Here is a 40,825-nt window from a genome sequence, read left to right as displayed (position 1 = left end):
TTTCGGGATGTAGCTCAGCTTGGTAGAGCACCTGGTTTGGGACCAGGGGGTCGCATGTTCAAATCGTGTCATCCCGACCACTTTTTTTGCGGGTGTAGTTCAATGGTAGAACTCCAGCCTTCCAAGCTGGTAGCGTGGGTTCGATTCCCATCACCCGCTTTATATAGATGAAAGAAGAGATGGCTTATGCCATCTCTTCTTTTTGTATTTATTAAGCTATCGTTTCCCGTTAGATTACGACCGCTTATAATAGCTCTTCTTATTAATCCAGTTAATGCACGGGGCGGACCTTGGTTAATATTTATTTTTTGCTCTAAAAGGTTTGTAGAAGGCACGAATGTCCTGAGCTAAAAGCTCAGGCTCTTCCATGGCAGTAAAATGCCCGCCGCGAGCGATTGAAGTCCAGCGAGTTACATTTAAGTTGCACACAGCCCATTCTTTAGGCGTTAACAATATATCTGCTAGGAATAATGCAATTACGGTTGGCACTTTTATGTAGCTCAATGGCGGCAAAAAATGTGAATTTTCATAATACATACGTGTAGTAGGTGGCTTCATGGTCTTATGCGAAAAATAAGGGTCATAAAATGAGTCCAATGTACGATATCTTTGTTCAGCATCTGGAGCAGTCAGGAGTGTCCGATAGGAGCGTATTGGATGGATAAGAAAACAAAGACTATATAGCAGTTTAGAAAAATCAGCAGGACAAGCATAATTTTGGTGAACAGTCAAAGGAATCCCAGTTTCGATACTGGGTGTTGCTAAAACGGCGGGGGATAAGTCCCCCGGATAATCCGGGGGAAAATAGCAAGGAATTAGTCTTTCCTTATAACTCTGTTCAATGATCATCTTATTACCCTAGTTAATCTAGACACCTTCTGTAGGCTTCTTATACAGATAGCGAACTTTTTATCTGGTATCTTTTTTGATTAGTCCGTTATATAGAGTATCAAGAAGGCTATCTACTTTACTGCTTGTGAGACTGGTTGGGTAGGGCTGAACAATCGGTCAAAGCGGCGCATCAATCCTTCAAGCGGACCAACAGGACGCTGAGCAATCAATAATCCCAGCAGTAGTGTTGCAACTGCGATCATTACGTTGCCGAACGGAATTCCATCCAGACTGTGCCCAATCTTTGTCAGATCAAGAATCCACACCACTACAAACTGAAAGGCATACATGGTCAGGGCGACACGTCCGACTGCTGCGAAAGGCATTAATACAGCGGAAGTTTTTTTGGATACGAGGCACGTAACTCCCATTACCAAAAATGAAATTCCTAATCCTATCATCGTCTGGAATGTCGAAGCGGTGTGCGGAGCCGTTCCCAAAAGGAGCTGCCACATCGGTGATTCCGTATTAAGAGGCCAAATTGCGTATTCATCCGGCTGTACAGGAGCAGTTCCTTGCACACTTATCAGCCATTGTTCAAAGTGAAGATTCCAATTCGGAAGCACAAAAGCGGCCATTACTTTGCCAATAACAAGCATAACGATACCGCTGCCTGCGAGTGAGAGGGCTGTACGTAATCTGGTGAGGTCAACGCGGCCAATGGCCATACCAGCAACAAATGCAGGAGTCAAGGCGAGGGCAGACATCGGACCTCCCGCGATATCACCAAGAAGATAAGCTTTTGAGAAAATGCTTGATCCAAGAATCATTAGCGGCGGGGCCGTTACGAGCAAAACTATTGCTGTTGTAACAATGGTGCGGGTCGAACGACGAAATAACATGAGGGCCAACACAAACATAGCTGCATAGGCAGGCAAAATGATGCCGTATGAAGTGTTCAGCATAATAAGCAAATAACCAATAATATCAACAAACACCGCACGGGCCAGCATTCGTGCACGAAAAGTGGTCGCCTCTGCTCCCCGATCCATCATACGCTGTCCCATAATAGAATAGGAGATACCGCCGCACAACACAAATAATAGGGTGGTATTTCCGGAAACAATTGCAGAAACGCTTGGATTTGATCCGAAATGCTGCAAATACATTCCCAGCACGGCCAGTCCGCGCGCAGCATCAAGCGCAACGAGACGTCCTTTGATGCTGTGTGTCTTTCTCCGTGGCTCTGTCACAGAGCTTTGGGGGAGATTATCGGTTTCTGTACTGTCGTGAGATGAGGTGGTCCCTGATGTGTCCACTGCTTTATTATCCATGTTATTAGCAACCGGATCTTCAATCTTTGTGTCCCCCTCATATTTTCTGACAGATCTGCTTGTCAGTTTGATGCTACTTAGCAAATTACATTCCTCCCTAAAATATTGAATTCATACATTCCATAAATCCCTGTTGTAAACAGGATTCATGTCACGTTCTAATCCAAATATAGCCTTCAGATGTCGCTAAAATTTGATCAAGTTGTAAACAAAATGTCACAGAGGACAATAACCCTTATCACAAAGACAACCTTACTCACGGCTGATCACCGGAATAAGGTTGTTTGCAAAATCATTCAGGGTTTGCTGGGAACGGCATTGAATATCGAATTGGCCAGTAGTCGGAATTGATGCTGCGGATGAGCGCCATTGGTTAGATCGTTGGAGAAAACTGTGATATTCTTTTTGTTTTCCATATAGGTGAAGGCCATGATCTTTCCTCTTGCAGCATCGTGACCTGGCCACCAACCTGCTTTGAAGAAGTTTTCTTTATTGCTAATGGTTGCAAGAACTTTTGCGGCTTTAGGTAGCTTCGTAATGTAAGAACCTGTAACGGTGTAGAAATATTCTTCGTTATCGTAAGGGGCTGTAATCACATGATCCTGTTGGACATTCGCCAGGAAGACCCCTTCGTATCTTTCCCATGTCGGTCCAGCAAACGCAAATTGAGGAATCCAGTTTTTCACGTTACCCATCCCCATATTCCCATAAGCAATGTATGGCTTTCCTTTCTCAACAAGTTTGTCGGAATCGAATGTATTCACGAGCACATCGGCATGCTGCTGATCATCGGTCACTTTAAAGCCGAGATTTTTGAGCACATAAGCTGGTTCGCCGAGAGCGGCTACCGTAGAAGGTTTAAGAACTTTGCCAACGGGTTTGTTATTGCCGAATGCCGTGACATCAAGATAGTATTTTGACACCAGCGGATGCAGATCATCATAGGCCACTGCAAAGTCACCCGCTTCATATCCTGTTCCGCTTTTGGATAGCATCGTAACCACTTTGCCGGATTTAAGTAATTCATTGACCGTTTTGATGGCATCGTTATTGGTGTTGCGGATTAAAACATAGGCAGAATCATTCGGCAATGATGTGGCCGGAATCGATACGGAAGTCACCGGAGTCGTTTTGCCCGCAAACACGCCGGCTTCTCTAATCACATCACGTTCAAATCCTCGCATGACGGGAAAGTCCTGCACAATCTCGCCAGCTACGGAAGCATAATCTGAGACGTTAATACCGTCATATAAAACCATGTTTGCGATGCCGTGTTTAGCCTGATGCATATTTATGATAAATGAACCCGCGGGGTAGGTCTTGCCAGCAGTACTTACAGCCTCTGTCGAGCGTTCAACCGTTACTCCATTGCGGATAAGATACTCAATCATCCGATAGGCTTCCAGCGGATTTTTTTGAAGACTTTTATCGATCGGCAAAACGTAATACTCAGGAAAAAAATTCTCATTACCGTGACGGGGGCGACCAATGACTTGATTTTTTGCATTGACTAGATACCGATCTACGGATCGATCATCGATATTATTGATTCCACGTTCATATACTTTTAGCTGGTTCAAAAATAACTTTTCTTTCTTTTGCATAACAAAATCAGTTGCTGCAGCGACACTATAATACAATGCTTTGGTCGACTCTTCATTCGATTCAGGTGTTTCCAGCGTATGTCCCATTGCACCATGGTGCATGGCGAAGACAGCTGTATAGGCTGGAGACGCATCGTCCCATCCTGAAGAAGTCCCCTTGGAAACATATTTAGGATTTTCAACTGTTTTACGATGTTCTTCATAAGGAATATGGTAGTAATCATACTTCGTGTTTGCTATACCTGCTTCACCCATCGCTTTGGCCTGTTCTACCATGTTATCCATAAGTAGATCGTACTCAATATTCGGATCGTGAGGCGGTGTGGTAGGCTCGATCAGAAAATTCTTATCAAACCCATGCAGATCTAAGAAAGAAATCGGCGACCACTTGGCGATTTGCTCTGTGATACTGCGTGTTTCAGGCTGGGTTTGATATGAATTATCCCGATTTAAGTCAAAATATTCAGCATTATAACGTTCGGTATGAACCCTTCCATCTGGATTTTCTGTATACAGGAACAGAAAAAACACATGTTCAAGCGCATCATCCATATTGAGAGTTACCGTACTCGATTTTCCATTGGACGAGGTGGTCTTGTACGTAACATTTTTATCGAGAGCCATGGTCTTAAAATAATTGATAATTGCATCAAAGCCTGGCGCTTCATTCGGATGAATATTGTTGATCCAGATGGGCACTTGATAATCTCCGAATGCACCGGATTGAATATCGTTCTCCAGCTTTGCAGGATCATTCAGCATGGCAGGGTGAGTTACATTCTGATATTTGTCAATCGTTGCTTGATCTTTGGCAACCATAGTCATAAAAATATCGCGGCCTTCAACGGATTTGCCGATCGACAACGTTTTAATGTATCTGTCGTTTTTTTGAGCTGCCTGTGCCGTAATCGCATCAATCTCCGGCTTCAGCTCATCATAGGTACGGAAGCTGTCGTACGGGACCAACTTAATAGGTGCTTGGGCAACGGTTTTGCCGTTGACTACTGCAGCCAGTTCATAGGTTCCCATCAATGATGCGTACAGTGGACGCTGCAGACTCGGCTCGGCAAGATTCTCCGTACCATAGGTAAGACCGAAATTGATACTGGCAGTGACTTCTGCGTGTTCGGCTTTGACCTGAGTAACGGTGATAAAGGGGGCGCCATTATAACCGCGATTCTTGTACGATTTCCATTCCGATAATGGCTTACCACCATAGGTCCAGCTTATTTTCTTTATATCGGTACCCTTCGGAAGCTTAAATCTAGCCTTAATGGTTCTTTTCTTCGTCATGGATGCCACATGGCTATCCAATTTTAGTGTCGGGGTATTTTTAACCTGCGTTGAAATTATTTTTGTTGGTTCACTCTTATCGTTCAACAACGTGCTTTTTGCACGTTGCGCAGCATCAGCCATAGCCATGTGCGGAGCAGTGATCTCCAGAAGCATGGCGGCGGATATAGTTAATGCCAAGCAGAACCTTACGATCTGTTTTGTACCCATTCTTTTTCCCCCTATAGATAACCGGAAGATCATGTTATGCTCTTCTTTATTCACATAGAGCATTTAACAGACTATTGTCCGGCAAATACGATCTAATATATTGTCTAACCCTATTCAAAATCTGTTTTCTGCTCCTGCCCCGAAGAATTGTCTGTAATCGAATTTGAGGAGTCGGAATTTATGATACTTTGCACAAATTGCTTCAAATCTGTTCGACTTTTTACATCCAGAACAGCCGCCTTGCCCACATAAGTTTCTTTTAATAGCTTCATTGGCGGTATTTGTTCATTTCCGTTTAATGTACTTTGGTACCCTACTGAAGCCAAATTCCACATATCAGAGACTGACAAATTGGTATCGATATACGGACTGATTTCCTCTAGAATAGAAGGGAATTTCATAATGGAAGTCGTTGTTTTTACCTTCTCGGCTAATGCCGTAATAAATTGCCGTTGTCTTTTTGTTCTGGAATAATCGGACATGGCATCATGACGAAAACGGACATATTGAAGCGCCGTTTTGCCGTCGAAATGCTGCTGTCCCTGTTTTAAATTAATATCATACTCATGCAGATCGGCCTTGCTTTCATAGTACATATCCTTCTCGACATAAAAATCGAGTCCGCCTACAGCATCTACGAGTTTAATAAACCCCTGGAAATCCGTGTATACATAAAAATGAACTGGCACCCCCAACAATTCGCTGACTGCTTTCATCGCCGTATCGGGTCCATGCGTAACAGCGGTATTAATTCGATTTTTGCCGTGCCCAGGAATATCCGTATAAGTGTCTCGAAGAATCGAAAACACATGAATACGCTTATCGGTAGGATTCAACGAAACGACCATCATGCTATCGGATCGGGGTACACTGCCCTTGTTGTTCTCGCGAGTATCCACGCCCATCAGCAAAATATTTACAGGTTCGGTTCCCTCCCATTCCGGTGCTTTTAGTGCTTCGACTTTATCAGTGCTCACTTTAACAAATGGGGAGTTTTCCGGGGTTTTACTAAGTCCTTCTAACCCTTTGTAAATGGAAAAGAAATAATAAAAGATAAAGCTTACAGCAGCGACCCCAAGTAACAACGTTACAATCAATATCCTCTTTTTCCTCTGTGTCATGTCATTCTTCCTTTCTAGATGTATAGACGCGCAGGCCCCTTTCTGTATTAAGATTTTTGCAAGGCTGCTACGAGGAGTGAAGTGTAATATCGGCTACCATCTGGTTTTAAATGGACACCATCTTTATAAAAGTATTCGTCTTTGCCTACACTGGCCGAATACCAGTCCACCACATTGACGTTGCTAAACTCATCGGCGACCTGTGCAATCGTGTCATTCACCGTGTTTTGCCATCCTTTCGGAACCCGGGTGGTGACCAAGATTACCTGTTTGGCTCCGGAAAGAGATTGCAGTACGTCGTGCAGTTGGTTTTTGCTAAACGGACCATTGGTGCCGAGTTCGATAATGACCTGGTCTCCCAGTTTGCCTTGGGCGGCCAATTCATTAATGACTTTTACAGCTTGAGACATCTGCCGGCCAACCTTACCGTCAACCGTCATCTTCGGAAGCTGCTCTTTTAAATAAGGCTCAATTCCGACCGTAACCGAATCTCCAATCATCGTGACGCCCTCGCCGTTTAAGGAAGCAGATGATTGAGCTTGTTCCCCGCTGGTGCTAGAAGCCGCACGCTTTTGTGCAGCAGTCTGCATCTTATCAAGATTGTATAGAGAAGAGTCCTTGCTGCGGGATTCGTGATCATCTGAATTTTGCTTTGCGTGCATATGGAGAACTATGGCACCTAAAAAGATAAGGATAATCATAAATCCCCATAATCCGCTTACCATCCATCCATTTTTTTTGTTCATAGCTAGTTCATCCTTTCCTTTAACATGCTAGTAGGTTTTATCTTGTTTGATAGCATCAATTAACAACGAGGCATAATACTGAGCGCCTTCTGGTTTCAGGTGGACACCATCGCCATAAAATAGATCGTCCCGGTTTTCGCTGGCTGAATACCAGTCGATAAGCCGGACATTTTGAAATTCACCAGCAATTTCACGCAGATTGTCATTTACGGTATTCTGCCACCCTCTCGGCACTCTGGTTGTTATCAGATAAATTTGCTGGGAGTCCTGCAGTGAAGCCAGCAAGGACTTCAGTTGACTCTGGTTAAAAACGCCGTTGGTGCCGAGTTCAATAATAATTTTATGGCCAAGTTTACCCTGTTCCCGCAGGCCATCAAGCACATCACCTGCCTGTGACATTTGACGTCCCACCTTGCCATCAATGATTATACCGGGGAGCTGCTTTTCCAGAAACGGGGCGGCATCCAGAATAACGGAATCTCCGATCGCAGTGATCCCCGCTCCTTCTGCGGAGTGGCTTGTATTTTCAGCGGGATGATTTTCATCGGAACAGCTGCATTGCAGTTGTTCTGTCTGGACGGGGTCCCGGCTTACGGCCGCTGGTGCATCAGGTACAGGATCTGGAGCTGGTGAATCCGTCTTCAATGATGCCAGGACCAGAATGATGGCGATAACAATGACGACAAGGCCTAGCTGGCTGCCAGCGCCTGACCTGCGGAGTGATTGCAGGCCAGTCCAAAAGGTCCCACGGCGGATGGGCTCTTCGATGTATTTGTAGGAAAGACCCGCCATTATGAAACTGGCCGTCACCTGCAGAGCCATGCGCATATAGCTGGCATCATCGGTATTTACCACGGGACTTGATAAAATAATGATTGGATAATGCCATATATACAGACTGTAAGATCGCTTACCGATCCAGCTTAGAGGCCGGCAGCCGAGTAATCGTTCCAGTCGGTTGGCTGGATGAACCAGTACAGCGATAACAACCGCAGTAATGAGTGATAAATAAAGAAAACCGCCGCGATACAGCGAATCATCATACTCGTTGGTCTGAGCAATCAGGATAAACAGCATTACAATGCCCAGCACGCCAGTCATATCCAGCATGGTGCGGGATGAAGAAGATACATTGTTGCTCAGTCTCCAACTGGGCCAGACAACCGCCAGAGCCGCTCCGATCAAAATAGCAGACGCCCGCGTGTCCGTCCCGTAATACACCCTGCTCGGGTCTGTTCCGGGTTCGTATATAACGGCCATGGCTATGGCGGATACGAAGGCGCAACCCAGAATGTATAACATCAGTCTGCCCCGTCGCGGTGCAAGGCACAGACCAATCAGTAGAACAAGCGGCCAGATGACGTAAAACTGTTCCTCAATGGAAAGTGACCAGAGGTGCCCAATTGGAGAAGTCGGACCAAAGCTCTCAAAATATGAAACATGATGAAAAATGAGATACCAGTTGTTTACGTAAAAAAGCGAGGATACAAAATGGCCTTCTAATGCTTGCAGTCTGGAGAAATCGGTAATTAAAAGCCACAATGCCACTGCAGTCAGCATAAAGAGCATTGCCGGCAGTAGTCTGCGCATTCGTCTGATCCAGAACCGCACAATGGAAAAACCGTTGCGTGTCCTCCATTCATAAAGGATCTGATCCGTAATCAGATAGCCTGACAGGACGAAGAAAATCTCCACCCCTAGCAGCCCACCCTCTGCCCATCTCAAATGAAGATGATAAGCAATAACAGCAAGCACGGAGATGGCCCTTAGCCCGTCCAGACCGGTCATATAACGTTTTATGGGTTGATTTAGGTGCAGATTCGGATTTTCATTCACTATGGTCCATTCCTTGTCCTTATAGGCTAATGATCTTGCTTCATTTACTATAGAAAAAAGATGTCGCGAAAGTTTGATCAACATGTAAACAAATTGTCACAAAGGTTGCAAAAAGAAAAACCTTATTCCGGCTGAACAACCGAAGTAAGGTTTTTGACATCCACAAATATAGAAATCCTAATCGCTATTTCAACTCAATGATCAATGACTCCTTACTAGGAGAATCCGTTGGCGCAGTCTGCGAGGAATCCAACTGTTTTTGTCCTTGAAGTAGTACACTTTTATTGTTCGGATTCCAATACATATGCGTTGGCACAATTCCGCGATACACCGGTTCGTTGTACAGTATATTTCTTCCCTGCACCTTGGCTACGTAAGTGACATTTTGATCATACACGGTGTATGCGATATTTTTCCTGTCAGGCGAAAATTCAAAATCAAGCACTTTTTCCAAAATGACAGAGAGTTCGCCGTTTCGCTGATCATATTCGTACAATGAATTATCTGTTCCGAGAAACACAAACTGGTCGTTATTCATCCAGGCTACTGAATCTCCACCAATCTGACGCTCGTATTGAAATTCAATATTCTTTCCCGAGACCTTTCCCAGGGTTAGTACCTTTTTCTGACCTTGTTTTGCACCAAATAACTGTAGCAGTACGCTGCGGCCATCATTTGCAAGGTTAACACTCAAAAGTGTGTCTTCCTTTAGGATCCCTTTTAACTGATATTTGCTGGAAGTTTGAGACCCAACATCGTAGATGTATAGGCTATCATCTCCATGATCAACCAGGTTTTCTACCAGGTAGCTGATATACGAACTGTTGGACGACCAGGAAACATATTGTACATAAGATTCGTTCCTGGTGCTGATCCTGTCTATTTCCTTTTCCTTGCCATCCTGCAAGGAAATAAGCTTTAAGGTTGTCTCCGAGGAAGAAGGGGAAACTTCGCAAATATATTTCCCATCGGGAGAAAGTATTGTATTGGAAGTTACCTTGTCGATTTCGGATATGACCTTGCTTTGCTCATACGGATAAGTTAAACGTTCCAGCGTGCCTCGCTTCAGTATGGTCATGGCCCCGAACGATGCGATGATGGCATCTCCAGACGACCAGCCCAGCAGCTGGCCCCGATTTGCAAAACGATCCGGAAGCCGATATATTTTTTGGACCTGAAACGGACGAGAGCTTTGATCGGTACTGGAAACTTCATTGCTGTCGGCGATGACGACAGTCTCTGTTTTTGGTTCTGAACCGCATCCTGACAGCAGTAATATCACGAGAGATACGACCAGCGGCATTACAACATATTTATATTTATTGCCCATTATTCATTCTCCGTTCCCCGCGGTTTCCAACGCTTTAAATTCTACCGTAACGATAGTTTCATTATGCTCATTTGTAATTAAGATGGAACCCGCAAGTTCTTCAACAATAGATTTCACAATGCTGAGTCCCAATCCTACACTGCCTTCTTCGGCGCTGTCGGAATGAGCCGGATAAAACGGCTGTAATAGGCGTGACAGATGTTCTGCTTCAATTGGATCGCTTGGATTGCTGAAGATCAAGCGGATCTTTTCTTCTGCCCGCACCGCTTTTACCGATACTGCCGAAAAAGGCAAACTGTATTTAATCGCATTATCTATCAAATTGATGAACATCTGTCTGATTCTGTCCCGATCGGCCAACATGATCAATTCCTCATTAATCTCATATTCAATGGTTTTTTTATAGCGCTGAGAGCGGATCATCATTGATTCACACACATCCTGCAGGATCAGCCCGATATCCACCCGTTCAAGCTCTTGGAGCATGATATTTTTGCGTGAAACTTCCAGTAGTTTTAGCACCATCGCATGCAGGCGCCTGCTCTCCTCGATAATATGATTCATTCCTTTATCAAAAAAAGCACGGTCTTTCTCACCGTTAAGCCTGATCAGCTCCGCATATCCCAAAATGGAGGTTAACGGCGTTTTCAGTTCGTGAGTAATATTGTCAAAAAAGCGCTTTTCCTGCTGGTGAAGCTGCTTTAAATGGTCCCGATCCTTCTCAATAATATGAATTTGTCTGCTAATTTGACCAATCATATCGTTAAAATTCTCAGCCAGTCGGCCAATTTCATCCCTGCGTTTAAAATGTAGGCGGATATCCAGATTTCCGTTTTTTACCTCGGTGGAGGCCTGCGTCAGTCTGGTCAGCGGGATGGTAATATGCCTGGAAAGAATATAGGAAAACAGAAAGGCTGCCGCAAAAATCGCTAGGGCAATATAGAGGGTAATCTGTCGAATCTGTCCAGTTTGTTCGTAAAGTGAGCTGAAATCTTTGTAAAAACGCAGGATGCCCACCTTTGAACCGTCTATAACAACCGGATAGGAGAAAAGAACAGTCGTCTTATTACGATCATAAGTAATGCTGTACGCTGTATTGCCGTCAATCGCTTGCTGCAGATCGCTTTGCATTTGCTGCTGAAATATGGAGCTGTCTGGGGCATAAAGCAATTTGCCTTCCACCGTATACACGCCAATACTGCTGTCCGTGGTATGGTTCAGATTAGTGGCTATCTCCCTGGCGATTTCTCCAAAATACAGCTCATTGCTGCTGAAATGGTTAATCAGGAAAGCCTGGCGTACATACACATTGCTATTATTTTTCAGTCCGACGAGTTCGGAGGTAACCAGATTCTGATTGCTTGTCCGGATAAATTCCTTGACTGTCTGATTAAGCACGACAAAAGAAAGCGAGAAAATCAGAAAAAAACCGATCAGAAATTTGATGCTGATTTTACGTATCATGCTTAACCACCCATTTTTTAAAATTTGTATCCGGCTCCGAGGACGGTAGTAATGCATCCCGTGGTCCGTACAAAAGCAAGTCGGTAATCGGAGCATCATTTTCAGTAATAAGAATCTTTGCTTTATTCATCGTAATCCTCATCTCTAATTTTAATACGGCAGGTTCATAACATCGTCCATTATATTAATCATTCAGGAGAAAACAATCAAATGTATAAAGAGAGAACCGACAGCCCCCGATAGACTAAAAAGACCAAAAAGACACGGTTCCTGTGGGGAGAACGTGTCTTTTTGGTCTATACAGCAACATGCGAGTGTGCACGTTAAATATCCGTTGGTCAGATGCGGACTTCCGTCTCGTCCGGAACGAACTGACGATATTGAAAATACATACGAAGCCGCCAGTGTAACAAGGTCCCGAAGGCTAGGATGAAAAATAGCCCTGCTGTTTGCGGAATGGTAATGTAATGCTGAATAAATTCATGCAGCAGCAATCGGACGATCAGTAGGCTGATCAGGATAAAAAAGAAGGTGCGTGAGCGTTGCACGAAAACCAGCCCTTCTTGCAACTCAAATTTAGTGCTGCGGATCAACGGGTAGGAAAAAATAAACCAGCCGACCAGAAAAGCGCCCAGCGCCCAAAGCCAGGGAACCCGTACTTCCGGTACCACAAACATCATAAAACCAGTGCTCATCCCGAGCGGAGGAATGATGATTTTTTTGGCATTAATCGGGCGATGACCTGTCTTCATACGGATGAAAATAGCCGATATAGCGATTAAGATCATACCGAAAGTTGCGCCATATTGCAGCAATGGGGTGCTGATATGAAACATGGACTGGCCCCCTCTATAAGGAATATAAGCGTTATTGGACAGACTGCAAACCTTTTACATTATAGCACATATGCAATGGATATATTTAGTTACAGTCTTTCCTCCGGCAAGCGGATTATACGCCTCTTGGTGGTAACCGGCCCTATAATCGGGTCTCTTTCATCTTATGCGAGTTCTGTTGCTTGTACCTCTCCCGTAGCTGATTTTTTCTCTTGGCGTATGATATAACCCATCGCTACAATAATAAGGATAAAAGCAATGAGTGCGAGCAAAGGAATGGTGATGAAATCCAGCCAGTTCAGATAATCCTGTTCACAGGATACTCTACCGCAAGCCGTCGAAGTTTGCGTGGCTGCTTTGGCGGCTGCATGGATACGCTGAATGACAAAATGATAGGCCGAAATCGCACCTCCAATGATAGCTAACGGCATAACGTAAATCCGTATTTTTGTGTCACCTCGGAAATATGCGATTCCGAGTAGAAGGGTCAGGGGATACATCAGAATACGCTGAAACCAGCACAGTTTACAAGGTTCATATCCCAAGATCTCGCTGAGATACAGACTGCCCAATGTCGCCACACAAGCTACTACCCAGGCGGCAAATAAAGCAATATCCGTTTTTTTAAACGATCCGATCATAGTAACGCTCCTTTTTAAATTCAAATGAGAACAGTATGAACTCATCGTGTCTTGTCCCATCGGCAGGCATTTGCCGATATGCATGTCTTTATCCGTATTGTACTGTATTTTGAGTGCGGGGTCATACTTAAACATATTGACATCATTCACTATCATTTTTATAATTGCAGTAGTTTGGGAAGTTAATGAAGATTCAAGATATATATTAAGAAATTAGGAGTGTGCCCAGAATGTCGAGCAGCCGGAAAAATGAAACCTTATCTGTTATTAGTGAAAGACACGCGGTAAAAAGCTATGTAAAGGATTTTAAAATGCCAGAGGAAGATCTGGAAGCAATCTTGACTGCCGCGGTAGAAGCTCCTTCCGCATGGAACCTTCAACATTGGAAATTCCTCGTTATCGAAAGCGAAGCAGACAAACAAAAATTGTTGCCTATCGCCTACAACCAAGGTCAAGTAGCAGAGAGCTCTGTTACGATTGCCGTACTGGGTGATCTGGAAGCGAACCGTAATGCTGTCATTTATGATCAAGCGGTAGAAGCAGGAGCATTGCCAGCGGAAATCCGTGACGCATTGGTAGGACAAATCAATGGCGCGTACCAAAACCCGCAGGTAGCTCGCGATGCAGCGATTCTGAACTCTGCTCTTGCAGCACAAAACATTATGCTGGCTGCTAAATCTTTGGGCTACGATACTTGCGCAATGGGTGGATTTATTCCAGCACAATTGATCGAGCAATTCAATATTCCGGCACGTTACCTGCCAACCATGCTTATTAGTGTAGGTAAAGCACAAGTACCAGCACGTCCATCAGGACGTTTCCCACTGTCTGACGTTGTTGTAAAAGGCAGCTTCTAAGACGAATAGTGAATATAAAAGGGTGTTCCTGCAACCATTGTGGCGAGGAACACCCTTTTTTACGTCGTTTTGAACTGTCAAAATCCTTTTATTTCGTACCTCGTTTAGTCTGAGCGTTTGGACACGAGATACACCAGTTCCAGCGTCAGGATCGGTAGAAAAACAGAAGCTGGATAGGCTAGATAGCGCGGCTCCCACTGCGGCTTGAACTTATCCTTGAAGCGTCGGAGCCCCTGGAAGCCGTAAAAATGTCCCCCGTATTGAAAAACAAGTCGAGCCAGCTTTTCCTCGCGCAGTGCCTTTTCGCTTTGTCCTACCTGGGACAGCGGTGCCATGCCCAGATTAAATGTCGTATATCCACTCTCCTTGGCCCACTCAATGACCCGTGTGAATAAGTAATCCATCGTTCCATTGGGTGTGTCAGGCAGGTGACGCATCAGATCGATAGAGACCGTCTGCCCATGATCATAGGCAGGGGCCATCGTGGCGAAAGCAATAACCTTCCCTTCAGAGTCTTTCAGCAATGCAATTGGAGCCAACTGAAGGTAAGATTCCTTGAACCAGCCGAGTGAATATCCCTTCTCCTTGCGCCCGTCCAGCCAAATATCCGAAATATGACGCATCTCCTCAATCAATGACGCCTCTAGAGGAGGCTGGATCATTTCGAATGAATAGCCTTCGCGGTCAAAGCGATTTTTGGCGCTTCGCAGCGCCTGATTGCTTTTGCCCGTTAGTGTAAAGGACTCCAGCGGCACGAGCGCTTCCTCGCCCAACTTAAAAAAGCGATAGCCGTTCTCGTGATAGATGGACAAATATTCCGGTGATGCTTGATAAAATACAGCCGTCAAAGCATAGCGATCCGCGAACCGTTGGAATTCCTGAATGGCTTCACTCACACGTTCCTTTGGACCGAGGGGGTCACCTAATACAATCAGTTTGTCCCGACTGCGAGCATAGGGGAGAACTACCTGTTCGTCCTTGGTCCAATACAGATATTTATCGCCGAGAAAAAGCATATGAGAAACGAGATTACCACCCTGTCGTTCCAAAAATTCTTTTAGCTTAACCAGTTCCTGTGCGTCGGGTAGATTGCTGATGCTACGTTGAGGACGAAGAAAGAAATACACCGTCAAGAATACCCATGCCAAAATCAAACTAAATACGGCTGTAACTCCGTAATCGCTGCGGTTCATAAAAAAGTCCAGGTGGACCTTGGCATGCAAATGACGCATAAATGGAGTATTGGAGCCTGCCCCGATTATAAAATAAGCACCAGTTACGAGTAGAGATAATCCGCCCCATATTAAAATGTTGTGCCGATTCAGCGGCGCACTGACTCGATAAAATCGTGAACGCGAAATCCACAGCATTAATGCCACGAACAGCAAAAATAAGGCTTCTTCAAAATCCAGACCTTTCGTGAAGGTGAAAATGGCTCCTGTCAGCAGCAGTATCAATGTTAGCCGCAATGCTCTGCGAATACGCAGAGAAATTCCGTGGGACAAAACGACAAGCATAATTCCGATGATGACCGAGATTTCATGCGATAAGCGCATAACGGGTAGAGTGAGCAAATGTTCAGCAAAACGGAGCCGATACAGTAGACCAGGCGTAGCGGCCGACAACAGAAGCACTACGCCGGAGATGAGTACCAGCTTGCCAAGCGCCCACACCCCCAGATCGGCTAAAAACCGAAATTGACCAGGCCAGCCCCATACCTTCTGCCAGGCATTCAGGGAGTAATCCCAGCCTGTCTCAGCGAGCTGGCTCAGGCGCTCGTTACGCGGGATCATTTCCAGCGCGGCTAATACCAGGCCGATGAGCCACGGAATGATGAAATAAAAGACGCGAAAGACCAGCAGCACAGCCAGCGCCCGGTCCGAGTTGGCTCCTGCCATTTGCAGCCCAAGCAAGGCAATAATATCGAATGCGCCGACGCCTCCGGGTGCAAGACTGATTAACCCTGCAATTGCGGCTATCACATAGATACCGAACACAGCATGGAGCGGCAGCTCATGGAGCAAGTGTGAGCCAATCCATGCAAAGGTAAGACCAGCCAGAAGCCATTCCAGCAGAGAGGCGCCAATGGAGGCAGAGATGGTGAACCAGGAGAGCTGTCCTTCTCCCTTGTTGAACCATGTGGCATACTTTTTGGAGCGCTGCATGATCAGAAATAGAGGTAGGTATAGTGCCATTCCCCACAGTGCCCAATGAAGCCATGGGTGAGCATCCAGCACAGGCTGCACTGGATATAGATGGACAATAGCGCCCCAAGCCAGCAAAGATAGTCCGGTAATAACGACAGGCGAAAGAAATACGACCGCCGAGGTGATAACACCCAATGGCACACCGCTCTTTTTATACAGCACAGTGCGCAGTCCAGCTCCTGTAAAGCCGGCGAAGCCGAAGACATTATTGAAGGTATTGGAGATCCAGGCGTACCGGAATGTCGTTCCAGGCTTGACTTGAAGCTTAAAATGATGCCTGATTACATAATCGTAAGCACTCATAGCTGCCACGGCTGCCAGGGAGAACAAGCCAATTTCGATGAGAAACGTGGCATCCATTCGCCGCAGCTCATGAAGCATCCGTGCCAGATTAAAGTCTTTTAGCTCTCGTCCAGCCTCCCATATAATAAAAGCCAGTACAGCCAGCGGTAGCAAAATACGCGTTAATCGCTGCCTATAGATGGTCATCATATACTGTACGATTTTAAAGGATTGGATCGGTTTGTGATTTGACTTCATAGATTCACCTGCTTGAAAAAGGATAAGATTGAGACTGATAATGCGCGAAAAATTTCCTGCCCAAATAAAAGGCTTCGTTATATTATACCTGTAATAATAGCTTGAATAACAACAGAAGGGTTACGAAATGGGAGTTCAGATTGATTGCTGTAAATAATTCCAATATAATGATGGAATACCTAGTAAATTGCTTGGCATTGGAGCTGACTGGACATGAGTATATGGGATCGTAATCTTTTTATACGTCGATTGGAGCTATTATGGCCTCCAGATGCTGACAGGAGCCAATACCCTTTTAACTTAAAGGCTCTTCAACAGTGGAATGAACTCAAATTCCATCCTTCCGTTACCTATATTGTTGGAGAAAACGGCGTAGGTAAATCGACGCTTATGGAGGCAATCGCGGTCGCGTGGGGATTTAATCCGGAGGGTGGCACTAAAAATTTTAACTTTTCTACACAAGCCACGCATTCCGCGCTGCATGAGCATATCCGGCTGGTGAGAGGGATCGAAAAGCCGAGAGACGGCTTCTTTTTCCGGGCGGAGAGCTACTATAATGTGGCGACTCATATCGACGAGCTGGATCGAGAAGGAGGAGGGCGACCCATTCGAGATTCGTATGGGGGGAAGTCGCTACATGAGCAGTCGCATGGCGAGTCTTTTTTTGCTGCATTTGTGCATCGGTTTGGAGGACAAGGATTGTATATTTTGGATGAGCCAGAGGCAGCACTCTCGCCCTTACGCCAGATGGCCATGCTTGCACGGATTCATGAGCTTGTGCAGCAGGGATCGCAGTTTATCATTTCTACACATTCCCCCATCTTGATGTCTTATCCAGATTCGGTCCTGTATCATCTGACACATGAAGGGATCGACACACGAACGCTGGAGGAAACCGATCATTACATCATCACCAAACAATTTCTGAATAACAAGGAAAAGTTGTTGCAGGAGCTATTCGAAGATTCACCATAAGGATATAGGAAGTTTGGTAGTATCCATTTGATGAGGAGGAAACCGTATGAGTTCAAATCTCGATGTAGTTATTCAGCGGATATCGGCTTTCAAGGTAGCAGCGCTGACTGCGCAAGCCCCTTTTGCAGAATTGGGTGATGAGGTACGCAGACAGTGGCAACAAGTGCAACAGAACGTTCCAGAGAACCACTCCGGTCGTTTGGACGCAGATATGGGCTATGTGTTAACTCCCCAATGGACAGTTGTTGAAGAGAATGGAAGTACGGCGGTCAAGGTGGGCGTTAAAGTGTTCTCGTGGAATGAAGTGCCGGATAGTCTTGAACGCATTGAGGTGCCTGAAGGAGAGTATGCGGTGACCCGTTTTCAGGGAGATCGGGAACGATTAAATACGATTTATGATGACCTATTTGCCTGGTTGGATCGTAATGGCTATGAGCGTAATACGACAGAGGGGGTATATTGGATCGAGTCGAATCGGCTGAAGCCGGTGAACCCTTTTGATATTCCATCCTCAGAAATTCAGAAATTTGATTATGATATTGCGATCGCTATTGTACAAAAATAAAGGATGGTGAAACGTTATAAGAGGGACAACCTCATGATTTAGTGGTTGTTCCTTTTTGCTACCTTGTCAAAGGTAACATTCAGGGTTATCGGAAGTATTTTATGATTGTTATTTGCCTCCCGCTCTATTAATATAATGAAGAGTTTTGCGGAAATGGTTGCAAAATAAGAAATTCGTATACGAAATAAAGAACCTGAGGAGGACAAAACGCAACATGTCGGATTCACAACAGTTGAAAATGGGGCCGCTCGTCATTTTGATGATTAATATGTTTATTGCCATGCTGGGGATTGGACTCATTATTCCGATCCTCCCCAAGTTCATGGGTTCCTTGGGAGGCAGTGGTGAAACGGGAGGCTATCTGGTTGCCGTGTTTGGCTTGACCCAGTTTATGTTTTCGCCGTTAGCTGGGGAATGGTCCGATAAATACGGACGTAAAAAAATGATTATTATCGGTTTGGTCATCATGACGGTATCTTCTGTATTGTTTGCGATTGGCAACTCGTTGACGATGCTGTATATTTCCCGTTTGCTCGGAGGCGCAGGAGCGGCATTTATGATCCCTCCAATGATGGCTTATATTGCCGACATCACAACAGTCCATAACCGAGGCAGAGGAATGGGGCTGTTGGGGGCCGCTATGTCGCTTGGTTTTGTGATCGGTCCTGGTGTAGGCGGTTTGCTGGCAGATATCTCGCTTCGTACACCCTTATACGTTTCGGCGGCGGTATCCGGTTTAGCGGCACTGATTTCATTGATTTTACTGCCCGAAACCCTGTCGTTGGAGAAGCAGTTGAAGTTTCGAAATGTTAAGGTGAAAAGAGACAATGTGATTAAACAGTTTGCGCTGTCTTTCCGCAAGCCGTACTTTATGTTGCTGATTATGATATTCACGTTAACTTTTGGCCTGACGCATTTTGAAACGATGTTTCCGTTCTTTGTAACAGGCAAGTTTCATTACAATGAACGTGATATTGCTATCATTATTACGGTAGGTGCATTGGTCGGGACCGTGATTCAAGCTGCGGTCATTAGTCCGATGTTGAACCGTTTTGGTGAAAAAGGTGTGATTATCGGTTCTTTTCTGTTTTCCGCGATTTCCCTTGTGCTTATGCTGCTCTCAGGGAACTTTTATTATGTACTCGGAGTATCACTTATCTTCTTTACCGCTACATCGTTGCTGCGACCAGCCATTAATACGGCCTTATCCAAAATGGCAGGAGATGAGCAGGGAGTTGCAGCCGGGATGAACAATGCCTATATGAGTATTGGTAATATTCTGGGACCTGCGCTTGCGGGTACATTGTTTGAGGTGCATATCAATTTGCCGTACATTTTTGGGGCGGTCATTCTCATGCTTAGTTTGGGGCTGGCTGTAAAATGGAAAAGTAGAGATACGCAATCCACAGCGGTTTAACGTTATTTTCTCTGTAAACATAGTCTCTTTTGGTGTGAACTGTGACGTTCTTATGAACCACAGGTTGCAGCGGAAGAGGCTATTTTTTTGCATACATAGCCACTTGTTAATGAAACGGCAGAATCTTGGGTAATAATGCATGATAAGTTTATAACCAGATAAAAAGTAGAACTTAAAAGTCGGATAACTTGTGAGTAATACGCTAAAAGGAGCTGAGATCGATGGAAGAGCGGAATGAGCAGTTGTTTTATATAGGAACTTATGCGTCTCGTGAGGAAAGAGGAATTTATATAGGCGCTTTGCATACGGACAATGGTGATTTGCGTATGGTTGGAGGTGTGGAAGGAATCGAGAGACCTTCTTTTCTGGCACTGCATCCGAATGGGGCGAAGTTGTATGCTGCCAGTGAAACAGACCAAGGCGAACTGTACACATATCAGGTGAACACCCAGACGGGGGAATTGCATCCTTTGGATCGAAAAGGAACGGAGGGAGCACATACTTGCTATGTATCCGTAACAACAGATGGACGATATGTGCTGGCTTCTAACTATTCTGGGGGCAATGCCGTTGTATTCCCTGCAACAGAAGCTGGAGGGTTGGGAGACATGTCGGGGCAGGTTCAGCATACGGGGTCAGGGATTCGCCAGGACCGCCAGGATGCGCCACATCCACACTCGATTATTCCTGATCCTTCAGGACAGTATGCTATGGTATGTGATCTGGGGCTGGATCAGATTATAGGTTATCGTTTGACAGAGGATGGGAAATTGCTAACCCACCGTGAGACAGATTTGCCACCTGGTTCCGGCCCACGTCATCTGGTTTTTCATCCCTCGGGTCGATATGCCTTTGTCGCCAATGAATTGAATAATACCGTCGCTGTGTTTGGTTATAACGAACGTAATGGTAAGCTTACCTTGCTGCAAAGTCTGTCCACACTGCCAGAAGGCATTATCGATGTAGAAAATACAGCAGCGGATATTCGGATTACTCCCTGTGGACGTTTTCTGTATGTATCCAATCGAGGACATGACAGCATCGTACTCTACCATGTCGATCTAGACAGCGGGAAGCTGAAGACGATTGAATGGGTCGAGAGTTTCGGCAGTACGCCGCGTAACTTCAACATCTTGTCTGGTTATTTGCTAGTGGCGAATCAGGAGGGAAACAACATTGTATCCTTTGCTATCCATGAGGATGATGGACGGCTGACCCGAACGGGATATGTATTGGAGGTTCCTTCACCGGTATGTATTGAACCTGTACGTTAATTACACAGCGCATGGCAAAAAAGGGTCGAAGGACCAGTAAAAGAGGATAAAGTAAAACACGGCGCTTTGTCTCCCAAGAAAGGCATGGGCAAAACGCCGTGTTCAGGTTTTGAAGGAGTCTAATGATTACTTGCTGCTCTCGCCAGCTTCTACCGTTGCTGTTTTGGTATGGTTTTCCGCAGGTTTGTAATACAAACGGAACAGGATATCCTGGTTATAGTTACCGAATCCGGTACCGAACAGGGTTACCCCTCCAATATGCTGGGCATCATCCAAAATAGCGATACGGAATTTCCATTGCTTCTGGTCAATCAGCACGTCGCTTAGAGTCACATCGGATATCTGCTTGCCATCCATAAAGGTGCCTTCAGACGTAACGCGAAGTCTCTTAAGTAGGCCATACTGATTGATAAAATCAGGCCACCATGAAGGTGTATATTTACCACGATTATCCCCAAAATCCCCTGGACTGGTCCAAGTGCCCAAATTCACATCATTTAGGAAAAATGTGATGTCTGAAGGCCAATTATCATTGGTAAATGGGGCTTCTGATGATAATTCCATTGAAATTTCCAGTTCCTCAGCTTTTTGACTGGACAATAGGAAATTCGGCACTTTATAATCCATATACCCTTGGCTAAACCACAGAATTTTGGAATTGAAGCGCTCAGGGTCCAAGAATGAACGAGGCTCATCAAATTCTCCGATAATCTTTTCGACGGTGGCTAGACCGCAGGTGGACTGAATCTCAAAATCTGTAAAGTGTCCGACGGAAATCTCCGTCTGATGAAATTGCCGTACATCCTGCTGATAGCGTGGCATGGCGATTTCAATTTTGTCCGTAGCCAATGAGCATACTTTCTGAACCCCGCCTCGTCCGGGCAGCATTTTAGTCGAAATAATGGATGCCCTTTCCAGTTTCTTAACATGCATTGTCATAATCGCACTACTGAGTCCCAGCGCTTCCGCTAGCTCACGTATATTCATCGGTTTCTCCGCAAGCAGAACAATCATATTCAGCCGAACCTCACTGGCCAGCGCTTCATAAACGGGAAGTGATTTTTCAGAAATGTCCAGTTGCATAATTCCTCCAATTCTAACGCACATCATAAATTGATGGTAGTTTAACATATATGGATTTTTTTCAATATTCATACATATAAAACGATATGATTTACATTTATATAAACAATATACCCTTTCCTTGATCGCTGGCACAAGCCTAACCCGGCAAAAAGCCAAAAATTGTTCAAAAAACAGGACACCCCATGAACTCTTTCTTTGTGTGTTGGGATGTCCTGTGATGGTATGTGATTTGCGGGATGTATACGGGATCTATTTCAGGCGCAACGGGTGTTTAGGACCGCATATGTTCATCAGCCACAGAAGAATCAGCGGTTGTATCTTTATCAGTTGTGTGTAATTCCTGGTGCTGCGAACCATCGGCCTTCATCAAGCCGGGATGACCCACATAAGGACGATCACTTCGCGAGCGACCTCGGGTAAGTCGGAAGCCAATCAAGAACAGCACAAGCTGTGCAGCCAGTATGTAGGGAGATGCTTCTGGCCCGAGCCACTGAAACAGGGCGACAACGGCGATGACCATACACAACAGGCTTGTTGGGAAATGGGATGCCGTCACGTCCAGATCATTTTGTCTACGCAGGGTCATCAGACGATAGACATACAGCAAGGCGATTAAGCCAGAAACGAACCTTATCCATGCATACCCTATAAGCCATGAGGCAGATTGTGTGGTGTCGGGTAGACTAACATCGACATGACTGTAGGTTATCAGTTCTATAACCAATCTTGAGATTAACCAGACCATTCCCGCCAGCGCCAGCGGACCGGCCGCTGGGCGCAAGAGTTTCCATAATGCTGTTCCCCAGCCTGGAGCATGGGATTCCAGTAGAACAAGTCGTCGTTCCTCGATCAGTTTGTTCATTTCACGCTCCAGTGATTTGAGAAGCAATTCCCGGCGGAATGGATCACATTCCCGAAGGGATGCTTGAACCTGCTCTTGAAGGTGAGGGGTCAAATAGGGGGCGGCCTTAGCCTCCTGAAGAGCATGGATTAGTCCATTCTGGTGCTGCTGCTTTTCACTGTTGTTGATCGCGTTCTGGGTAGCCGTTTGGAGATAACCAGCTAACCGGCCATAGATACGCAGTGATTCCTGTAATTCTTCGAGCCGCTGCTGACGCGAATTGCGAAGCTGGGCTGCACTGTGAACATACAGCCATACCAGTAAGGACAACGCCAGCAGGAAGGCGATCAGACCGGGTGAGATATATGCGGCTAATGCCGCGAAGTCCGTCGGGGACACCCGCAATCCCTCCTTCCATTGTTCTTTCTACACTATTGCACAGACCACACAGGCATTTCAAGGGCTTGTATATCTCTAAACCAAGAACTATGAAGTATTTTTTGGTAAAATAGACAAGATTACAGCAGGAAGGAAGATTCGGCATGAATAAAAAAATTGAATTTGCAACAGAACATCATGAGATATCGAATCAACCGTACGAGCTGCTTCGCGTAGATTACGCCATTCCAGCCGTCGAGGAATATCGGGCTTTACGCAAGGAGGCTGGTTTATCGCAAATTACGGAAGAAGCGGCAGCTAAGGGCCTGCCGAACAGCCTATTTGCTGTAACGCTACGTCTTGGACAGGAATTGATCGGGATGGGCCGGGTGAGCGGTGATGGCGGTGTGTTTTTTCTGGTTACGGATATTGCAGTCAAGCCTTCCCATCAGGGGAAGGGCTATGGGCGTAAGCTTATGGAAGAGATTATGGAGTATTTGAGACGGGAGGTTCCGGTGGGCAGCTTTGCAACGCTGATTGCGGATAAGCCAGCCGACCGGTTATATGCGCAGTTCGGCTTCCAACTGGTCAGTCCGGGGTCGGAAGGGATGTACTGGCGCCAGCCGGGGGGACTGTAAGCTGAAATCCTGTACGAGTTTGAGCTGGTTATAAAACGGATAATTAACAGTAAGAAAATTATAGATAGGAAGAAGGCAACTTAATATGAAAGTAATTATTTTTGGAGCAACAGGAACAATTGGCAAAGCGTTAGTAAAGGAAGCAATCAAGCGTAAGTATGAGGTGACGGCGGCAGTGCGCGATCCGCAACGAGTGATGGAGCAAAGTGAATATTTGACGGTGGTTCAGGCGGATATTCTAAACCCGAATTCCGTTACAGAGGTAGCCAAAGGGCACGATGCTATCATTAGCGCCTATGGTCCCAAGTTTGGAGCTGAGGAGGAACTGCTCGAAGCAACTCGTTCTTTACTGGAAGGAACACGGCGTTCCGGCGCGGAGCGCATACTTGTCGTTGGCGGAGCGGGCAGTCTGAAAACAGAATCCGGTGAGCGTCTCATGGATACCGCTGAGTTTCCGGAGGAAGTAAAGCCGCTGGCGGCTGCGCACGCTGATGCCCTGGAGCTGTACCGTGCTGCGGATGTAGACTGGACCTATTGCAGTCCTGCCGGAATTATTGAACCAGGTAAACGTACAGGACAGTTCCGTATTGGCTTGGATCATTTGGTGATTGATGAATTAGGTCATAGTCGCATCTCCGTCGAGGATTATGCGGTAGCCCTGATTGATGAGTTAGTAGAAGGGGAATTTGTCAATTCCCGCTTTACCGTCGGATATTAATCAACAGGGATGGCTATATGGGAGGCGAAAAAGCATGTATATGGTGACCGCCGAACAAATGCGGCAACTGGATCGGTACACGATTGACAAGCTGGGAATCCCGGCCCTGATCTTGATGGAAAATGCCGGGCGAGCAGTAGCTGACGAGGTACTGAAGCTTTGTGCTGAGAGACGTGAAACAAGCGATGGCATAAATGTGGTCACACACACAGGACTGGGGGATGTACCAGGACATGGCGGTGTTATACGGACGGATTCATCGAGCGATGGGCTATATGGCGTACGTGAACGAGCACACTGGTATATCCTCGTAGGTAAAGGCAACAACGGCGGTGACGGACTGGTGGCAGCCCGCCATCTGACCGATGCAGGTCTGCGCGTCACCGTTGTGTATGCCGAACCGCCTGCAAAGCTACGCGGTGAAGCGGCTGCCCAGCGCGATATCATCGCGGCGCTGGGTATCCCGGTTATCCTCTATGGTCGGGATAACCTCGACCTGCGCGGTGCCTCTGGCATCGTCGATGCCCTGCTGGGCACAGGCACGCAAGGTCCACCGCGCGAACCTTACGCCTCGCTGATTCGCGAGGCTAATGCCAGCGGCGCGCCGATCGTGTCGGTAGACGTGCCTAGCGGACTCGACGCCGACACAGGTGCGCTGCACGAGCCGTGCATTCATGCGCGTGTCACCGTATGCCTTGCCTACTTGAAGTGTGGGCTCGCCCAATATCCGGGCGTCGGAAACGCTGGTGATGTGGTGGTACGCTACATCGGTATCCCGCCCGGCCTTGCCCGTGAGCGTGGCGTGCAGCTGCGGCTCCTGACCAGCGATACGCTGCGCGACGCGCTGGACGTGGACGTCAGCCGCAGCCGTGTGCCGGACGGGCACAAGGGCACCTACGGCCACGTTCTGGTCGCAGGCGGGAGCCTGCGCATGAGCGGTGCGGGCCTGCTGGCCGCACGTGCCGCCTTGCGCATCGGCAGCGGGCTTGTGACGTGGGCGGTGCCAGAAGCGCTGTTGTCACGCGTCATTGGCGCCGCACCAGAGCTGATGCTCGCTGCCGCAGCAACAGGCAGCGACGGCGAATGGAACGCCGACTCCGCAGATGAGCTGCTACAGCTCGCGCAGGCGCGCGATGTGCTGGCCGTCGGGCCCGGCCTCGGCCGCTTCGCAGGGGACACTGGCTGGCTGCGCCGCCTGTGGGAGGAATACAGCGGTCCGCTCGTGCTTGATGCGGACGCCTTGAACATCCTCGCCTCGGCGGGGCCTGAGCTGGATGCTTGGAAGTCGAGAGATGCGGCAATCGTGTTAACGCCGCATCCCGGTGAAATGGCACGTCTGCTGGGAATATCGACAGCGGAGGTGCAGCGTGACCGTATCACCCATGCCCGGGAGTACGCCCGGACACGCGGAGTCACGCTGGTGCTCAAGGGAGCACGCACGGTCATTGCGTGTCCCGACGGAGCGACCTACGTCAATACCACAGGCCACGCCGGGATGGCGACAGGCGGTGCGGGCGATGTGCTGACAGGCATCATCGCAGGGTTGTTGGCCCAAGGCTTGAACGCTTCACAGGCAGCAGCCTTTGGCGTGTATCTGCATGGTGCGGCTGGAGAAACGGCCGCGCGCCATCGCCAGCATCCCGCCTCAGTGGTAGCTGGCGACATCATTGAAGCCCTATAATCCATAGCAGCAGTGGCAGGAGGAAGGCCAGCATGATCTGTACTCCATATTCACGGTTCAGCCAGTGCCTTCCGCCATAATAGAGCAGTGTAATCCCTGCACCTGCCATGCCGTTGCTCCACGAGATGCCCGTTCCAGCAGGCGACATCAAAGATCCTAGCAGAAGAAAGACACTGAACCCTACGGCAAGATATAGTGTGAACTGCTCAGGCTTGCGAAGCCAGGGCAAAAGATTACGTAGTGCATCAGCGGCAAGAGCCGCCGGAAGGGCAAAGCCATAGGCCCATAACTGCGCGGTCAGTTCACCGCTATTGCCTGCTATACTCACAGGTAATCCCGTTATTTCCTCTGTCAGATAGAAGTAGACCCATAACAGACCAAAAACCAATCCTCCACAGGCAAGCTTATTCAGCGCATAACAACCAAGCTCCATCCGCCAAGGCATTTTAGAATTAAATTCATTCCAAGGCTGTCTCATATTGCGACTCCCTCCTCATTTCAATCGGTAAATCAAAACCATTCAAGGAATTTATTCTCAATTACAATCCGCTTACCGTTTGCGACATTTAAGTTTACGTTAGCTGTGTATCATGTTCCTAAGCAAAATAAAGATTGCGGATAGCCGCGGTACGGAAAGGCGGGGATTGCATGATACAGGCGGTTATTTTTAATCTGGAAAGTACATTGTTAGACCCCGGAGGTCGGGGCTTAATCCAGGGAATGTGCGACATCTTCAGATGGAAGGGTATACAGGTAACTGAAGAGCAGGTATCTCATGGACGAGGATTGCCCATCCGGGATCATATTGCGAATGTGCTCGGACTTTCAGAGGTTCGTAAAAAATGGTTGGAGTGCTTTGGTGCGCATCCTGGCAGAGTGGATATTGAGCATATTTATCTTGAGCTTGTCCCTGTTCTTCGCTCTTTGATCCAAGGGGCTGAGACTGCTGTCGGTATAGATAGGGCGTTGCAGGAGCTTCAAGATCGCCGCATTCAGTCAGGCGCTACTGCATCCTGCCCGATGGAAATGCTGAGTCATGTATTCACGCCTGCACAGTCACCCTATACGCTGGATTGTATGGTAGCCCCATGTGAAGTTTCGCAGGGGAGGCCTTATCCGTGGATGATCTATGAAATTGCACATCGCCTGCAGGTATTCCCGCTTAGCGATATTGTGAAGGTAGGAGACACAGCAGCCGATATGCAAGAAGGACGGAATGCCGGCGTTTGGACGATTGGTGTGTTGAACCATAACGAGAGTGCTTTGGCCGCGAACCACACTACAAGCTGTGAAGTGGACGATAGGGTAGCCGAGGAACGACGCAGACAAAGTATATATGGTTTGAAAAGGGCAGGGGCCCACATCGTGATGAACTCGGTCGCTGACTTGCCGCGTATTTTGCGTGAAATTGAAATGCTCCAGCATACGGGAGGCTATCCTTCTTATATGAAGCCAATGAAAACAGCTGCGATTCCCCCATCGTGAGCATAACGGCTATAACTCTTAAGTGCTTAAATTGACCTTCTAGGTTATATATGTATGCATCTACCTGGATAAAGGTGTACTCAGCTTGGCTTTCTAACCTCAAAAGGAGCATTCGCTATGTTAGCGAATGCTCCTTTTGAGTGTACTTCTTTTCGTCTGTAAAATGACCCGTAAGATGGACACTTTCAATCAAGTGTCCATCTTACGGATCACAGTTCATCGAAATCATTACTGGTCGGAACTTTTCACCCGGAACTGATCAGCATGACGCTGTAGATTGTTGGAGAGTGTGGTCAGATTACGGGCTACTTCGGATAGTTCTTTTACCGCTAGGGCCTGCTTCTGTGCGCTTGCGGATACATCTTCTGTCATTCCGGCAGTTTGCTGCGCCGCGCTGGCTGTGTGCTTCAGATGTTGATCTACGCTGTGACGTACCTCCTGCATTTCTGTGGTCAATTGGGCCAGATGTGCAGCCAGTTCCTCAACTTCCTCTGATACCTGGGTGACTTTATCAACAGACTGTAGACATAATGCAATTTGTTTTTCTTGTTCATTGACAGTGTTTATATTTTCATCAAATTGATCGCCCATTTGCTCAATTTGCTCGACAAAACTACTTAAGATTTCGTCAATTTCACGAATAGATATGGCAGATTGTTGGGCAAGTTGTCCCATTTCATGAGCTACGACAGAAAAACCTTTACCAGCTTCCCCTGCACGCGAAGCTTCAATCGAGGCATTAAAGGATAAAATCTGCGTCTGCTTTACGATGCCCTGTACCTGCTGTCCAATGTTAGCTGCTTCGCGGGACTTTTCAGTTAGCGCGTGTGACATACGCTGCATTTGCTTGATTCGCAGAGCGCTTTCTCGTCCCTTCTCCAATAGCAGTTCATGTTCACTGGCTACCTGATTACGGACTTCATTGAGATGGCGCGCCGTATCCGTAAATTGGTGCACATGGCTTCCGACTTCATCCAGCGTTTGTCCTAAGCGGTCAGATTGCTGAACCGACTCTATCGTTTGATCTGCTTGGTTTGTAGATACATCGGCAATTTGTTGGAGTGTGCGGGACAGTTCCTCGGTTTGGTGAAGGGTTCCTTCTGATGTCACGACGATATTCTCGGATGCTTGCTGAAGTGTACTCGAACTGCTTTGAATGTCCACAATCATATTGGACATGGCTTCTACCATCCGGTTCGTCAAGCCGCTGATTTCACCTAGCTGATCATACGTAACTTGCTGCGATGTAGCCGTAAGATTGCCATCAGCTACTTGCTCCAGTGTATCTTTAATAAACCGCACTTGACGTAGTATTCGACGTGTTACCAGCATCATTGCCGCAATGGAAATGATCAGAATGATGGAGACCACAGGGATAACTAGCCGATAGGCCTCAGGCAAGGTTTTCTCGTATACTTCAGTTACAGAGGCTAGGGATCTGTCGATTCCCAGATAGCCTATGATGGTTCCATCTGTATCTTTAATGGGTGTAAAGGAAGAAAACATCGTTCCCCAATCAGGGTCCGTTGTGATATCTGTAGTTACCGTCTCCCCTTGTTTCAATCTATCTGCCGTTTCTTTACGGGTAAAACTTACAGGACTTCCAAAAGGACTGTAGTCTTTGTCGTCCCAAGCAGCTCCGTCCACTGTAAGCTTCCACTCATCGCCAACACGATTGTACATATACATATACAGGACTCCGCTTTGCAGCCTGAGCGTATTTAACTCGTTCCGAAGTTTTTTATACTCACTGCTCTGCTCGGATGGATTCGTGTTTAAGCTTTTGACGGCTGATTTGTCCAGTAGCTTGGCCGTATTCACCGCCAACGCTTCATTGTTTAGCTGCATGGTTGATAGAGAAGCATTCTGAATAGATAGTTTGGTCGTCCACAGAATCATGACGCCAATCACAACTAAAGGAATGAGCAAGATGAAGTAGAGTTTGGATTGTAATCCCATTCTTTTTTTGACTTTGCTTTTCATAATATGCTCCTTACTATATTATTTCACCTTCCTATATATCGTGTTTAACTAGGAAAATATGAATAGTAATTCATATGTTTCATGAATTTTTTGCATATTTACGCAAGCTCCATCCCATAGAAAAAAGCCTTAGCTCAGCAATAACCGAGTTAAGGCTTGTAGTTTATGATTTACAAATCGTCAAATCCGTTGTCATCTCCGACCTTGCCATAATTGCGTGATTTTGCTTCAAAAAAGTCCGTTTTTGTTGCATTCAGCGCTTCATCGGAAAATGGCTTGATCCAAGGCATACAGTTTACATCTACACCTTCGTATGCTTTGTCCATACCCAGAAGTCTCAGGCGCATGTTTGCCATGTATTTGATATAATCGCTCAGCTCGTTCAAGTCAATGCCGCGAACCTCTTTGAGCGTGTAATGCGCCCAATTCGTTTCCAGTTCCACAGCGCGGTTGATCATACGATAGACATAGTCCGTATTTTCCTTGGTATTCAACTCAGGGAAATCAGCCAAAAGCTGCTTGAACACTTCGGCAAAGAAGTAGCAATGCTGATTTTCGTCGCGCTGAATATACGAGATCATCTGGCTGGTGGCCATCATTTTTTGGTCACGGGCCAAATTGTAAAAGAAAGCAAATGTACTGTAAAAGAATATGCCTTCCAGAATCAAATCCGCTACCATGGCTTGGAAAAAGGTTTGCGGGTTCTGCTCATCGCGGAACTCTTGATAAATGTCCGAGATGAATGTGTTACGCTCCAGCAGGACAGGATCATTTTTCCAGTATTCAAAAATTTCCTTCTGCTCCTGCTCTGATACCAGGGAAGACAGCACGTAAGAGTAGGACTGGTTATGCACGACTTCCTGTTGTCCGATAATGGCCGAAATAGCTTCCAGCGAGGAATCGGTAAAATATCGTTTTACATCTCCGACAAACATGGTTTGCATGGAATCCAGCACAGCCAGCAGGCCAATATTAATTTTGAATGTGCGCTGTTCTTCGGCATCCAGCATAGGGAACTGGGACGCATCCTTGGACATCGGAATTTCATCCGGAATCCAGTGGTTTAGCAGCAGCACCTTATATAGTTTGTACATATGCGGCATCCGAATATCGTTCCAGTTCAGGATACCGGAGTTTTCGCCTTCAATAATACGGGTAGAGCGGTTAGGCGCTTCCGTGTTAAAAATCTTTTGTAACTGCATGAGAGCCTCTCTCCTTTAGTTTAGGATGCGCAGCTTTCGCATTCTTCAATCGTCAGTGCGCGGCTGCGTACATAATAGGTCGACTTCATACCCGATTTCCAGGCATGAATATGCAGCGCTAAAAATTCGGTAGCTTTAATATCTGGGCGTACATACAGATTAAAGCTTTGACCTTGGTCAATATGACGCTGACGTGCAGAAGCCATGTTGATCGAAGCGTGTTGATCCAGCAAGAAAGCTGTTTTGTAGTACCAGATGGTTTTTTCATTCAAATCTGGTGCAGGGTTAGCGATCTTGTAGGTTGTTTTCTCTTCATAGGAAAGCAACTCATACAGTGGATCAATACTAGCGGTAGAGCCTGCGATAATGGACGTAGAACCGTTAGGCGCAATGGCGAACAGCCATGCGTTACGGACACCGTTTTGTTGGACTTGTTCCGCAAGCTCGCTCCACTCGGACGTAGTGACGAATTTGCCTTCACGTGTACCGTCTGTATAGCCACGGGAAGTGAAATAATGCCCGGTCGACCAGTCAGAACCCTCGAATTTGGCATAACGGCCTTTTTCTTTCGCCAGCTCCATGCTGGATTTTACGGCCAGGTAGTTAATTTTTTCATACAAATGATCATTATAGGTTACCGCTTCATCGGACTCCCAGCGGATGCCCTCAAGTGCGAGCAGATGATGCAGCCCAAATGTACCCAAGCCGACAGCACGATATTGGCTGTTTGTGTATTGTGCTTGCAGCACCTCAATGTTGTTGATATCAATAACATTATCCAGCATACGTACCTGAATCGGTACGAGACGATCCAGCACACCTGCCGGAACCGCACGAGCCAGATGGATGGAGTTCAGGTTGCACACAACAAAGTCGCCAGGAATTTTGGAAATAACAATGCGTGTTTGTCCATCCTTGGTGACCAGTTCTTCTTTTTCCACTACCGTTGCAGATTGATTTTGCATAATTTCCGTGCACAGGTTGGAGGAATATACCATACCATGGGCGCGGTTTGGATTAGCACGGTTTACCGTATCGCGGTAGAACATGTACGGCGTACCTGTTTCCAGCTGTGATTTCATCAAACGCTTCATGATGTCAATGGCAGGCACCGTAATACGAGAGAGGATCGGATGCTGTGACGCCTCCTCATACTTCTCACGGAAGGAGCCTGAACCGAAGGCTTCATCATAAAAATCCTCCAGTCCCAGTGGACGACCCTTGTCATCCTTCCAGCCCATCACCTTCTTCACTTCATGCGGACAGAACAGATTCCATTCGCCCCGTGCTTCGACCCGCTCCATGAACAAATCGGGCAGACATACGCCGTGGAACACGTCATGTGCACGCATCCGCTCGTCACCGTTGTTCAGCTTCAGGTCCAGGAACGCCAGAATGTCTTTGTGGAATACGTCCAAGTAAACGGCGATTGCACCTTTGCGTGTACCCAACTGGTCTACGCTAACAGCTGTATTGTTTAGCTGGCGAATCCAAGGGATAACGCCAGAGCTTGTATTTTTATGTCCACGGATATCGGAGCCGCGCGCCCGTACTTTACCGAGGTATACGCCGATACCGCCACCCATTTTGCTAAGACGGGCTACATCGGTATTGGAATCGAAAATACCTTCCAATGAATCGTCTACGGTGTCGATAAAGCAGCTGGAGAGCTGTCCGGCCACCTTTTTTCCGGCATTAGACATGGTTGGTGTAGCTGCGGTCATGTACATGTTGCTCATCGCCCAGTATGCTTCCTTGACCAGCTCCATACGCTTGTCGGCAGGCTCTTGATGCATCAGGTACATTGCAATAATCATGTAGCGTTCCTGTGGAAGCTCCATTACGCGTCCGTCAAAATCATTGGCCAAATAGCGCTCAGACAGCGTCAACAGTCCAATATAGTCGAACAGCAGGTCATTCTGCGGCATTATGGAATCGCCGAGCTCATCAATCTGCTCCTTGGTGTAGCAGTCAAGCAGTTCCTGACGGTAGATTCCTTTTTGAACTAAATCAGTGATCAGTGGATAAAAAGCGCCGTAAGGCTCGTCTGCATAGGATTTGTAACGGCGGTGAGTAGCCGCTTTTTTATATAGGGAAGTGAGCAAAGCACGCGCAGCGGCAAATTTCCAGTCCGGTTCTTCCTTGCTAACCAGTTCTAGAGCAGCCATTGCAAATGCGTTGCTAATCTCATCTCCAGTGACTTCGTCCCGGCGGAGCTTACTAGTTACACCGCGAATGAGTCGATCTTTATCCAGCTTGTCCAGCCCGCTGAGTACACGGTCAGCATATACGGATATACGTATTTCATCAAAGGCCAACTGGCGATTGTTTGGTTTGGTTACGAGTTGTGGCATAGGATTAATTCCTCGCTTTCTTGATTTGGAATTCATACTTAGGGAATAGGCATGAAAATGATCTGAGAAAAGAAACTGGTGAAAAAAGCGATGGTCAGACAGCATTTTGGGGCTGTATGTAATCCAATAACATAGAAATAGCGATGCGCCTGCCAATGAAGGAAAAAAGATGGTTTCCGTAGGAATCATCGGCTACATCACTATATTTAGAGGTGTTATGAATATTTAACCCAACATATTGTGTATATAAACTTAAAATTTCAAATAAGTGCAAGGAGTATTATAGCAACATTCGAAGCCATACGTAAAGGAAAAGGAATGGAAAATCAAAATATGCAGAGAAGTCGCGGGCTGTATTTGAATTGAGACGGAGTGAACGGTACAATAAATGATAAAGATGTTTCCTACTAAAATAAGCCGTATACATATGGAACTTTTTTGAAGAACAAGGTTGCTTTATCGACTGAGTTTTTAGAATTTTAAAAAAGATGATTTTTTCAATTTAAAGGAGGAACTTGGTGATGGCCATTGCAGAAGTGACAGTAATCCCGATTGGAACGGGGAGTACGAGCCTGAGCGACTACGTTGCTCAAATGCAAAAAGTGTTGAAGACGCAAAAGGGAATTACCTATGAACTTACCTCTATGAGTACGATTATTGAAGGTTCGTTGGACGATGTGTTCACCGCTATTGCTGCGCTACACGAAGCGCCATTCCTAGCAGGAGCCAAACGCGTTTCCACTTCGGTCAAAATCGATGATCGCCGTGACAAGCCTTCCTCCAGTCGCCAAAAGCTGCGATCCGTCGCAGATAAGCTATCCGGAACCACGGCAGGGAATGTTACAGAATTAAATCCAAATCTTAGTTGATAAAGTTGATGTAAGTGATTGATTTTTATGTAACTAAGAGTATAATAGTTTTTGTTGTCAGTCACACTGACCTGCTGGTGTAGCTCAGGGGTAGAGCAACGCACTCGTAATGCGTAGGCCGGGGGTTCAATTCCCTTCACCAGCATCTTATAAAACTCAAGCACAGCGCGGCTTCCAAGCTTTTTGGAGGCTGCGCTTTTTTGTGATTTTGGACAATCTTCTACCATTTTTCTACCCTTTAGTATAGTAAAGTGGATTTTTCAATGTTCATGGGTTCCCCTGTAATTAGAATTCCCAATGTTTCTTAATGCCGCTTCTTGAATGCTAATAGTGGATCAAGTAAGAGAAATCTTAGAAGCGGTTGATTGGATTCATCTTGTTTTAAGTTGGTTTTGAGTAAACTTATTGAGCGCTATTATGCCCGTAGTGTTTGGAATTTGATAACACAAGGCTTGTGGACGCATGCAAGCAGGACGCAATCTATGCGTAAGGACGGAATGGGGATAAGTAGTGTTTTAGTGCGACGGTCGAACTGTGAGCAGGGACAAGGGTAAACGAACTTAAAACGGATGCTTCAATGCCAAGTCGGCAGGAGTGGCCTATGATAAACGTAGCCTTTCCTCATGATTCGCAAAAAAGATATTGACAACTGGTTAATTCCTTTACAAAAATAGTAAATGATTATAAAATACTGGAATTTCTATGCGAAGGGTGGCTATGTCATGAAGCATACACCTACGATTCGAGCGGAATTAGATAGATATTTACAACAAGAGGGCATGAGTCTAACGCAGTTTGGGCATATAGCAGGCATGAATAGGGGAATCGTAAGCGCCATTGTGACAGGGAATAAGTCCATGTCTGTTAACCAGCTTGATTTAATCACTGAGGCTATGGGCTTACCAGAAGGTCACTTTTACGACTTGTTCGTGGAAAATTACATCGTCGACCATCCTCCGAATATGAGGCGAATCGAGCCATTTTTGTATCGCTGTGCAGAGTTGGACAAGTTGGATGTGATTCGTCGAGTGGTGGGAGCCATCATGGACAATCTGCTGTATTCACCCAAGCTATTTGAAATTGCAGAGGAATTGTTGTCGCAGGGAAGAAATGCGGCTGCATTACTGCTCTATGAGGGGGTAGCTGAAGCGGAGAAATATCAACATTCTGAACGCTTGGCAGTCTGTCAATATCGCATATTCACGATTCAAATTGGAGACGATCAAAGTCGTAACATTAGGGCGGCAGCGGTGTTTGAAGCTTTTGTCGAACGGCTGGATGAAAGTGACCAGCTTGATGCGTTGAAGGATTTGGCTAATGTATACAGGTCTTTGCGTAAATGGGACAAGGTTGACGAAATGGCGAGGAAAATGAGAGCCAAGGCAGAAATCCAATATTCAATGAAACATGAACAACGGAGTCGAGAGCGGGATGAGTCTGTCAATAAGCTAAGTCGACCGTTGTTTGTATATATTTCCTATGCTGACCTGTTGTGCGCAAGTGCCTGTGAAGCCAAAGGCGATTATCAACAAGCTCTACAATATACATATGCCTACGCTGATTTAGGTTGGGTCAAAGAGACGACGGACGAGGCCACCCAACACTGGATTGGCTTGTTCCAAAACTGGGCAGAATGCAATATTTATGTTAATACACTCCTGTCCGGGGAGATAAGTGTACTTCCGGATTATGTAGAATACATTGCTGCCTCAAAGGTCGATAATGAAATGGTTACTAAACTGTTGAACTTAATACTTGCTGCTAATCGGTACCAGTTAGACGTGAATGATATACTTAAACGGTTTGAAATGATTATTGATTCTTTTGTGCAGCAATCGTCATCTGATATGTATACGAAACAAGTTATACCAGAACAGTATGCACGTTTGAGTTATGAGTTAGCGTATTATCATTTACATCGAGGTACATACGACGATGGCTTCAAATACTTGATGTATTCAATGGTAAGTTATCATACACTAAATAATGAGAGTTTTTATATAAACTGTATAGGGCAGTTTGAGCATTTCCGTACTCATGCGGTTCCTGAAACAATACAAAAATTCTCAAAATTCATTGAAAAGGTGTGGTTAGATAATGTTAAAGAAAATGGTACTGCTAATCATTGCGGCTAGCTTTTTGTTTATTGGTACTATACCTGTTCAGTCGAATAACCATAGCCAAATCGTACAATTGTTTGACCAAGTTGGCGGTGCTTAAACGTAAGTAAAGCAAATACCCGCTAACCTTAACTGGTCGGCGGGTTTATACATTGAAGGGGTTTCTACACAATCCATTAATTACCTATCCTGAGGTGATCAGCATGAACCATACATATAAAGTGTTAAAGTCCGATATCGGACTATTTGCTGCTGCTTTAAATCAAGCAAGAGTGTACGTTGTTCAGTCGTTGAGAGAGGATATGGTGTCGGTTGTAGATTATGGTGGCACTATAGAAAAGGTTTCGCCTGATTCGGTCAAGATTGCCGGAGCTTATTACATACGGAATCAATTTGAATTTAGAGTAGATGTGAAGAAGGACTCCACTGGTATGTAACCAGTATGGAGTCCTTTGTTGTTTATTTAGTTGAATACTCGCTAACATCAAACGTAAGGATTTTGTTGAAGATTACGTAGTCTTTACGGGTACTAAATGGACCTTTGTTATTATTGTGCTTATCAATAGCATAAGATGCTGTACCTGATCCAGATTGTTTACCTTCGTACCAAGAAATGAAAGAGTTTACTTCTTTCATGCTCAGGTCGAATTCCTTTTCCAACCCTGTATCCAGTGTCACAACCAAAATTGCGCGGTCACTAGTTGGTTGTGATGGTTCGGTTGGAACGCTAGGATTAGACGGTTCAGGTTTAGGGTTTGGTGTTGGGTTCGGATCGGGAGTTGGCGTTTCGGTACCAGGGAAATCTGGATCGATGGGTAACTCACTCATAATACCAAGCGTTACTTCATGAATGGAAGCCCATGATGAGCGGGCATCAACATTAATTCTAATAGCGCTGTACACGCCCTCAGTAATATCAATACGATCTAATACTCTCATTTGTGTATTTGCGCTCACAGTTCTAGTTGAGACAGGGCTTACTTGAGTCCATTCTCCATCCTTTAGTCCAAAAATAGTATAATCAACTTGAGCTTGAGGCGTTGTTTGGGCAGCTAACTGAATAAAATTCATTTTCAAACGCCTAGGAAAATTTAACTCAAGTGAAGCGACAGGAACTGACGCATTCCATTTTGTATCTAAACTTTTATCCAATGCTTTATCTGCGGTCTGATTACTATAAGTGCTAGTTGCCTTGGCAGTTGTACCGATGGGAGGTGTGAAGCCTTCCATACTCTCAACGGCAGCATAAGGAGGAGTCACACTATAGTCTTTAGTAGCATAGATTAAATTGCCTGAATCATCATATGCTTCAATCTTATAATAATATTTTTTGAAATTAATAACATCGGTATCACTATATTTAAGTTGTTTTAAATCGTCGACTATTGTCTTATAGGGGCCGCCAGAAATCGTTGATCTTTTAATTGAATATGTAGTTGCTAGTCCCATTTGGCCCCAGTCCAGTACAACGCTTGATTCTTCAGGAGTTACGTTCACTCTTTCGATGATAGTAGAATCACCCAATAACCCGTCCTTACTAATATCAATAGCGTCAATGGAAGAAACTTTTGTTTCAGTTGTTGTGATTACCACAGTATGCCATTTATTAGTTAGGTTAAGTTTTTCATAGACCAAGTACTGTCCTCCAGCACTTCTATTAAGTGTGAAGCTTTCTAATGCACCATCAATCTCAATATTTAATTTGTTTGTATGGTCTGTATTTGAATCGGTGATAATCCTTATTTTATCTCCGAAAAAAGGAAAAGAAGCTGTATCACCAATGCTACTTGTGAGTTTCATACTTGAGGAGTAGTATAAAGAACCAGGATTATCTCTCCAATTTCCTCGGTATATGATATTAGGGTCTTTGTCATCAAATCTTGTCCAACCAGCTTCGGGAGAAGTTAATTTTTCACCTACTGAAGCGGCGTAGATATTCTGATTAAAACCAAGTAAAAGAAGTAAGGATAACAAAGATGTTAATGCTAGTTTTTTCATAAATATGCCCCTTTTGTTTTATTTGCTTGGTAAGCATACAAAAAAGAAAAAGGTATGTCTAAACATTAATGTATATATATTCAAATAAAAGTTGAAATGAGAATTTAAATTTTTATAGCAGTAATTACTCTCTGTCACTCTATACACTGATAGGCTTTTTTGTTTTGCGACAAGCTATGCGATACTTCGACATGTCTCCCAATATAGTATTGAGAAGATTTGAAATACTATGGAGGTGTCGTATGATAAAAGGAATCGTAAGAGGATTAATTGTTTTTTACTAGCTGCTATTTTCTCGGTACAAGGTGTTTATGCTGAACCGACAGCAATCAACCAACATACAGCAGCTGGGTATACGTTGGAGTTCCCAAGTTCACGCTACCCTGAAACCAGGGCGCATATTAGAGATGGAATAGCAGCTGGACATTCTGCTGTATGTACGATTGACCGTGATGGAGCTGAAGAAAACAGAAGGGAGTCGCTCAAAGGCTATCCGACTAAAAAAGGATATGATCGCGACGAGTGGCCAATGGCAATGTGTGCTGAAGGTGGCGCAGGTGCTGATATCAGATACATAACCCCTAGTGATAACCGGGGAGCAGGATCATGGGTAAGTCATCAGTTAGATAAGTATGCTGATGGAACAAAGGTAAGATTCATAGTGAAATAAGGATGAGAGACTCTAACGGTTGACGGCCAATAGAGTCTTTTTTATACCCAATAAAAATTAAATATGCAAATATATAGATTATATTTATAGATAAGCAAGTTTATGTTTAGACTCACTAGATTGAATCGAGTAATCTTATGCATACAAGAACACGGAGGGGAGAAATTGTTTTGAAAAAAGTATTTACCGTTTTTATTATTTGCATAGTTTTTTTGTCAACAGGAACACAAATATTTGCTGAACAAAATGAATGGACAAGCGTGACCGATTTAACTAAAAAAATCGACAGAGTAAACCTTTTAGCTATTGATGGAAAGATATATTCAATAGGGGGACATGACCAGAACAAATTTTATGACACGATTGATGTTTATGATCCCGAAGCTAAAACGTGGACACAAAAGGGAAAACTTCCAGCAGTGAGAGGAACGGTTAACGCTGCTGTATATGATGGTAAAATATACATTGTAGGTGGCGAGCCTATAAATAACAAATTAGATATCTATGACCCGTTGAAAAATGAGTGGACACAAGGAAAATCATTTCCTAATGATGTAGCTGGTTATGCTGCTCAATTTGTAAATGGAAAGCTTCTTGTAATTGGTGGATTCACCAAGTATACCGATTCATCAGACAAAGTTTACGAGTATGACCCAAGTACCAACATATGGACAGAGAAGGCTCATTTATCCACTCCTCGTAGATATACAACTTCTGTATTAGTAAATGGAAAGGTGTATGTCATAGGTGGTATTAACGAATCAAAAGGGATGCTTTCTTCTATTGAAGTGTATGATCCTCAGAATAATACCTGGACAACAAAGTCACCGATGTCCACTCCACGTATGGGGTTGGCATCGGCTGTACTAAATAATGAAATATATGCCATTGGAGGTAATACAGCTACTGATACAATAAGCGGACCAGGAACAGCTGAAGTTGAAAAATACAATCCTAAGACAGACACTTGGTCTAAAGTAACCAGCATGCCGACTGCAAGGGGATTCTTGTCAGCAATTAGTTTGAATAATTCAATATATGTTGCAGGTGGCTCTAATAAATCCGTATACTTTTCAGTCTTTGAGAAATATACGCCTGGCGATAATGGAACCTCTCCAAGCCAACCAGGAGATCCAGGAACCTCTCCAAGCCAACCGGGAGATCCAGGAACCTCTCAACCCAATAACCCGGTGGGAGATCGTGCTATTCTGGTAGTCACCATGACAACCGGTTTAGAGAAGGAATTTGATTTGAGTATGAAAGAGGTCAATGACTTTATCTCCTGGTATGAAGGCAAACAGGCTGGTTCTGGATCGGCTTCATATGCAATCAACAAGCACGATAACAACAAAGGACCATTTAGCAGCCGTAAGGACTACATGCTGTATGATCGTATCCTAACGTTTGAAGTAAGTGAATACTCTAAATAAATTAAAAAGCTCTGCTAACCTTAAGGTCGGCAGAGCTTTTTAGTTGAAAAATTGCTTACAGACGGACATTTAAGGCGGAACTGATATGAATCAACTTTAAATGTATGTTGAAAATAAAGTTTTGATAACTACAATAAAAGAAACAACGGTAGGCTAGGACGAGAAAATATGCCCTAGACTGTCGCTGCTTCATCTGTTTCATTGAACTAACGTTTCCCGTTAGAATTCCTGTAAAACGAATAATCTGGTCTTTGCACAAAAACGAGCGCCTCGGTACGATGGGGTTACGTC

At 45.5% G+C, this 40,825-nt stretch carries 32 protein-coding genes, 3 tRNA genes and 1 pseudogene; 17 read left to right on the top strand and 19 right to left on the bottom strand.

The genetic code is table 11. The annotated features are described in order from the left end of the window. Positions 1-3 precede the first annotated feature (3 nt). Positions 4-80: transfer RNA gene (locus tag HFD99_RS24220), tRNA-Pro, on the top strand. Between the two features lie 8 nt (positions 81-88). Further along, positions 89-159, top strand: a tRNA-Gly gene (locus tag HFD99_RS24215). 135 nt (positions 160-294) lie between these two features. Here the strand turns inward: HFD99_RS24215 and HFD99_RS25840 are convergent. The 11 genes from HFD99_RS25840 to HFD99_RS24160 all read right to left on the bottom strand — a co-directional run bounded on the left by HFD99_RS25840 (position 295) and on the right by HFD99_RS24160 (position 13,246). Continuing rightward, positions 295-849: an alpha/beta fold hydrolase gene (locus HFD99_RS25840; RefSeq protein WP_225164837.1), complete on the bottom strand. Its 555-nt coding sequence runs from the start codon at positions 847-849 to the stop codon at positions 295-297. Between the two features lie 113 nt (positions 850-962). Continuing rightward, complete coding sequence (locus tag HFD99_RS24205) at positions 963-2,249, bottom strand: DUF418 domain-containing protein (RefSeq protein WP_103042124.1); 1,287 nt, start codon at positions 2,247-2,249, stop codon at positions 963-965. A gap of 212 nt (positions 2,250-2,461) precedes the next feature. Further along, positions 2,462-5,272 (bottom strand): M14 family metallopeptidase, encoded by a 2,811-nt coding sequence (locus HFD99_RS24200; RefSeq protein ID WP_103042125.1) that lies wholly within the window; start codon positions 5,270-5,272, stop codon positions 2,462-2,464. 110 nt (positions 5,273-5,382) lie between these two features. Beyond that, a complete protein-coding gene (locus HFD99_RS24195; RefSeq protein WP_016819428.1) occupies positions 5,383-6,393 on the bottom strand; it encodes an LCP family protein in 1,011 nt (336 codons plus the stop codon). Positions 6,394-6,440: 47 nt separating this feature from the next. Then, entirely contained in the window at positions 6,441-7,139 is a 699-nt protein-coding gene (locus HFD99_RS24190) for an SGNH/GDSL hydrolase family protein (RefSeq protein ID WP_016819429.1), read from the bottom strand. 27 nt (positions 7,140-7,166) lie between these two features. Beyond that, positions 7,167-8,975 carry an acyltransferase family protein gene (locus HFD99_RS24185; RefSeq protein WP_123796691.1) on the bottom strand — a complete coding sequence of 603 codons (1,809 nt, stop codon included), beginning with the start codon at positions 8,973-8,975 and terminating at the stop codon, positions 7,167-7,169. Between the two features lie 184 nt (positions 8,976-9,159). Then, a complete protein-coding gene (locus tag HFD99_RS24180; RefSeq protein WP_103042127.1) occupies positions 9,160-10,305 on the bottom strand; it encodes a hypothetical protein in 1,146 nt (381 codons plus the stop codon). Between the two features lie 3 nt (positions 10,306-10,308). Further along, positions 10,309-11,769 (bottom strand): sensor histidine kinase, encoded by a 1,461-nt coding sequence (locus HFD99_RS24175; protein WP_113050482.1) that lies wholly within the window; start codon positions 11,767-11,769, stop codon positions 10,309-10,311. Then, positions 11,759-11,899, bottom strand: a complete 141-nt coding sequence (locus HFD99_RS24170) for a hypothetical protein (protein WP_162835289.1) — start codon at positions 11,897-11,899, stop codon at positions 11,759-11,761. The genes HFD99_RS24175 and HFD99_RS24170 overlap by 11 nt, the downstream gene beginning before the upstream one ends. A gap of 208 nt (positions 11,900-12,107) precedes the next feature. Then, positions 12,108-12,605 (bottom strand): CcdC family protein, encoded by a 498-nt coding sequence (locus tag HFD99_RS24165; protein ID WP_016819434.1) that lies wholly within the window; start codon positions 12,603-12,605, stop codon positions 12,108-12,110. A gap of 164 nt (positions 12,606-12,769) precedes the next feature. After that, on the bottom strand, positions 12,770-13,246 hold the full coding sequence (locus tag HFD99_RS24160; protein ID WP_017428073.1) for a disulfide oxidoreductase: 477 nt from the start codon (positions 13,244-13,246) through the stop codon (positions 12,770-12,772). 230 nt (positions 13,247-13,476) lie between these two features. On the opposite strand from HFD99_RS24160, the gene HFD99_RS24155 reads away from it, so the two are divergent. Then, complete coding sequence (locus tag HFD99_RS24155; RefSeq protein WP_013369121.1) at positions 13,477-14,103, top strand: nitroreductase family protein; 627 nt, start codon at positions 13,477-13,479, stop codon at positions 14,101-14,103. A gap of 104 nt (positions 14,104-14,207) precedes the next feature. Here HFD99_RS24155 and mprF read toward each other — a convergent pair whose 3' ends face one another. Further along, positions 14,208-16,850, bottom strand: a complete 2,643-nt coding sequence (gene mprF, locus HFD99_RS24150; RefSeq protein ID WP_167441028.1) for a bifunctional lysylphosphatidylglycerol flippase/synthetase MprF — start codon at positions 16,848-16,850, stop codon at positions 14,208-14,210. 213 nt (positions 16,851-17,063) lie between these two features. Here mprF and HFD99_RS24145 point away from each other — a divergent pair, with 213 nt between their 5' ends. From HFD99_RS24145 to HFD99_RS24130, 4 genes are all read left to right on the top strand, one after another. Next, positions 17,064-17,825, top strand: coding sequence for an AAA family ATPase (locus tag HFD99_RS24145; protein ID WP_017428075.1), 762 nt, complete (start codon positions 17,064-17,066; stop codon positions 17,823-17,825). A gap of 46 nt (positions 17,826-17,871) precedes the next feature. Beyond that, positions 17,872-18,390 carry a GyrI-like domain-containing protein gene (locus tag HFD99_RS24140; RefSeq protein WP_167441027.1) on the top strand — a complete coding sequence of 173 codons (519 nt, stop codon included), beginning with the start codon at positions 17,872-17,874 and terminating at the stop codon, positions 18,388-18,390. Positions 18,391-18,604: 214 nt separating this feature from the next. Then, positions 18,605-19,807 (top strand): MFS transporter, encoded by a 1,203-nt coding sequence (locus HFD99_RS24135; protein ID WP_016819439.1) that lies wholly within the window; start codon positions 18,605-18,607, stop codon positions 19,805-19,807. Between the two features lie 221 nt (positions 19,808-20,028). Next, on the top strand, positions 20,029-21,081 hold the full coding sequence (locus tag HFD99_RS24130; protein ID WP_167441026.1) for a lactonase family protein: 1,053 nt from the start codon (positions 20,029-20,031) through the stop codon (positions 21,079-21,081). 126 nt (positions 21,082-21,207) lie between these two features. On the opposite strand, the gene HFD99_RS24125 is transcribed toward HFD99_RS24130, so the two are convergent. Together HFD99_RS24125 and HFD99_RS24120 are read right to left on the bottom strand one after the other, a co-directional pair. After that, positions 21,208-22,164 carry an ArsR/SmtB family transcription factor gene (locus HFD99_RS24125; RefSeq protein ID WP_016819441.1) on the bottom strand — a complete coding sequence of 319 codons (957 nt, stop codon included), beginning with the start codon at positions 22,162-22,164 and terminating at the stop codon, positions 21,208-21,210. Between the two features lie 274 nt (positions 22,165-22,438). Further along, positions 22,439-23,407 (bottom strand): hypothetical protein, encoded by a 969-nt coding sequence (locus tag HFD99_RS24120; RefSeq protein WP_167441025.1) that lies wholly within the window; start codon positions 23,405-23,407, stop codon positions 22,439-22,441. A 143-nt stretch (positions 23,408-23,550) separates the two neighbouring features. Here HFD99_RS24120 and HFD99_RS24115 point away from each other — a divergent pair, with 143 nt between their 5' ends. The 3 genes from HFD99_RS24115 to HFD99_RS24105 all read left to right on the top strand — a co-directional run bounded on the left by HFD99_RS24115 (position 23,551) and on the right by HFD99_RS24105 (position 26,423). Then, entirely contained in the window at positions 23,551-24,024 is a 474-nt protein-coding gene (locus HFD99_RS24115) for a GNAT family N-acetyltransferase (RefSeq protein WP_031462729.1), read from the top strand. A gap of 85 nt (positions 24,025-24,109) precedes the next feature. Next, positions 24,110-24,742 (top strand): NAD(P)-dependent oxidoreductase, encoded by a 633-nt coding sequence (locus HFD99_RS24110; protein ID WP_031462730.1) that lies wholly within the window; start codon positions 24,110-24,112, stop codon positions 24,740-24,742. 34 nt (positions 24,743-24,776) lie between these two features. Then, the gene (locus tag HFD99_RS24105; protein WP_031462731.1) at positions 24,777-26,423 is read left to right on the top strand and encodes a bifunctional ADP-dependent NAD(P)H-hydrate dehydratase/NAD(P)H-hydrate epimerase; all 1,647 of its coding nucleotides are present in this window, start codon (positions 24,777-24,779) and stop codon (positions 26,421-26,423) included. On the opposite strand, the gene HFD99_RS24100 is transcribed toward HFD99_RS24105, so the two are convergent. Continuing rightward, positions 26,407-26,901, bottom strand: coding sequence for a hypothetical protein (locus tag HFD99_RS24100; RefSeq protein WP_031462732.1), 495 nt, complete (start codon positions 26,899-26,901; stop codon positions 26,407-26,409). The two genes, HFD99_RS24105 and HFD99_RS24100, sit on opposite strands and share 17 nt — an antisense overlap. Positions 26,902-27,071: 170 nt before the next feature. Here HFD99_RS24100 and HFD99_RS24095 point away from each other — a divergent pair, with 170 nt between their 5' ends. Continuing rightward, complete coding sequence (locus HFD99_RS24095; RefSeq protein ID WP_031462733.1) at positions 27,072-27,908, top strand: HAD hydrolase-like protein; 837 nt, start codon at positions 27,072-27,074, stop codon at positions 27,906-27,908. 228 nt (positions 27,909-28,136) lie between these two features. Here HFD99_RS24095 and HFD99_RS24090 read toward each other — a convergent pair whose 3' ends face one another. The 3 genes from HFD99_RS24090 to HFD99_RS24080 form a co-directional block, all read right to left on the bottom strand. Next, complete coding sequence (locus HFD99_RS24090; RefSeq protein ID WP_016819448.1) at positions 28,137-29,891, bottom strand: methyl-accepting chemotaxis protein; 1,755 nt, start codon at positions 29,889-29,891, stop codon at positions 28,137-28,139. Between the two features lie 170 nt (positions 29,892-30,061). Beyond that, on the bottom strand, positions 30,062-31,093 hold the full coding sequence (locus tag HFD99_RS24085) for a ribonucleotide-diphosphate reductase subunit beta (RefSeq protein ID WP_016819449.1): 1,032 nt from the start codon (positions 31,091-31,093) through the stop codon (positions 30,062-30,064). 20 nt (positions 31,094-31,113) lie between these two features. Then, the gene (locus HFD99_RS24080; protein WP_026065484.1) at positions 31,114-33,447 is read right to left on the bottom strand and encodes a ribonucleoside-diphosphate reductase subunit alpha; all 2,334 of its coding nucleotides are present in this window, start codon (positions 33,445-33,447) and stop codon (positions 31,114-31,116) included. Between the two features lie 521 nt (positions 33,448-33,968). Between HFD99_RS24080 and HFD99_RS24075 the strand changes: the two genes are divergently transcribed. The 4 genes from HFD99_RS24075 (at position 33,969) to HFD99_RS24060 (ending at position 36,873) form a co-directional block, all read left to right on the top strand. After that, positions 33,969-34,316: an MTH1187 family thiamine-binding protein gene (locus HFD99_RS24075; RefSeq protein WP_016819451.1), complete on the top strand. Its 348-nt coding sequence runs from the start codon at positions 33,969-33,971 to the stop codon at positions 34,314-34,316. A 73-nt stretch (positions 34,317-34,389) separates the two neighbouring features. Further along, positions 34,390-34,461 (top strand) — tRNA-Thr (locus HFD99_RS24070). Between the two features lie 577 nt (positions 34,462-35,038). Further along, positions 35,039-36,451, top strand: coding sequence for a helix-turn-helix transcriptional regulator (locus HFD99_RS24065; RefSeq protein WP_167441024.1), 1,413 nt, complete (start codon positions 35,039-35,041; stop codon positions 36,449-36,451). Between the two features lie 188 nt (positions 36,452-36,639). Then, positions 36,640-36,873: a hypothetical protein gene (locus HFD99_RS24060; protein ID WP_167441023.1), complete on the top strand. Its 234-nt coding sequence runs from the start codon at positions 36,640-36,642 to the stop codon at positions 36,871-36,873. Between the two features lie 22 nt (positions 36,874-36,895). On the opposite strand, the pseudogene HFD99_RS24055 reads toward HFD99_RS24060, so the two are convergent. Next, positions 36,896-37,234, bottom strand: a pseudogene (locus tag HFD99_RS24055) (ran-binding protein 10); the annotation flags it as partial. A gap of 1,429 nt (positions 37,235-38,663) precedes the next feature. On the opposite strand from HFD99_RS24055, the gene HFD99_RS24050 reads away from it, so the two are divergent. Further along, positions 38,664-39,104 carry a NucA/NucB deoxyribonuclease domain-containing protein gene (locus HFD99_RS24050; RefSeq protein WP_167441022.1) on the top strand — a complete coding sequence of 147 codons (441 nt, stop codon included), beginning with the start codon at positions 38,664-38,666 and terminating at the stop codon, positions 39,102-39,104. 170 nt (positions 39,105-39,274) lie between these two features. Then, on the top strand, positions 39,275-40,534 hold the full coding sequence (locus HFD99_RS24045; RefSeq protein ID WP_153795111.1) for a Kelch repeat-containing protein: 1,260 nt from the start codon (positions 39,275-39,277) through the stop codon (positions 40,532-40,534). Positions 40,535-40,825 lie beyond the last annotated feature (291 nt).

This window comes from Paenibacillus sp. EKM301P, from assembly GCF_011800295.1.
GTDB lineage: Bacteria > Bacillota > Bacilli > Paenibacillales > Paenibacillaceae > Paenibacillus > Paenibacillus polymyxa.
This window is presented reverse-complemented; position numbering and strand designations above follow the sequence as displayed.

What these genes read in the sequence shown, in the direction of transcription:
- HFD99_RS24115 (WP_031462729.1), top strand. Translation starts at nt 23,551, where the DNA reads ATGAATAAAAAAATTGAATTTGCAACAGAACATCATGAGATATCGAAT.
- HFD99_RS24080 (WP_026065484.1), bottom strand. Translation starts at nt 33,447, where the DNA reads ATGCCACAACTCGTAACCAAACCAAACAATCGCCAGTTGGCCTTTGAT.
- HFD99_RS24135 (WP_016819439.1), top strand. Translation starts at nt 18,605, where the DNA reads ATGTCGGATTCACAACAGTTGAAAATGGGGCCGCTCGTCATTTTGATG.
- HFD99_RS24075 (WP_016819451.1), top strand. Translation starts at nt 33,969, where the DNA reads ATGGCCATTGCAGAAGTGACAGTAATCCCGATTGGAACGGGGAGTACG.
- HFD99_RS24050 (WP_167441022.1), top strand. Translation starts at nt 38,664, where the DNA reads ATGGAGGTGTCGTATGATAAAAGGAATCGTAAGAGGATTAATTGTTTT.
- HFD99_RS24140 (WP_167441027.1), top strand. Translation starts at nt 17,872, where the DNA reads ATGAGTTCAAATCTCGATGTAGTTATTCAGCGGATATCGGCTTTCAAG.
- HFD99_RS25840 (WP_225164837.1), bottom strand. Translation starts at nt 849, where the DNA reads ATGATCATTGAACAGAGTTATAAGGAAAGACTAATTCCTTGCTATTTT.
- HFD99_RS24110 (WP_031462730.1), top strand. Translation starts at nt 24,110, where the DNA reads ATGAAAGTAATTATTTTTGGAGCAACAGGAACAATTGGCAAAGCGTTA.
- mprF (WP_167441028.1), bottom strand. Translation starts at nt 16,850, where the DNA reads ATGAAGTCAAATCACAAACCGATCCAATCCTTTAAAATCGTACAGTAT.
- HFD99_RS24105 (WP_031462731.1), top strand. Translation starts at nt 24,777, where the DNA reads ATGTATATGGTGACCGCCGAACAAATGCGGCAACTGGATCGGTACACG.
- HFD99_RS24060 (WP_167441023.1), top strand. Translation starts at nt 36,640, where the DNA reads ATGAACCATACATATAAAGTGTTAAAGTCCGATATCGGACTATTTGCT.
- HFD99_RS24145 (WP_017428075.1), top strand. Translation starts at nt 17,064, where the DNA reads ATGAGTATATGGGATCGTAATCTTTTTATACGTCGATTGGAGCTATTA.
- HFD99_RS24160 (WP_017428073.1), bottom strand. Translation starts at nt 13,246, where the DNA reads ATGATCGGATCGTTTAAAAAAACGGATATTGCTTTATTTGCCGCCTGG.
- HFD99_RS24100 (WP_031462732.1), bottom strand. Translation starts at nt 26,901, where the DNA reads ATGAGACAGCCTTGGAATGAATTTAATTCTAAAATGCCTTGGCGGATG.
- HFD99_RS24195 (WP_016819428.1), bottom strand. Translation starts at nt 6,393, where the DNA reads ATGACACAGAGGAAAAAGAGGATATTGATTGTAACGTTGTTACTTGGG.
- HFD99_RS24085 (WP_016819449.1), bottom strand. Translation starts at nt 31,093, where the DNA reads ATGCAGTTACAAAAGATTTTTAACACGGAAGCGCCTAACCGCTCTACC.
- HFD99_RS24190 (WP_016819429.1), bottom strand. Translation starts at nt 7,139, where the DNA reads ATGAACAAAAAAAATGGATGGATGGTAAGCGGATTATGGGGATTTATG.
- HFD99_RS24095 (WP_031462733.1), top strand. Translation starts at nt 27,072, where the DNA reads ATGATACAGGCGGTTATTTTTAATCTGGAAAGTACATTGTTAGACCCC.
- HFD99_RS24130 (WP_167441026.1), top strand. Translation starts at nt 20,029, where the DNA reads ATGGAAGAGCGGAATGAGCAGTTGTTTTATATAGGAACTTATGCGTCT.
- HFD99_RS24155 (WP_013369121.1), top strand. Translation starts at nt 13,477, where the DNA reads ATGTCGAGCAGCCGGAAAAATGAAACCTTATCTGTTATTAGTGAAAGA.
- HFD99_RS24180 (WP_103042127.1), bottom strand. Translation starts at nt 10,305, where the DNA reads ATGGGCAATAAATATAAATATGTTGTAATGCCGCTGGTCGTATCTCTC.
- HFD99_RS24165 (WP_016819434.1), bottom strand. Translation starts at nt 12,605, where the DNA reads ATGTTTCATATCAGCACCCCATTGCTGCAATATGGCGCAACTTTCGGT.
- HFD99_RS24125 (WP_016819441.1), bottom strand. Translation starts at nt 22,164, where the DNA reads ATGCAACTGGACATTTCTGAAAAATCACTTCCCGTTTATGAAGCGCTG.
- HFD99_RS24065 (WP_167441024.1), top strand. Translation starts at nt 35,039, where the DNA reads ATGAAGCATACACCTACGATTCGAGCGGAATTAGATAGATATTTACAA.
- HFD99_RS24175 (WP_113050482.1), bottom strand. Translation starts at nt 11,769, where the DNA reads ATGATACGTAAAATCAGCATCAAATTTCTGATCGGTTTTTTTCTGATT.
- HFD99_RS24170 (WP_162835289.1), bottom strand. Translation starts at nt 11,899, where the DNA reads ATGAATAAAGCAAAGATTCTTATTACTGAAAATGATGCTCCGATTACC.
- HFD99_RS24200 (WP_103042125.1), bottom strand. Translation starts at nt 5,272, where the DNA reads ATGGGTACAAAACAGATCGTAAGGTTCTGCTTGGCATTAACTATATCC.
- HFD99_RS24090 (WP_016819448.1), bottom strand. Translation starts at nt 29,891, where the DNA reads ATGAAAAGCAAAGTCAAAAAAAGAATGGGATTACAATCCAAACTCTAC.